General features: G+C 65.0%; 51 protein-coding genes (2 of these 51 only partly in view). 21 read left to right on the forward strand and 30 right to left on the reverse strand.

Annotation, left to right across the window (positions count from 1 at the left end; translation table 11 throughout):
• The 7 genes from E2I15_RS14420 to E2I15_RS14450 all read right to left on the reverse strand — a co-directional run.
• A protein-coding gene (locus E2I15_RS14420) for a UxaA family hydrolase (RefSeq protein ID WP_016841136.1) crosses the window boundary here: on the reverse strand, positions 1-1,260 show its 5' portion. 264 nt of this gene lie to the left of the window's left edge; 1,260 of the gene's 1,524 nt are visible here — the first part of the coding sequence; its start codon is at positions 1,258-1,260; its stop codon lies off the left edge, out of view.
• A gap of 204 nt (positions 1,261-1,464) precedes the next feature.
• Positions 1,465-2,241, reverse strand: a complete 777-nt coding sequence (locus E2I15_RS14425; protein WP_018270573.1) for an HpcH/HpaI aldolase family protein — start codon at positions 2,239-2,241, stop codon at positions 1,465-1,467.
• Positions 2,242-2,281: 40 nt separating this feature from the next.
• Positions 2,282-3,367 (reverse strand): malate/lactate/ureidoglycolate dehydrogenase, encoded by a 1,086-nt coding sequence (locus E2I15_RS14430; protein ID WP_137476508.1) that lies wholly within the window; start codon positions 3,365-3,367, stop codon positions 2,282-2,284.
• A gap of 36 nt (positions 3,368-3,403) precedes the next feature.
• The gene (locus tag E2I15_RS14435) at positions 3,404-4,132 is read right to left on the reverse strand and encodes an ABC transporter ATP-binding protein (protein WP_028338711.1); all 729 of its coding nucleotides are present in this window, start codon (positions 4,130-4,132) and stop codon (positions 3,404-3,406) included.
• A complete protein-coding gene (locus E2I15_RS14440) occupies positions 4,132-5,904 on the reverse strand; it encodes a branched-chain amino acid ABC transporter ATP-binding protein/permease (RefSeq protein WP_137476509.1) in 1,773 nt (590 codons plus the stop codon). The genes E2I15_RS14435 and E2I15_RS14440 overlap by 1 nt, the downstream gene beginning before the upstream one ends.
• Complete coding sequence (locus E2I15_RS14445; protein ID WP_016841141.1) at positions 5,901-6,776, reverse strand: branched-chain amino acid ABC transporter permease; 876 nt, start codon at positions 6,774-6,776, stop codon at positions 5,901-5,903. The genes E2I15_RS14440 and E2I15_RS14445 overlap by 4 nt, the downstream gene beginning before the upstream one ends.
• Positions 6,777-6,851: 75 nt before the next feature.
• On the reverse strand, positions 6,852-7,997 hold the full coding sequence (locus E2I15_RS14450; protein WP_137476510.1) for an ABC transporter substrate-binding protein: 1,146 nt from the start codon (positions 7,995-7,997) through the stop codon (positions 6,852-6,854).
• A gap of 289 nt (positions 7,998-8,286) precedes the next feature.
• On the opposite strand from E2I15_RS14450, the gene E2I15_RS14455 reads away from it, so the two are divergent.
• Positions 8,287-9,282, forward strand: coding sequence for a GntR family transcriptional regulator (locus E2I15_RS14455; protein WP_137476511.1), 996 nt, complete (start codon positions 8,287-8,289; stop codon positions 9,280-9,282).
• 25 nt (positions 9,283-9,307) lie between these two features.
• On the opposite strand, the gene hpaR is transcribed toward E2I15_RS14455, so the two are convergent.
• Positions 9,308-9,841 carry a homoprotocatechuate degradation operon regulator HpaR gene (hpaR, locus tag E2I15_RS14460; RefSeq protein ID WP_137476512.1) on the reverse strand — a complete coding sequence of 178 codons (534 nt, stop codon included), beginning with the start codon at positions 9,839-9,841 and terminating at the stop codon, positions 9,308-9,310.
• Between the two features lie 110 nt (positions 9,842-9,951).
• Between hpaR and hpaH the strand changes: the two genes are divergently transcribed.
• The 6 genes from hpaH to E2I15_RS14490 all read left to right on the forward strand — a co-directional run bounded on the left by hpaH (position 9,952) and on the right by E2I15_RS14490 (position 16,530).
• On the forward strand, positions 9,952-10,758 hold the full coding sequence (gene hpaH, locus E2I15_RS14465) for a 2-oxo-hept-4-ene-1,7-dioate hydratase (protein ID WP_137476513.1): 807 nt from the start codon (positions 9,952-9,954) through the stop codon (positions 10,756-10,758).
• Positions 10,759-10,779: 21 nt separating this feature from the next.
• Positions 10,780-11,178, forward strand: a complete 399-nt coding sequence (locus E2I15_RS14470) for a 5-carboxymethyl-2-hydroxymuconate Delta-isomerase (RefSeq protein WP_137476514.1) — start codon at positions 10,780-10,782, stop codon at positions 11,176-11,178.
• Positions 11,171-12,715, forward strand: a complete 1,545-nt coding sequence (hpaE, locus tag E2I15_RS14475; protein ID WP_137476515.1) for a 5-carboxymethyl-2-hydroxymuconate semialdehyde dehydrogenase — start codon at positions 11,171-11,173, stop codon at positions 12,713-12,715. Before E2I15_RS14470 ends, hpaE begins: the two co-directional genes overlap by 8 nt.
• Positions 12,716-12,824: 109 nt before the next feature.
• Positions 12,825-13,808 carry a 3,4-dihydroxyphenylacetate 2,3-dioxygenase gene (gene hpaD, locus E2I15_RS14480; protein ID WP_137476516.1) on the forward strand — a complete coding sequence of 328 codons (984 nt, stop codon included), beginning with the start codon at positions 12,825-12,827 and terminating at the stop codon, positions 13,806-13,808.
• A gap of 196 nt (positions 13,809-14,004) precedes the next feature.
• Positions 14,005-14,877 carry a fumarylacetoacetate hydrolase family protein gene (locus E2I15_RS14485; protein ID WP_137476517.1) on the forward strand — a complete coding sequence of 291 codons (873 nt, stop codon included), beginning with the start codon at positions 14,005-14,007 and terminating at the stop codon, positions 14,875-14,877.
• Positions 14,878-14,901: 24 nt separating this feature from the next.
• Entirely contained in the window at positions 14,902-16,530 is a 1,629-nt protein-coding gene (locus E2I15_RS14490) for a thiamine pyrophosphate-dependent enzyme (RefSeq protein WP_137476518.1), read from the forward strand.
• Between the two features lie 118 nt (positions 16,531-16,648).
• Here E2I15_RS14490 and E2I15_RS14495 read toward each other — a convergent pair whose 3' ends face one another.
• The 10 genes from E2I15_RS14495 to E2I15_RS14540 all read right to left on the reverse strand — a co-directional run bounded on the left by E2I15_RS14495 (position 16,649) and on the right by E2I15_RS14540 (position 26,208).
• Positions 16,649-17,860, reverse strand: a complete 1,212-nt coding sequence (locus tag E2I15_RS14495) for an MFS transporter (RefSeq protein ID WP_137476519.1) — start codon at positions 17,858-17,860, stop codon at positions 16,649-16,651.
• 41 nt (positions 17,861-17,901) lie between these two features.
• Entirely contained in the window at positions 17,902-18,555 is a 654-nt protein-coding gene (gene alkB, locus E2I15_RS14500) for a DNA oxidative demethylase AlkB (RefSeq protein WP_137476520.1), read from the reverse strand.
• Positions 18,556-18,568: 13 nt separating this feature from the next.
• Complete coding sequence (locus E2I15_RS14505) at positions 18,569-19,312, reverse strand: 2OG-Fe(II) oxygenase (protein WP_137476521.1); 744 nt, start codon at positions 19,310-19,312, stop codon at positions 18,569-18,571.
• Positions 19,313-19,516: 204 nt separating this feature from the next.
• Positions 19,517-20,203, reverse strand: coding sequence for a DUF2848 domain-containing protein (locus E2I15_RS14510; RefSeq protein ID WP_137476522.1), 687 nt, complete (start codon positions 20,201-20,203; stop codon positions 19,517-19,519).
• The gene (locus E2I15_RS14515; RefSeq protein WP_137476523.1) at positions 20,196-21,545 is read right to left on the reverse strand and encodes an amidase; all 1,350 of its coding nucleotides are present in this window, start codon (positions 21,543-21,545) and stop codon (positions 20,196-20,198) included. The genes E2I15_RS14510 and E2I15_RS14515 overlap by 8 nt, the downstream gene beginning before the upstream one ends.
• A gap of 106 nt (positions 21,546-21,651) precedes the next feature.
• Complete coding sequence (locus E2I15_RS14520) at positions 21,652-22,371, reverse strand: ABC transporter ATP-binding protein (RefSeq protein WP_137476524.1); 720 nt, start codon at positions 22,369-22,371, stop codon at positions 21,652-21,654.
• Positions 22,361-23,089, reverse strand: a complete 729-nt coding sequence (locus tag E2I15_RS14525) for an ABC transporter ATP-binding protein (protein ID WP_137476525.1) — start codon at positions 23,087-23,089, stop codon at positions 22,361-22,363. The genes E2I15_RS14520 and E2I15_RS14525 overlap by 11 nt, the downstream gene beginning before the upstream one ends.
• Positions 23,079-23,999 (reverse strand): branched-chain amino acid ABC transporter permease, encoded by a 921-nt coding sequence (locus E2I15_RS14530; RefSeq protein WP_038386389.1) that lies wholly within the window; start codon positions 23,997-23,999, stop codon positions 23,079-23,081. The genes E2I15_RS14525 and E2I15_RS14530 overlap by 11 nt, the downstream gene beginning before the upstream one ends.
• Entirely contained in the window at positions 23,992-24,915 is a 924-nt protein-coding gene (locus tag E2I15_RS14535; RefSeq protein WP_137476526.1) for a branched-chain amino acid ABC transporter permease, read from the reverse strand. Before E2I15_RS14535 ends, E2I15_RS14530 begins: the two co-directional genes overlap by 8 nt.
• Before the next feature lie 45 nt (positions 24,916-24,960).
• Positions 24,961-26,208: an amino acid ABC transporter substrate-binding protein gene (locus tag E2I15_RS14540; RefSeq protein ID WP_137476527.1), complete on the reverse strand. Its 1,248-nt coding sequence runs from the start codon at positions 26,206-26,208 to the stop codon at positions 24,961-24,963.
• Positions 26,209-26,440: 232 nt separating this feature from the next.
• On the opposite strand from E2I15_RS14540, the gene E2I15_RS14545 reads away from it, so the two are divergent.
• The 4 genes from E2I15_RS14545 to E2I15_RS14560 all read left to right on the forward strand — a co-directional run bounded on the left by E2I15_RS14545 (position 26,441) and on the right by E2I15_RS14560 (position 30,314).
• On the forward strand, positions 26,441-26,854 hold the full coding sequence (locus tag E2I15_RS14545) for a Zn-ribbon domain-containing OB-fold protein (protein ID WP_016841161.1): 414 nt from the start codon (positions 26,441-26,443) through the stop codon (positions 26,852-26,854).
• A 4-nt stretch (positions 26,855-26,858) separates the two neighbouring features.
• Positions 26,859-27,998 carry a thiolase C-terminal domain-containing protein gene (locus E2I15_RS14550; RefSeq protein WP_137476528.1) on the forward strand — a complete coding sequence of 380 codons (1,140 nt, stop codon included), beginning with the start codon at positions 26,859-26,861 and terminating at the stop codon, positions 27,996-27,998.
• A 118-nt stretch (positions 27,999-28,116) separates the two neighbouring features.
• Positions 28,117-29,031, forward strand: a complete 915-nt coding sequence (locus tag E2I15_RS14555) for an SDR family oxidoreductase (protein ID WP_137476529.1) — start codon at positions 28,117-28,119, stop codon at positions 29,029-29,031.
• Positions 29,032-29,201: 170 nt separating this feature from the next.
• Positions 29,202-30,314, forward strand: a complete 1,113-nt coding sequence (locus E2I15_RS14560) for an SMP-30/gluconolactonase/LRE family protein (protein WP_137476530.1) — start codon at positions 29,202-29,204, stop codon at positions 30,312-30,314.
• Positions 30,315-30,374: 60 nt separating this feature from the next.
• Here the strand turns inward: E2I15_RS14560 and ppc are convergent, their stop codons facing one another.
• The 3 genes from ppc to E2I15_RS14575 form a co-directional block, all read right to left on the reverse strand.
• A complete protein-coding gene (ppc, locus tag E2I15_RS14565; protein ID WP_137476604.1) occupies positions 30,375-33,182 on the reverse strand; it encodes a phosphoenolpyruvate carboxylase in 2,808 nt (935 codons plus the stop codon).
• Positions 33,183-33,473: 291 nt separating this feature from the next.
• Positions 33,474-35,021, reverse strand: a complete 1,548-nt coding sequence (locus E2I15_RS14570; protein WP_137476531.1) for an acyl-CoA synthetase — start codon at positions 35,019-35,021, stop codon at positions 33,474-33,476.
• A 140-nt stretch (positions 35,022-35,161) separates the two neighbouring features.
• Complete coding sequence (locus E2I15_RS14575) at positions 35,162-35,971, reverse strand: crotonase/enoyl-CoA hydratase family protein (RefSeq protein ID WP_137476532.1); 810 nt, start codon at positions 35,969-35,971, stop codon at positions 35,162-35,164.
• Positions 35,972-36,071: 100 nt separating this feature from the next.
• On the opposite strand from E2I15_RS14575, the gene E2I15_RS14580 reads away from it, so the two are divergent.
• Together E2I15_RS14580 and E2I15_RS14585 are read left to right on the forward strand one after the other, a co-directional pair.
• Entirely contained in the window at positions 36,072-36,947 is an 876-nt protein-coding gene (locus tag E2I15_RS14580) for an SDR family oxidoreductase (protein ID WP_018270548.1), read from the forward strand.
• 243 nt (positions 36,948-37,190) lie between these two features.
• On the forward strand, positions 37,191-38,771 hold the full coding sequence (locus E2I15_RS14585) for a fatty acid--CoA ligase (RefSeq protein WP_137476533.1): 1,581 nt from the start codon (positions 37,191-37,193) through the stop codon (positions 38,769-38,771).
• A gap of 70 nt (positions 38,772-38,841) precedes the next feature.
• On the opposite strand, the gene E2I15_RS14590 is transcribed toward E2I15_RS14585, so the two are convergent.
• The gene (locus E2I15_RS14590) at positions 38,842-39,315 is read right to left on the reverse strand and encodes a GFA family protein (RefSeq protein WP_137476534.1); all 474 of its coding nucleotides are present in this window, start codon (positions 39,313-39,315) and stop codon (positions 38,842-38,844) included.
• 20 nt (positions 39,316-39,335) lie between these two features.
• Positions 39,336-40,610 carry an acyl-CoA dehydrogenase family protein gene (locus E2I15_RS14595; protein ID WP_137476535.1) on the reverse strand — a complete coding sequence of 425 codons (1,275 nt, stop codon included), beginning with the start codon at positions 40,608-40,610 and terminating at the stop codon, positions 39,336-39,338.
• A gap of 220 nt (positions 40,611-40,830) precedes the next feature.
• Here E2I15_RS14595 and E2I15_RS14600 point away from each other — a divergent pair, with 220 nt between their 5' ends.
• Positions 40,831-41,610 carry an enoyl-CoA hydratase-related protein gene (locus tag E2I15_RS14600; RefSeq protein WP_137476536.1) on the forward strand — a complete coding sequence of 260 codons (780 nt, stop codon included), beginning with the start codon at positions 40,831-40,833 and terminating at the stop codon, positions 41,608-41,610.
• Between the two features lie 133 nt (positions 41,611-41,743).
• On the opposite strand, the gene E2I15_RS14605 is transcribed toward E2I15_RS14600, so the two are convergent.
• Genes E2I15_RS14605 through E2I15_RS14615 form a run of 3 tightly spaced genes read right to left on the reverse strand, consistent with a single transcriptional unit; the run spans position 41,744 to position 43,891 of the window.
• On the reverse strand, positions 41,744-42,115 hold the full coding sequence (locus tag E2I15_RS14605) for a DUF6285 domain-containing protein (protein WP_137476537.1): 372 nt from the start codon (positions 42,113-42,115) through the stop codon (positions 41,744-41,746).
• Between the two features lies 1 nt (position 42,116).
• Positions 42,117-43,103, reverse strand: a complete 987-nt coding sequence (locus tag E2I15_RS14610; RefSeq protein WP_137476538.1) for a phosphotransferase family protein — start codon at positions 43,101-43,103, stop codon at positions 42,117-42,119.
• Positions 43,100-43,891, reverse strand: coding sequence for an enoyl-CoA hydratase/isomerase (locus E2I15_RS14615; RefSeq protein ID WP_137476539.1), 792 nt, complete (start codon positions 43,889-43,891; stop codon positions 43,100-43,102). Before E2I15_RS14615 ends, E2I15_RS14610 begins: the two co-directional genes overlap by 4 nt.
• A 151-nt stretch (positions 43,892-44,042) precedes the next feature.
• On the opposite strand from E2I15_RS14615, the gene E2I15_RS14620 reads away from it, so the two are divergent.
• The 5 genes from E2I15_RS14620 (at position 44,043) to E2I15_RS14640 (ending at position 48,272) form a co-directional block, all read left to right on the forward strand.
• Positions 44,043-44,825, forward strand: coding sequence for an SDR family NAD(P)-dependent oxidoreductase (locus tag E2I15_RS14620; protein WP_137476540.1), 783 nt, complete (start codon positions 44,043-44,045; stop codon positions 44,823-44,825).
• A 449-nt stretch (positions 44,826-45,274) separates the two neighbouring features.
• The gene (locus E2I15_RS14625; RefSeq protein WP_137476541.1) at positions 45,275-45,652 is read left to right on the forward strand and encodes a VOC family protein; all 378 of its coding nucleotides are present in this window, start codon (positions 45,275-45,277) and stop codon (positions 45,650-45,652) included.
• Between the two features lie 268 nt (positions 45,653-45,920).
• The gene (locus E2I15_RS14630; protein ID WP_137476542.1) at positions 45,921-47,195 is read left to right on the forward strand and encodes an acyl-CoA dehydrogenase family protein; all 1,275 of its coding nucleotides are present in this window, start codon (positions 45,921-45,923) and stop codon (positions 47,193-47,195) included.
• 170 nt (positions 47,196-47,365) lie between these two features.
• Positions 47,366-47,983, forward strand: a complete 618-nt coding sequence (locus E2I15_RS14635) for a flavin reductase family protein (protein WP_137476543.1) — start codon at positions 47,366-47,368, stop codon at positions 47,981-47,983.
• A gap of 13 nt (positions 47,984-47,996) precedes the next feature.
• Positions 47,997-48,272 carry a GNAT family N-acetyltransferase gene (locus tag E2I15_RS14640; RefSeq protein ID WP_137476544.1) on the forward strand — a complete coding sequence of 92 codons (276 nt, stop codon included), beginning with the start codon at positions 47,997-47,999 and terminating at the stop codon, positions 48,270-48,272.
• Positions 48,273-48,341: 69 nt separating this feature from the next.
• Here the strand turns inward: E2I15_RS14640 and yghU are convergent, their stop codons facing one another.
• Positions 48,342-49,217, reverse strand: a complete 876-nt coding sequence (yghU, locus tag E2I15_RS14645; protein ID WP_137476545.1) for a glutathione-dependent disulfide-bond oxidoreductase — start codon at positions 49,215-49,217, stop codon at positions 48,342-48,344.
• A 278-nt stretch (positions 49,218-49,495) separates the two neighbouring features.
• Here yghU and E2I15_RS14650 point away from each other — a divergent pair, with 278 nt between their 5' ends.
• Positions 49,496-50,629 carry a nitronate monooxygenase gene (locus E2I15_RS14650; protein WP_137476546.1) on the forward strand — a complete coding sequence of 378 codons (1,134 nt, stop codon included), beginning with the start codon at positions 49,496-49,498 and terminating at the stop codon, positions 50,627-50,629.
• Positions 50,630-50,800: 171 nt separating this feature from the next.
• Positions 50,801-52,312 (forward strand): acetyl-CoA acetyltransferase, encoded by a 1,512-nt coding sequence (locus E2I15_RS14655; RefSeq protein ID WP_137476547.1) that lies wholly within the window; start codon positions 50,801-50,803, stop codon positions 52,310-52,312.
• 53 nt (positions 52,313-52,365) lie between these two features.
• Here E2I15_RS14655 and E2I15_RS14660 read toward each other — a convergent pair whose 3' ends face one another.
• The 3 genes from E2I15_RS14660 to E2I15_RS14670 all read right to left on the reverse strand — a co-directional run.
• Positions 52,366-53,568: an efflux RND transporter periplasmic adaptor subunit gene (locus E2I15_RS14660; RefSeq protein WP_137476548.1), complete on the reverse strand. Its 1,203-nt coding sequence runs from the start codon at positions 53,566-53,568 to the stop codon at positions 52,366-52,368.
• Entirely contained in the window at positions 53,555-56,734 is a 3,180-nt protein-coding gene (locus tag E2I15_RS14665) for an efflux RND transporter permease subunit (RefSeq protein ID WP_137476549.1), read from the reverse strand. The genes E2I15_RS14660 and E2I15_RS14665 overlap by 14 nt, the downstream gene beginning before the upstream one ends.
• A gap of 380 nt (positions 56,735-57,114) precedes the next feature.
• A protein-coding gene (locus tag E2I15_RS14670) for a methyl-accepting chemotaxis protein (protein ID WP_137476550.1) crosses the window boundary here: on the reverse strand, positions 57,115-57,671 show its final stretch. The gene runs 1,135 nt beyond the window's last position; 557 of the gene's 1,692 nt are visible here — the last part of the coding sequence; its start codon lies beyond the right edge, outside the window; the stop codon is at positions 57,115-57,117.

The raw sequence follows: 57,671 nt of genomic DNA on the forward strand, positions 1-57,671 counted from the left end.
GAAGCAGACGAGATTGGCGCCGCCGGCGACCTGCCCGGTCGCGGCGACCGGGTCGTAGCCGGGCGTGTCCATGAACACAAAACCCTTCTTGGTGACGGGCTCGGCGTAGTTGAGGACGTCGACGAGATTGGTGCTGCCGGCCTTGGCCATCGCGCCCAGCGACTTCTCCAGGATGGTGGTGAGACCGCCGGCCTTGTTGCCGGGGCTCGGATTGGCGTTCATCTCGGCGCCTTCGCGCTGGGTATATTCCTCCCACCAGCGCATCAGGCCGACCAGCTTCTCGCCGACCTCGCGGCTGACGGCGCGGCGAGTCAGAAGATGCTCCGCGCCATAGGTCTCGGGCGTCTCCGAGAGGATCACGGTGCCGCCGTGACGGACCAAGAGGTCGCTCGCCGCGCCGAGCGCCGGATTGGCGGACACGCCGGAGTAACCATCCGAGCCGCCGCATTGCAGCGCCACGGTGAGCTCGCTCGCCGGGACCGCTTCGCGCTTGACCTTGTTGGCGTCGGCGAGCGCTTCCTTCACGAAGGCAACGCCGGCTTCCACCGTCTTGCGGGTGCCGCCGACCTCCTGGATGTCCATCGCGCGCAGCCGGCCCGCAAGCTTCTGCTCCTGCATCAGGCCGCCGATCTGGTTCACCTCGCAGCCGAGGCCGAGCACGATGACGTTGGAGAAATTCACGTGACGCGCATAGCCGCCGAGCGTGCGGCGGAGCAGCGCCAAGGGTTCGTCCTGGGTCATGCCGCAGCCGGTCTTGTGAGTCAGCGCGACGACGCCGTCGACGTTGGGGAAATCGGCGAGCGGATTGTCGCCGGTGAACGGATTCTTCTTGAACATGTCGGCGACGATGCCGGCGACATGGGCGCTGCAATTTACCGAGGTGAGAATGCCGATATAATTGCGGGTCGCGACGCGGCCGTCAGCGCGGCGGATGCCTTCGAACGTCGCCGGCAGATCGAAGTTCGGCACCGGCTTGACGTCGACGCCATAGGCATAGTCCTTGGCGAAATCGCCCATGCCGCAGTTCTGCGTGTGCACATGCTGGCCTGGCGCGATCGCCTGCGTCGCAAAGCCGATGATCTGGCCGTAACGCCTAATCGGCTCGCCCTGCGCGATCGGCCTGATCGCGACCTTGTGGCCCGCGGGGATCCGATCGACCGTGGTGACGCCCTCGGTCACCTCAAGCCCCGGCGGCAGGCTCGCGCGCGCGATCAGGACGCTGTCGTCGGCGTGCAGGCGGATCACTTGTGCCGAGGCCATGGGAGTTCTCCTTTGGAGTTTCTTCACCTCTCCCCGCTCTTTGCGGGGAGAGGTCGGATTGCGTCAGCAATCCGGGTGAGGGGCGATGCACACTGCCAGTTACAATGACGGTATTCACCGGATGGAGGCCCCTCACCCCAACCCTCTAAGAGCCAGCTTCGCTGGTCTCGACCCCGCGAGAGCGGGAAGAGGGGGAGGATAGATTTACGCTTTGCCGCCGGACTTCTCGCGGGTCGCGTTAACCTGCATCTTGGCGTAGACCTGCATCAGGCCGACTTCGTTCGACAGCGTCACGAGCTTGAAGCCCATGTTGATTGCGCGCACCGCGCCCTCGGCGCCGGAGCAGTGGATGCCCGGGTTGAGGCCGCGCTTGCCGCACTCCTTGATGATCTTCTCGTAGATCTTGAGGATCTCCGGCTCGTCGCGATCGAGCTTCGGCACCAGGCCGTAGGAGAAGCCGAGATCGGACGGGCCGATATAGACGCCATCGATGCCTTCGACATCGAGGATCGCTTCCATGTTCTCGACCGCGGTCTTGGTCTCCATCATCGGCAGCAGCACGATCTCGTCGTTGGCGGTCTGCTGATAGGTGCCGGCCGAGCCGTACATGCCGGCACGGATCGGGCCGTTGGAGCGCACGCCCTTCGGCGGATACTTTGCATAGGAGACGAGGTTCTTGGCTTCCTGCGGTGTGTTGACCATCGGGCAGATCACGCCATAGGCGCCGCCGTCCAGCACCTTGCCGATGATGCCGGGCTCGTTCCAGGGCACGCGGACCATCGGAGTGACCGGATGGGCGTGCATCGACTGGAAGCATTGCACCATCGACTGATAATCCTGCACACCATGCTGCATGTCGACGGTGACGCTGTCGAAGCCACACTGCGCGATCACCTCGGCTGAAAACCCGGAGGGAATCGCGAGCCACGCGTTCACCACCGCCTTGCCGGATGCCCAGACTTGCTTGACCTTGTTTGCCATTGATCGCGTTTCCCTTTGCGGTTTATTGGGGGACGAGCCTTCAGCTGGTCGCCCGCTGGATAGAAACTTCGCTGACGCCGACTTCGCGCGCGGTATTCACTATCGCCGCCCAGGTGTCGTCAGGCAAGGGGATGCCGTTCCTGGTGCGATCGGCACGGGTTTTCCGCTCCGGATCGCCCGGAACCAGCACGGAATCCGTCCCCGCGATCGGCTTGGTGGCGCGGATGAAATCGGTGTAGCGGGTGATTTCGCCGTCGAAGAAATTGCTGGTGTCGATCACCTTGGGGTCGATGTAGAACGCCATCATGCCGTTGGCGAAGCGCCGGTCCGACGACGTTGCGCCGGTGCCGGTCAGCGCACCGCCGAGCAGTTCGCAGATGAAGGCGAGACCCGAGCCCTTGTGATCGCCGAAGGCGCGGATCGCGCCAGTTCCCTTGGTGTGGTCGCGCGGTCCGTCCGGCGTGTACGGACCATACAACACGTGCGGATCCTCGCTCAGCGTGCCGTCGGCATCGACGAGCGCGCCGATCGGCAGCTTCTTGCCGCCGCGGCTTGCCACCAGGCACTTGCCCTCGGCGACAACCGAGGTCGCAAAATCGAGCACGATCGGATCCAGGCCCTGACGCGGAATGCCGACGCAATACGGCGCCGTGGACAGGCGCTTCTCGACGCCGCCGTAAGGCGCGACCAGCAGCGAGCCGGCCGCGGTCACGAAATGAATTGAAACAAGGCCTTCGGCGGCGGCCATCTCGGCCCAGTCCCCGACGCGGCCGAGATGGCCGGAGTTGCGCAGCGCGACCGCGGCGAGCCCCGCCTTCTTGCACTTGTCGATGCCGAGTTTGACCGCAACCGGCGTGACGGTCTGGCCATAGCCGAACTTGCCGTCGACCACCGCGAGCGACGGCGTGTCGACCACCACCTCGGGAGTCTGGTTCGGCACGATCGAGCCCATCTTCTTCCACCTGACATAAACAGGCACGCGGATCACCCCGTGGCTGTCGTGACCTGTGAGATTCGCGGTCGTCAGATAGGTCGCGATGCGCTTCGCCTCTTCCGGAGAGGACTCCGAATGGGAAAACACCTCGGACACGAAGTTGATGAGGTTATCGACCTTGATGGTGACCATGAAAAACCAGCTCGCTCAGTAAAGCACGGGACGTTGTCAGGCGTGGGTCTTGGCGTGGCCGCCGAGATAGGCCGCGGCGATGGCTTCATTGCCCCACAATTCGTCGGGCTTGCCACCCAGCACGATCCGTCCTGTTTCCAGGACGAAGCCGTGATCGGCGACCGAGAGTCCCATGCGCGCATTTTGCTCGACGAGCAAGACCGTGGTATCCTTCCTGATCTGCGAAATAATGCGGAACACCGACTGTACGATGACGGGCGCCAGCCCGAGCGACGGTTCGTCGAGCAGCAGCAGCCGAGGCTTGGCCATCAGGCCGCGCGCCACCGCGACCATCTGCAGCTGGCCGCCGGACAGAGTCCAGCCGAGCGCGTTGGAAAAGGCGCGAATGTCCGGGAACAGGTCGAACATCGCGTCGGCCTCGCGCGAGATCTGCGACGCCGACACCTTCCGGTTCGACGCGCCGAGCATGATGTTCTCTTTCACGGTAAGGCCCGGAAACACGCGGCGGCCTTCCGGCACATGCGAGATGCCAAGCCGGACGATCGCTTCCGGCCCGAGGCCCGCGATCGAATGGCCATCGAACATAATGTCGCCGGAGGCGGGCTTGGCGAGGCCTGAGATCGCGCGCAACGTGGTCGACTTGCCGGCGCCGTTGGCGCCGAGCAGTGTGACCACCTGCCCCTGCTCCACCGCGATGGTGACGCCGCGCAACGCCTCGATCTCACCGTAGCGGACCACGAGATTGCGGATTTCGAGCAGCGGCATCATTCGCTCCCGAGATAGGCGGAGACGACGTCGGGATGGCGCAGCACCGCCATGGATTCGCCGTCCGCGATGCGGCGTCCAAAGTTCAGCACGGTGATGTGCTGGGCGGCTTCCGACACCAGCGTCATGTCGTGATCGATGATCAGGATGGTGAGACCCTGGGCTGCGATGCGCTTCAGCAGCTCATGCAGCTCCAGCTTCTCGGTCGAGTTGAGGCCGGCGGCCGGCTCGTCGAGCAGCAGCAGCGTCGGGTTCGACGCCAGCGCCCGCGCGATCTCGATCAGGCGCTGGTGGCCATAGGAGAAGCTCGAGATCAACTCGTTGGCGCGGTTGCCGAGCCCGACGAAGGTCAGCGCCTCCATCGCGCGCTCGGTCAGCGCATCCTCGCCCTTCCCGATCATGGTGTTGCCGGGACGCTCGGCCCCGATCTCGACATTCTCCAGCGCGGTCATCGAACGGAACAGGCGGATGTTCTGGAAGGTGCGTCCGAGGCCGGCCGCCGTGCGCTGATGCGGCGCCATGTTGGTGATGTCGGTGCCGTCGAGCACGATCCTGCCCGCGGTCGCCTTGTAGAGCCCGGACAAGACGTTCAGCGTCGTGGTCTTGCCGGAGCCGTTGGGCCCGATCAGCGCGTGCACGCTGCCGCGCTTCACCGCGATATCGACGCCGTCGACCGCCTTGAGGCCGCCGAAATGCTTCGAGAGCCCGGTCACTTCGAGCACGATGTCGCCGCCCGACGTCGCCGGCTTGAGCTGCAAGGCCGCCGCGGCCGGCGGCGCCTTGGTGTGCGCACGCCAACGCGTGAATGCGTCCGACACAAAACCCCAGATACCGTCGGGCATGAAGCGGATGATCAGGATCACGAACAGGCCATAGATCGCCAGATAAAGTCCCGGCACGCTCTTCAGGAAGCGCAGCCATTCGGGGATCAAGATCAGGAGGCCCGTGCCGATCACCGAGCCGATCGGCGAGGCCACGCCGCCGAGCAGCGACATGGTCAGGAACACGATCGATTCCGCGAACGAGAACTGGTCCGGGCTGACATAGGCAAAGCCGCCGGCGAACAGGCCACCGGCGAGACCGCCGAGCAACGCACACAGGCCGAAGGCGTAGATCTTGGTGCGGAACACGTCGATGCCGTTGACGCCGGCCGCAAGCTCGTTGTCGCGCACCGCACGCATGGCGCGGCCGAGCTTGGTATCAGGGAGATGCCAGACCAGGTAACCGACGATCGCGAGCATCGCGACGCAGAAGGCCAGATAGCTCTGCGAGGACTGGAACAGCTCCGGCCGGCGAATATTGGCGACGCCGTCCGGCCCGTGGGTCACGCCGATGGCGTTGATCATCACCAGCGTCACGATCTGCTGGAACGAGATCGTCACCATCGCAAGGTAGTGTCCGCCCAGCCGCAGCGTCGACATGCCGAGAAACGCACCGGCGATCAGCGTGATCGCGCAAGCAGCGGTCAGGCAGAGCCAGAAGTTCAGGTGCAGGTCGGCGGTGCCGAGGCCGACCGCATAGGCGCCGAAGCCGAAGAACGCGGCCTGCGCCAGGTTGATCTGACCGCACAGGCCGAGCACGACCGACAGCCCGAACACCGCGATCGAAAAGGTCGTGGCCTGCAGCAGGATGTTGAGGATGTAACCGTCGAACCGCATGCCGGCGGCGAGCGCCACCAGCACCGCGGCGCCGATGAAATACGGCAGATGACGGATAATCAGCGGCTTCGAGCGCACGGCCGGCGCGGGGATCATGTTGTCGGTGGCGCTCATGCTTTCTCCGCGACACGTTCGCCGAAGATGCCCTGCGGCCGAAACACCAGGAAAGCGATCAGCACCAGGAAGGCAAAGCCGTCCTTGTACGGCACTGAAATATAGGCTGCGCCGAACGTCTCGATGACGCCGAGCGCGAGGCCGCCGACGATGGCGCCTGCGACATCACCGAAGCCGCCGATGATGGTCGCGGCAAACGCCTTCAGCGCGATCGTCGAGCCCATCTGGATCGAGACGAACAGCACCGGCGCCACCAGGATGCCGGCGAGACCGCCGAGCACGGCCGAATAGATGAAGGTGATCATGATCATGGTGGAAACGGAAATGCCGAGCAGCGAGGCCATTTCCTTGTCCTGCGAGGTCGCCTGCAGCTTCTTGCCGAGCAGCGTCTTCTCGAAGAACCAGAAATTGAACAGCACCAAGAGGATGGTAACGCCGATGATCAGAAGATACTGGCTGTCGAGATAGACCGGGCCGAGCTGGATGCCGGGCGTATCGAACCAGCCCTGCAGCACCTGCGGCTGCGGACCATAGATCGCAAGCACCGAGTTCGACAGCAGGATCGAGGCGCCGATGGTGGCGATGATCACGGGCAGATAGGTGCGATTGCGCAGCGGATAATAGACGCCGAGATTGAAGATGACGCCGAACAACGCCATGCCGGCGAGCGCGATCAGGAACGACAGCCAGTAAGGCCAGCCGAGATCGACCGAGAACACCACCATCAGATAGGCGGCGACCATCGAGAACTCGCCTTGCGCGAAGTTCACCACGTTGGTGGCGCGGAAGATCAGCACGAAACCGAGCGCGACCAGCGCGTAGACCGCGCCGATGCCGATTCCGGTAAAGAGCAGTTGGAGGACGAGATCCATGACGAGCGCTCGATCTGAGAATTGTGCCGCGGACGAAAGGCCTCTCCGAGATAGCCCGGAGAGGCCGAACCGCTATCAATCGTTGAAATCGATGTGCTTGTCGTAGACGATCTTGCCCTTGTCGTTCTTCACGACATTGTAGCCGTGCAGGCCGTCGCCGTTCTTGTCGAAATTATATTCACCCTCGGCGCCGGCGAATTTCTGCGTCGCAAGGATGGCGTCGCGGATCTTGTTCGGATCGGTCGAGCCCGCCTTGTTGATCGCCGCCGACAGGATGGTGATCGCATCATAGGGCCAGGCGCTCTGGTTGTCGGGCGCGGTCTTGTAGACATCGCGATAAGCCTTGCCGAACGCCTTCGCGGCATCGCTCGAGTCCTCGGCGAAGTCGGCGACGCCGTAGGTATTGAACAGCGCGGGACCGGCGAGCTTGGTCGAGGAGACCGCCACCACCGAGGGCGAGCCGACCCAGGGAATATTGACGCCGAGCTGACGCAGCTGCCGGGCAAAGATGCCGAGATCGTTCTCAAAGGTGAAGTAGGTGCCGAGCACGTCAGCACCGGACTGCTTCACGGCCAGCACGACCGGCGTGAAGTCCTGGCTCTGGTTGGCATAGCCCTGGTCGAGCACCGGCGGCGCGCCGAGCTTGGTCAGCGCTTCGGTGAGCGCCTTGCCGCCTGCGGTGCCGAAGGCGTCGGTGGAATGGACGATCGCCCACTTCTTCTTGCCGAGCGTGTTGACGCCGAAGTCGGCGATCACGCGGCCGGAATAATTGTCGTTCGGGCGGAAGCGGAACAGCCAGGGATTGCCGGAATGGGTGAGATCGGGATTGGTGCCGCCGATCATCACCGGCTTGCCGACCTTGATCACGTCGGGCGCCATCGCCTGCACCTGGGTCGAGCGGATCGAGCCGAGGAAGGCAACGATGTCGGACTGCGCGGCGAGCTTGGAGAATGCCAGCACGATGCCCGGATTGGTGGTCTGGTCGTCCTCGATGACGAGCTCGACCTGCTTGCCGAGCACACCGCCGGCCTTGTTGACCGCGGCGAGCGCCAGCTTGGCGCCGTTCTGGGCCCACAGCCCCTGCTCCGCCGCCGGTCCGGTCACCGGCACGCACATGCCGATCTTGATCGTCGCACCCTGCGCCCAAGCGCTGCGCATCAGCGCGGGTGCAGCGAGACCTGCCGCCAAGCCGGCGGAAAACTCACGCCTCGTCAGTTTCATTCAATCCTCCCTGTGGTGCGCCGAACTTGCATGTCGGCTGCGTTGAAACGAGCTGACGCGTCGATCTGCTGCCCTATCCGCAGCCATCGACCGGCGCGGCGAACAAACATCAACACCGCTGCAACACACAAGACGTGCAACGGCGACCATCGATCTGGCGTTTGACGTAGCTAACCATGATTGCACATTGCACGCAATAGCCAAAAGTTCGCTGGCAGCGGTGCGTAAATGCCTGCTACCAACGACCACGGCGCGATCACGTGTTAGTGTGACCGGCGGGCAGTCATCGATGTCGATTCCAAGAGCGAAATCGCAGACCAGACGGAAGCAGCCGGCCTACGCGCTGATCAAGAGCGCATTGGCAAAGCACATCCGCGCCGGTGACGTGCCACCTGGCACGGTTCTTTCCGAATCGGCGATCGCGACCTTGTTCGGCTCCAGCCGCTCTCCGGTGCGGCAGGCTTTCGAACAGCTCGAGCATATCGGCCTGGTGCGCCGGTTCGATGGTCGCGGCGTCATCGCCGGCAAGCGCAAGGTCGACCCTCGGCGCGTCCCGATCACGCCGGAAATGTTTGGGCTGACCGACGGCCCCGTCGACGCCGTGCGCAGCGACGCCTGGGATACTCTCTACTACAGGCTCGAACGTGAGATCATTTACCGGTCGCTGTTCGGACGCTTCCGCGTCAGCGAGCTCGCATTGGCGCGGCATTTCCGGGTGGGGCGCACGGTGGCGCGCAACCTGCTGTTACGTGCGCAGGCGATCGGCATCCTCGAGAAAGGCGCCAAGGCGCACTGGTACGTGGTGCCGTTGGACGAGGACCGCCTCCGCGACATCTTCGAGGTGCGCGCAACGCTCGAGCCGCTGCTCCTCAAATCCGCGACGGCGACGATTCCTGCCGCCCTGCTCGACCGGATGGCGGAGCGGCTGCGCGAGGGAATCCGGCACCGCGACCGCGTCGGCGTCGGCGAACTCGATGAGATCGAAGGCGACCTCCATATCCGCTGCCTGGGTTACGGTGCCAATCGCGAAATGATCGAAGCCCTCAAGCGCACCCATTGCGCGTTCGTGATCGGCAAGCACATCCAGGTCGCTCTGACCGCGCCGCAGATCGATTCCTTCATGGACGAGCATCTGGTGATCATCGAGGCTTTGCGGACGCGGGACGGCGACGCCGCGGCGGCGACCTTGCGCCGCCATATCGAATGGTCCCACTCGAAGGTCGCGGGCTGGATTGCCGAATTTCGCGCCATTAACGTGATTTCGCGCGTACCCTACATGGCCTGAGCGCGAATGCCGCGCATGATCGCAGCTACTCGTCAGCCTCGACCTCGGCGTCATCGGCCGAGCCCATTCCGGCCAGGCTCGCTTCGAGCGCGCCCAGCATCTCCTGCAATTCGGCAAGCTTGCGCGCCCCGAAGCGCCGGGTGATCTCGCCATAGATCGTCTCCGACGTCGGCGCCACCGCCTCGATCAGCTTCAACCCCTTGGCGGAGATCGACACCACCGCGCGCCGCGCGTCGTTCTCCGCCGCCTTGCGCTCGATCAACGCGCGGCCCTCGAGATCGCGAAGGATTCGCGACAGGCTCGGGCCGAGCAGAAACGCCATGCGGGCGAGCTCGGTGACCTCGATCTCGTCGACCGCGGTGAGCGCGCGCAGGATCCGCCATTGCTGCTCAGTCAGCCCGTGATTGCGCAGCGACGGACGGAATTGCCGCATCACCGCCTCGCGCGCGCGGAGCAGCGACATCGGCAGCGAGCGCGAGAACTCGCGCATCGGGGTCCGCCGCGCCGCCGCGTCGTCGTCCTGCCCCGGCCGAATGTCGTTCGAATTCTTGCGCGCCATTACCTAATCCTGCGCAACGAAATTTTGCGCTGCAACATGCCTTGATTCAGTTTGCGGGAATTCACTTAACATGTTAATCATCTCCTGACATCCACTTTTGTGTAGCACGCATGGCCCTCTCCAAGGACGATATCCGCGCTGCCGCCGAACGGCTCGACGGCGCGGAAAAGACCCGCAAGCAAATCCGCCAGCTCTCGCTGGAATACCCCCGCATCACCCTCGAAGACGCCTACGCGATTCAGAAGGCCTGGGTCGAGATGAAGGTGGCGCAGGGCCGCGTCGTCACGGGCCACAAGATCGGCCTGACCTCGAAGGCGATGCAGAGCGCGCTCAATATCGACGAGCCCGATTCCGGAATCCTGCTCGACGACATGTTCTTCGCCGATGGCGGCCTGGTGCCAAGCGACCGCTTCATCGCCACCCGCGTCGAGGCCGAGCTCGCCTTCGTGATGAAGCATCGCCTGGCCGGGCCGAACTGCACGCTGTTCGACGTCCTCAACGCCACCGACTTCGTGGTGCCGGCGCTGGAAATCCTGGATACCAGGATCGAGCGCGTCGATCCCGAGACCAAGGCAACGCGCAAGATCTTCGACACCATCGCCGACAACGCCGCCAATGCCGGCATCGTGCTTGGCGGCCGGCCGATCCGTCCGCTGGATGCCGATCTGCGCTGGATCGGGGCGCTGTGCTTCCGCAATGGCCAACTCGAGGAAACCGGTCTTGCCGCCGGCGTGTTGAATCATCCGGCGACCGCGGTGGCGTGGCTGGCCAACAAGATCGCACCGAACGGACTGGCGCTGGAGGCCGGCCAGGTCGTGCTGGCGGGCTCCTTCATCCGTCCGATCGAGACCCGCAAGGGCGATACCATCCAGGCCGACTACGGACCGTACGGTTCCGTAAGCTGCTACTTCGCCTGACGCCTTCAGCAGGAGCGCTGCATGCCGCATTTCACGCTTGAATACTCCGCCAATCTCGACGATGTCGTCGACATGGGCGCGACGGTCGAACTGGTCCGCATGGCCGCGGTCGAGACCGGCATCTTCCCGCTCGGCGGCATCCGCGTCCGCGCCGTCAGATGCGAGCACTATGCGATCGCCGACGGCCGCGAGAATTACGGCTTCCTCGACATGGTGCTGCGGCTCGGCGAAGGCCGCGATCTCGCCACCCGCAAGAGGGCCGGCGAGCACATCTTCAAGGCGCTGTCGGCACATCTCGATCCGGTCTTCGCCAACAGCAAATTCGCCCTGTCGTTCGACATGCAGATCAACGACAAGGACACCAGCTGGAAACGCAACAACATCCACGACGCACTGAAGGTGGAGACGGTCAATGGATAAAGCGGCCACGAAATCGTCAGCCGACGTGTTCCAGGCCAACCGCGATCGCGCTGGCCCGCTGCTCGCAAAGCTGAAGGCCGAAGGGATCGGCCATGTGATCGACGGCAAGATCGTGCCGGCGGCCTCCGGCCAGACTTTTGAGACGAAATCGCCGATCGACGGCACGGTGCTGGCGACGGTCGCACGCGGCAATGCCGAGGATATCGATCGTGCCGCGGCCGCTGCGTCCAAGGCCTTCAAGGCCTGGCGCGACATGCCGGCGGCGCAGCGCCGCAAGCTGCTGCATCGCGTCGCTGATGCGATCGAGGCGCGCGCCGACGACATCGCCGTGCTCGAATGCATCGACACCGGCCAGGCGCACCGCTTCATGGCCAAGGCCGCGATCCGCGCGGCGGAGAATTTCCGCTTCTTCGCCGACAAATGCGGCGAGGCCCGCGACGGCCTCAACACGCCCTCGGAAGAGCACTGGAACATCTCGACCCGCATGCCGATTGGGCCGGTCGGCGTGATCACGCCGTGGAACACACCGTTCATGCTCTCGACCTGGAAGATCGCGCCGGCGCTCGCCGCCGGCTGCACGGTGGTGCACAAGCCGGCGGAATGGTCGCCAGTAACCGCCGATCTGCTGGTCAAACTCGCAAAACAGGCCGGCATCCCCGACGGCGTGCTCAACACCGTGCACGGCTTCGGCGAAGAGGCCGGCAAGGCGTTGACCGAACATCCCGCAATCAAGGCGATCGGCTTCGTCGGCGAGAGCGCGACTGGCTCGGCGATCATGGCGCAGGGCGCACCGACCTTGAAGCGCGTGCATTTCGAGCTCGGCGGCAAGAACCCGGTGATCGTGTTCGACGATGCCGATCTCGACCGCGCGCTCGATGCCGTCGTGTTCATGATCTACTCGCTCAATGGCGAGCGCTGCACGTCGTCGAGCCGGCTGCTGGTTCAGGAGGGCGTCGCCGGCAAGTTCATCGAGAAGCTGACCGCGCGCGTGAAGGCACTCAAGGTCGGCCACCCCCTCGATCCCGCCACCGAGATCGGGCCGCTGATCCATGAGCGGCATCTCGCCAAGGTCTGCAGCTATTTCGACGTCGCCAAGAACGACGGCGCCACGATCGCGGTCGGCGGCAAGCCGCATGACGGCCCCGGCGGCGGCCACTATGTGCAGCCGACGCTGGTGACCGGCGCAAACGCCAAGATGCGCGTCGCGCAGGAGGAGGTGTTCGGCCCATTCCTGACCGTGATCCCGTTCAAGGACGAAGCTGACGCCATCGAGATCGCCAACGGCGTGCAATACGGCCTGACCGGCTATGTCTGGACCGGCGACATGGGCCGCGCGCTGCGCGTGGCGGATGCGCTGGAAGCAGGTATGATCTGGCTCAACTCGGAAAACGTCCGCCATCTGCCGACCCCTTTCGGCGGCATGAAGTCGTCAGGCATCGGCCGCGACGGCGGCGACTATTCGTTCGACTTCTACATGGAAACCAAGCACGTCTCGCTCGCGCGCGGGACGCACAAGATCCAGAAACTGGGAATTTAGCCAGCCCGTCGTTCCGGGGCGATGCGCAGCATCGAACCCGGAACCTCGAGATTCCGGGTTCTCGCTTCGCGAGCCCCGGAATGACGAATAAATTTGAGGGGAAACACCGATGCCCGTTCCGACGCACGTTTTCGATCCGCCGTTCAACATCATCCGCTGCAGCCACGCCGTGCTCGACGTCACGGATCTCGACAAGAGCGCCGCCTTCTACGAGAAGACCATCGGCCTCCACATCGAGGACCGCGACGACAAGTCGGTGTATCTGCGCGCCAGCGAGGAGCACCAGCATCACTCGGTGGTGCTGCGCAAGGCGCCGAAGGCGGCCTGCAACCGGCTCGGCTTCAAGGTCGGCAATGACGGCGACCTCGACAAGGCGGCTGCCTTCTTCTCCGAAAACGGCATCGCCTATGCCTTCGTCGACCAGCCGTTCCAGGGCCGCACCCTGCAATTCACCGATCCGTTCGGCTTCCAGATCGAGCTCTACGCCGCGATGGAGAAGCGCCCGCATCTGCTGCGGCGCTACGATCTCTACAAGGGCTGCCATCCGCAGCGGCTCGACCATTTCAACGTGTTCGCCGCCGAGGTGCAGGACACCGTCGACTTCTACGCTCGGCTCGGCTTCCGTCTCACCGAATATGCCGAGGAGGACGGCGACAGCGGCCGCATCGCAGCGGCCTGGATGCACCGCAAGGGCAATGTCCACGACTTCGCGATCACCAACGGCCGTGGCCCGCGCCTGCACCACATCGCCTATTGGGTGCCGACCGCGATGAACATCGTGCATCTCTGCGACGTGATGGCCTCCTCCGGCTTCCTCAGGAACATCGAGCGCGGCCCGGGCCGGCACGGCATCTCCAACGCCTTCTTCCTCTACATCCGCGATCCCGACGGTCATCGCATCGAGCTCTACACCAGCGACTATTTCACCGGCGATCACGACCATGAGCCGCTGCGCTGGTCGCTGCGCGATCCGCGCCGCCAGACGCTGTGGGGCGCGCCTGCGCCGCGCTCCTGGTTCGAGGAAGGCTCGACCTTCGCCGGCCAGACGGTGCGCGAGCCACGCTTCGTCGCCGACGTGCTGGTTGCGGACTAGTGAACAAGACTCCATCCCCTCGTCGTCCCGGCCAAGTGCGCGATTGCACACAGAGCCGGGACCCATAACCACCGGCCCGTGTTTTAGATAAGATCGTCGCCCAGCGTGCCCGAATGTGAAACCTGTGGTTATGAGTCCCTGCTCTCGTGCGCAATTGCGCACGGGAGCAGGGACGACACCAATTATGGGACTACTAATGCCCTCTCCTCGCCTCGCCACCTATTCCGTCAACGGCGCCACCAGCTATGGCGCCGTCACCGACACCGGCATCGTCGACCTCTCGTCGCGCTTCGCGAAGGACTATCCGACCTTGCGCGAGGCGATCGCCGCCGGCGCGCTGAGCAGGCTCGTGGAGGACGCTGCCAGGCGCGCGCCCGACCATACGCTTGACGCGGTTATTTGGCAGCCGCCGATCCCGGTGCCGGAAAAAATCATCTGCATCGGCGTCAACTACCCGGACCGCAATGCCGAATACAAGGACGGCTCGGACGCGCCGAAATACCCCAGCATGTTCCTGCGGGTGCCGCGTTCCTTCGTCGGCCACAACACGCCGCTGGTGCGGCCGCGCATCTCGCCGCAGCTCGACTATGAGGGCGAACTGGTGCTGGTGATCGGCAAGGCGGGCCGACACATTACGGAGAGCGCCGCGCTCGATCACATCGCCGCGATCACGCTCTGCAACGAAGGCACCATCCGCGACTGGGTGCGCCACGCCAAGTTCAATGTCACCCAGGGCAAGAACTTCGATTCCACCGGCGGCCTCGGCCCGTGGATCGTGCCCTACACCGGTGAAGCGCAGATCGCCGATATCCGCCTGACCACGCGGGTCAACGGCGAGACCCGCCAGGACGACCGCACCTCGCGCTTGATCTTCGGCTTTCGCTACCTCATCAACTACATCTCGACCTTCACGACGCTGGTACCCGGCGACATCATCGTCACGGGCACCCCGACCGGCGCGGGTGCGCGATTTGATCCGCCGCGCTATCTGAAGCCCGGCGATGTCGTCGAGGTCGAGGCCGAAGGCGTCGGCATTCTGCGCAACAGCGTCGTCGACGAAGCTACCTAACCTCACCAGCAAATGGACAGTGCCATGACCTCAACATCCGGCGGCGAAGCAATCGTCAACGGCCTCGTCGCCCACGGCGTCGACACCGTGTTCGGGCTGCCCGGCGCGCAAATCTATGGCCTGTTCGATGCCTTCCACCAGGCCCAGCTCAAGGTGATCGGCGCCCGGCATGAGCAGGCCTGCGGCTACATGGCGTTCGGCTATGCGCGTTCCAGCGGCAAGCCCGGCGTGTTCAGCGTGGTGCCCGGCCCCGGCGTGCTCAACGCCTCGGCGGCGCTACTCACCGCATTCGGCTGCAACGAGCCGGTGCTGTGCCTGACCGGGCAGGTGCCGACGCAGTTTTTGGGCAAGGGCCGCGGCCATCTCCACGAGATGCCGGACCAGCTCGCGACGCTGCGCAGTTTCGTGAAATGGGCCGACCGGATCGAATATCCTGATAACGCGCCCGCGCTGGTGTCGCGCGCGTTCCAGGAGATGCTGTCGGGCCGGCGCGGCCCGGCTTCGCTCGAGATGCCGTGGGATGTCTTCACCCAGCGCACTCAGGTCGCAGCCGTCAAGCCGTTCGATCCGTTGCCGGCGCCGCAGCCCGATCCGGACCGCATCAAGGCGGCCGCCGACCTGATCGCCAGCAGCAAGGCGCCGATGATCTTCGTCGGCAGCGGCGCCATCGAGGCGCGCGAGGAGATCCTCGAATTGGCCGAGATGATCGACGCGCCGGTCGTCGCATTCCGCAGCGGCCGCGGCATCGTCTCCAACGCGCATGAACTCGGGCTCACCATGGCTTCGGCCTACAGGCTCTGGCCGAAGACCGATCTGATGATCGGCATCGGCACGCGCCTCGAACTGCCGACGATGTCGCGCTGGCCCTACCAGCCGGCCGGCCTGAAATGCGTCCGCATCGACATCGATCCAGTCGAGCTGCGGCGCTGGCCGGCTGATGCCGGCGTGATCGCGGACGCCAAGGCCGGCACCGCCGATCTCGTCGCCGCCGTGCGCAAGGTGGGCTACCGCAAGACCTCCGGCCGCCGCGCCACGATCCGCGAGGCAACGGCCGCGACCGAGCAGGAGATCCAGCGCATCCAGCCGCAGATGGCCTATCTGAAGATCCTGCGCGAGGTGCTGCCGGCGAGCGCCATCGTCACCGACGAGCTGTCGCAGGTCGGTTTCGCCTCCTGGTACGGCTTTCCGATCTACGAGCCGCGAACCTTCGTCACCTCGGGCTATCAGGGCACGCTCGGGTCGGGCTTCCCGACCGCGCTCGGTGCCAAGGTGGCCAACCCGAACAAGCCGGTGGTCGCGATATCAGGCGACGGCGGCTTCATGTTCGGCGTGCAGGAACTCGCGACCGCCGTGCAGTTCAAGATCGGCGTGGTGACGCTGGTCTTCAACAACAACGCCTATGGCAATGTCCGCCGCGATCAGCGCGAGCGCTTCGACGGCCGCGTCGTCGCCTCCGACCTGGTGAATCCGGATTTCGTGAAGCTTGCAGAATCCTTCGGCGTCGGCGCCGCGCGCGTCAACTCGCCCGATCACTTCCGCCCCGTGCTGGAGAAGGCGCTGGCCGACGGCGGGCCTTACGTGATCTCGGTGGAAGTCCCGACGGATTCGGAAGTCAGCCCTTGGGCGTTCATCCACCCGGCGCGGAATAACTAAGCCAAACGCTCGTCACCCGGGGCGATGCGCAGCATCGAACCCGGAATCTCGAGGTTCCCCGATGCGCAACTGCGCATCTGCGGTTCGCGCTGCGCACACCCCGGAACGACGGTGAAGACTAAGCCTGCTTCACGCGTTGCAGCCGTGACGCGGCGATCACGAGCAGGCCGGCGCCGGCGACCGACCAGCAGGCGACCGGCGCCCAGTGCACCAGCGGCGCATAGTCCGGCATCTTCTGCAGGCCGCCCGCGACTGCCGCCATCCGCGCAAAGGTCGCTAGCGCCAGCGCCGAGAAGACGAGGCCGGTCACCTTGCCTTCCGCGCCGGTCTCCCCGATCGCGAGCGCAGCAGACACCGCGCTCATCAGCATGCAGCCCCAGGCGGCCCCGGCCATGAATTGCGCCACGATCAGGCCATTGAGGCTTCCGGCGATCTCCGCGGCGACGATCGCGAACGCGCCAAGCAGTCCCGCCATGCCCATCACGATCAGGCCGCCGCAATGCTTGACGACAATGCTCGCCGGGAACATCGCGATGCTGAAGCCGATCCAGAACACCGGCATCAGCCATTGCAGATCGCTTGGCCTGGCAAAGCGCAAATAGAACGGGGCACTGTTGATGTTGAAGTGCAGCTGATAGCCGAGCGAGAGCAGTACCATCGATCCGATCAGGAACATCGGCACCGCCCCGAGCCGCTTCGCCGGGGACGCTAGCCGCGCCGGCTGCGCCTCCGCCGCGATGCGGCGCTCGATCCCCGAGAAGGCCAGCGCGGTCAGCAGCAGCACGGCGCCCGACAGCACGAACGGCAGCCGCGCATCCTGGTTGCGCAGCACGACGCCGAGATAGGGCGAGACCGCGCCCGCGATGCCGTAACCCAGCATCGCCAGCGCCGCGAGGAACGGGACCGAGGGTTGCGCGCGATACTTGCCGAGCAGCGTCAGCGGCGGCGCACGCAGGGCCGACGACGTCACGGCCCAGATCACGATCAGCACGATCAGCCAGACCTTTGCTCCCGGCCCGGTGCCGGCCACGTAAGGCAGCGCGATGAAGGCGGCGCAGGAGATCGCGGCAAGGATACCGACGAACAAGCCAAGGCGGCCGACCAAGCTCGAAATCCTGTCGGCGGCCATGCCCATCGCCGTGTCGGTGACGGTGAAGATGCCCTGATCCATCATCAGGATCAGGATCACGGTCGCCGGCGCGATACCGACATCGGCGCACAGCTTCGGCAGATAGATCAGGTAGGTGGTCCAGCCCAACGTGAACACGAGCTGCAGCACGGCGAGATAGACGCCGGTGCGGTTGACGGCGCGGTCGGCCTTGGTGGTCATGAGCCAAGTCTAGACTACCCGCCCGATTTGCGGGAGGGGAGTCAGCGCACCTTGCGGAAGGTCAAATTGATGCGCTGGCGGCCGAGCACGCTGTGCTCGCCATCGGCGAGCGGTGCGACGCCGTGATAAAAGAACCGTGACGGGCCGCCCCACACCGCAACGTCGCCATGTTCGAGGCGATAGCGGCGCGGCGTATCGTTGCGCTTCAGGCCGCCGAACAGGAAGGTCGCCGGCAACCCGAGCGAGATCGACACGATCGGTGCACGGTAGTCGAGCTCGTCCTTGTCCTGATGCAGCGACAGTTTTGCGCCGGGGACGTAGCGATTGATCAGGCAGGCCTCAGGCGCGAAGCCGTTGAAGCCGGCTTCTTCAGCGGCGGCGGCGGCAAGCCTGCGCAACACCTCCGGCATTTCAGGCCAGGGCTGTCCCGAGTCGGGATCGATCGGATCATAGCGATAGCCGTGGGGATCGGAGACCCAGCCGAGGCTGCCGCAATTGGTCATCGCGACCGACATGCGGTGGCCGCCCGGCGTGATCAGATGCCGGAACGGCGCCTGCTTGACGATGACGCGCAATGCCGGGATCAGCTCGGCCTCGAACGGCCGGACAAAGCCGCGCAGCAGCACCGCGCCATCCGCGATCGTCTCGCGCGATGGCCGTGCGTCGCCAATTGTCTCGAACAGATCAGCGGTCACGCCTCTCTCGCACTCACTTCGCGTCGTGGAAGATCACACCAACGGTGTGGCGGTGGCCGGAGCGAATCCGGCTGACGCCGTGGCGCAGATTGACACGATACGGTCCGCGCGTCCCCTGCACCGGGCGATGATGCACGGCAAAGGCCACCGCATCGCCCTTGGTCAGCGGCACCACCTCGGGCCGCGACTGCATCCGCGGCCGCTGCTCGGTCAGCACGAATTCGCCGCCGCTGAAATCGTGCCCCGGCTGCGACAGCAGGATCGCGACCTGGATCGGAAACACGTGCTCGCCGTAGAGATCCTGGTGCAGGCAGTTGTAGTCGCCTTCGCCATATTGCAGCAGCAGCGGCGTCGGCCGCGTCTGTCCGGCGTCGTGGCAGCGCTTCAGGAACGCCGCATGCGACGTGGGATATCGGATCTCAATCCCCATCGTCTCGTTCCAGCGATTGGCTGTCGCGGTCAGCCGCGCATAGAGCGCCGGCCGCAGCTCCGCGATCAGGTCCGGCAGCGGATAGGAGAAATATTTGTACTCGCCGCGGCCGAAGCCGTGGCGACCCATCACGATCCGGCTGCGGAACTGGCTGTCGTCGGGATACAGCGCCGCGATGGCATCGCATTCCTCAGGCGTCAGCAAGCCGTTGAGGACGGCGCAGCCCTGTCCGTCGAGATCGGTCGTGATCCGGTCCCAGTCGAGCGCGTCGACGCGGGCGAGAATGCCGGGGGCTGGGCGGGTGATGATTTTGGCTGTTGCTGTCATGGGACGGAATCTGGCCCCTGATTGTGGCCCGCGCCACCCGATTTCCGATCGAAATTGAGGTGTCGTCCCGGCGAAAGCCGGATCCATGACCACCGTCGTCAGCTGTTGAGATCGCTGGGGCCACAGTGTGCCAACCACAATGCCCTGTGGTTATGGGTCCGGCTTTCGCCGGGACGACGCGTGGAGAGAGTGTTAGCCTACACTTCAGCCCCTCACCGGCAGCGTCACCACGTCGTAGCCGTGGCTGATCTTCCGCTTCAGCACCGGATCCTCCAGCTCGAACTCGAAGCGGCTGGCCGGGCGGATGCCGCCCTTGGCCGCGAAGGTGCCGCCGAACATGGCGCAGCCGTCGGGCAGCGCGCCCTGCTCGAAGCCGCGCGCGATCAGGTCCTTCACCGGCAGCATATGATCGAGCGTGCCTTCCTGGTAGAGCACGCGCTGGCCTCCGATTGTGGCCCAGGAGCGCAGGACCAGCTGGTCCCAGTGATCAATCACATCCTCGAGTTCCCACAGCTCCGACGCCATCGGCTTGTCGCACATCTGCTTCGACACCGTGACGCTGTAGCTCTCGACCTTGCGGTCGGTGTGGTCGGAGCCGCAGCCGACGAAGATGCGGCCCTGCCAGCCGATCAGCACGAACTCGACCTCGCCGCTCGAATCCTCGCCGCAGACCTCGATGGTATCGGCGAAGGTGAGCCGGCGCGCCGAGCAGCGGTAGTAGATCGGCGTGGTCGCGGGTCGTGCGATGCCGAGCGTCTCGAGCTCGGCGATGTGCTTGTCGCGCGCCACCGGATCGCGGCCGGTCCAGCCGGCGATCACGGCCTGCCTGATTTCCAGTGCGAGCGGAGTGGCGACGCCCTTGTCGTCGACATTGAAGGTGAGATCAAACACGGATCACGGTCTCCATTCCCGCAGCGAGCTCGAAAATGCGCCGGTCCGAACCGCCGGCGGCGGCGAGCATCAGGCCGACCGGCGCCTCGCCCTCGCGATGCGCGGGCAGCGAGATCGCGCAGCCGTCGAGCACGTTGACCAGTGTGCAGTTGCGCAGCGCGCGCAAATTCTCGGTGGCGAACGCCTTGTCGTCGGCGAGGCTGGCGATCGTTGGCGGCAGGTTCGCCGTGGTCGGCAGCACCATCGCATCATAGGGCGCGATCCGCGTCTCGGTGCGGGCGACGAAGGAGCGGCGCGCGTTGAGCAGATCGATATAGTCGGCGGCCGGAAAGCCCTCGCCGCGCTGGATGCGCACGGCGACGCGCGGATCATAGACGTCGCCCTTGCTGGCCAGCAGGAAGCGGTGCCAGGCATAGCTTTCGGCGGCGGCAAAGCCGCCCTTGGCATTCATGACGCCGACATCGAGCAATTCGGGTACCTCGATCCGCTCGATCAGGGCGCCGGCGCGCGACAACGAAGCGAGCGCGCGCTCGAAGGTTTTCGCGACGGCATCATCGAGGTCGTCGAGCACGACGGTGGTCGGCACAGCGAGCCGCATGCCCTTGACCGGGCGCGGCGTGACCGGCGTCACCGGCTGGTCGGCGAGCACCGCGTCGAGCGCGGCGCAGCAGGCCACCGAATTGGCCAGCGGGCCGTAGCTGTCGAGCGTGAACGACAGCGGCACGCCGCCATCGAGCGGAATCCGGCGCTGCGTCGGCTTGTAACCGACGATGCCGTTGAAGGCGGCGGGGATCCGGCAGGAGCCGCCGGTGTCGGTGCCGAGCGCGCCGAACGCCATGCCGTCGGCGATCGAGACCGCGGCCCCCGAGGACGAGCCGCCCGGCACATGGCCGACGCTCCGGTTCCAGGCGCTCTTCGGCGTACCGTAATGCGGATTGATGCCGATGCCGGAATAGGCGAACTCGGTCATGTTGGTGCGGCCGATCACGACGAAGCCGGCGCGCTTGAGCCGCGCCACCACCGGCGCATCGGCCCCCGCCGGCGCCGAATCCTCCAGCGCCCGGGAGCCGGCGCGCGTCACCTGCCCCCTGATGTCGAACAGGTCCTTGATCGAGACCGGAATGCCGGCAAAGGGCGACGGCGCGGCGTTGGCCTTGCGCAGCCGGTCCATGGCGTCGGCGGCCTCCAGCGCGGCCTCGCGGTCGACATGGATGAAGGTGCGCTGGCCCTCGCCCGAGGGATCAGCGATCCTGGCGATGCACTGCTCGACGAGCTTGCGGGCAGAGGTCGCGCCGCTGGCGAGATCGGCGGCAAGGGAGGCGAGTGTCTGATTTTTCGGCATGGCTTTCACTTCACGGCTGGCACTTCATGGCTTGCAATTCAAAGCTCTTGCAGCTGATTGTCACCCGAACCGGGGCCGATTTCCAGCCCACCGGCCCTCACCCGCATCACTTGAGCCCGAAATAGGCGCGGTGCAGCTCTTCATTGCCGCTCATCTCGGCAACCGTGCCGGAGAAGCGGATCCGCCCGCCTTCCAGCACGAATACGCGGGTGGCAATCTCGAGAAAACCGATATTTTGCTCGGCGATCAAGAGCGCCAGCCCACGGCCCTGCAGGCTCGACAAGGCGCGCAGCACCTCCTTGACGAACAGCGGCGACAGCCCGGCCGAGGGCTCGTCCATCACCAGCAGCTTCGGCTCGGCCGACAGTGCCTTGGCGATGCCGAGCATCTTGCGCTGACCGCCGGACAGGCTGGATGCGGGATCGCGGCGCTTGTCGCGCAGCACCGGGAACAGGCCGTACAGTTCGTCGACTCGCGCGCCCGGGTTGGCATGGCCCAGCGCCTGCGCGCCGACGCGGATGTTTTCCTCGATCGACAGGTCGGGAAACACCGCAAGCTCCGACATGTAGGTCATGCCGCGCTTCATGCGGTCCGACGAGCGCATCCTGGTGATGTCCTCACCGCCGAGCTTGATGTGGCCGCTGCGGGCGTCGATCAGGCCGACCAGCGACTTCAGGAACGTGGTCTTGCCCGCGCCGTTGGCGCCGAGCAGCAGCACGGTCTCGCCGGGGCGGACGTCGAGATCGACGCCCCACAGCACCTGCATGGTGCCGTAGCCGGCATCGACGCCCCTGGTGTCCAGAAGCGGCACCGCATCAGTGGGCATGCTCGCCTCCCAAAAATACCTCGATCACCTGCGGCTCGCGCACCGCGGTCGCGAGCGTGCCCTCGAAGATCTCCTTGCCCGCATTGAGCACGATGACGCGGTCGGTGATCTGCTCGATGAAGCCCATCAGATGCTCGACCACGATGATCGCCATGCCGGTCGCGGCCAAGGCCTTGATGCGGCCGGCGATCCAGTCGAGCTCCGCCGGGTTGAGGCCGGCCGCGAGCTCGTCGAGCAGCAGCAGCCGCGGCCGCGTGGCGAGCGCCCGGGTGAGATCGAGCATCTTCTGCTGCGCGCTGTTGAGATCGGCGGCCGGACGATCGGCAACCTCCTTCAGCCTGAAATCCTCGAGCAGTTCGGCGATCGATGGCGCACCGATCGCGCCGCCATAGGCCAGCGCCACCTGGATGTTCTCGCGCACCGTGAGCGACAGGAACGGCTTCGGCACCTGGAAGGTGCGGTTGATGCCGCGGTGAACGAGCTTGTGCGAGGCGACGCCGCCGGCGGGCGTGCCGTCGAACACAACCTCGCCGCCGTCAGGCGCATAGAGACCGGAGATCACATTGATCGCCGTGGTCTTGCCGGAGCCGTTCGGGCCGACGAGGCCGAGGATCTCACCCGGAACGACGTGAAAGCTGAGGCCGTCGAGCGCATGGAAGCCGCCGAAGCGCTTGACCAGCTTCGAGACCTTGAGGATCGGGGTTTTCTCAGGGGACATGCCACCCCCTGCGGGTTGCCAGCGACACCAGCCCTGCGGGCAGGAACAGCACCAGACCCATGATCAGAAGGCCATAGATCAGCTGGAAATATTGCGGCGTGGTGAAGCCGATCAGATTGTAGATGCCGTAGAGGATGAGCACGCCGACGATCGGACCGGTGATGGTGGCAACGCCGCCGAACAGCGCGAACACGATCGCGAAGATGCTGAACTCGCCGGAGAACACGTTGTCCGGATAGAACACCGAGACGTACCAGGCGTAGATGCCGCCGGCGAGGCCCGCGACCAGCGCCGAGGCGAGCCAGGCAATCACCCGCATCTTCACGATATTGACGCCGGCCATCGAGGCCGACACCGCATCCTCGCGCACCGCCTGCAGCGCCAGCCCGAATGGCGAGTTCTTCAGATAGACCACCGCGCCGACCGTCAGCGCCATCACGACGACGGCCGCATAGTAGGCGTGGGTCGGGTTGAAGGTGCCGGTGAGCGAGACGCCGTAGGGGCCCTTGGTGATGCCTTCCAGCGCCGGGTTGGCAACGAAGTGCAGCACCGCGAGCGAGGCCGCGAGGTTGGCGATCGCGAAATACGCGCCCGACAGCCGCAGCAGCGGTGTCAGCAACAGGCCGAGCGCGACCGCCACGACCCCGCCGACCAGCACGGCGAGCGGCGCCGGCGTCTGCAGATGCATCACCATGATGGCGAAGCCATAGGCGCCGGCGCCGAAGAAGCCGACATAGCCGAACGGCAGATAGCCGGTGAAGCCATAGATGATGTTCACGCCCTGCGCGAGGATCAGGAAGATCACGAAGTTGAACAGCAGCAGATGGTTTTGATAGACGCCGGGCAGCAGTGCGAACACCACCACAAGCGGCGCCAGGATGAACAGCAGGTGCTTCGATGCGTTATGCAACGCGCACCCGCCTTCCGAGCAGACCGCTCGGGCGCAACAACAGGATCACGATCAACAACACATAGGGCAGCAGGTCGGCCCAGGAACTGAGATAGGTCTGCACCAGCATGTAGCACAGGCCGTAGACGACGCCGCCGAGCGCGGTGCCGAGCGGATTGCCGAGCGAACCCAGCACGACGATCGCAAACGACGTCACGGTCGCATCGGCGCCGAACGCCGGCGTCACCGAGCCGAACATGAAGGGCGCGAACACGCCGGCGACCGCCGCGATGCCGAGACCGATGCCGAACGCCGCCGCCGAGACACGATCGACATCGATGCCGGTCGCCAGCGCCTCGTCGCGGCGTGACATCACCGCGCGGGTCAAGGTGCCGAGCCGCGTGTGGTAGAGATACAGGTAGACCAGCCCGATCGCGATCAGGCTGGTGATGGCCGCGATCACCCAGGGCGCTGGAAAGCCCTGGCCGAAGATCTGGATCGGCCCTGCCCCGCCCGCCTTGCCGCCGAACCACTTCACCTTGATGGTCGTGAACACGGTGCCGAGCAGCCGGCTCTGGATCGAGCGTTCGCTGGTACCGGCGAAGATCGTGGTGACGGCTTCGATCACCTGCGACAGGCCGAAGAACAGGATGATCGACAGCATTTCCGGATTGGCCGAGCCCTGCAGCCGCGGCACCAGCACCCAGTACAGCAGCACGCCGACCAGCACGAACACCACGAAGGCGAGCGGCACCGCGAACAGCGGATCGATGCCGGCGATGCCGACCACGCCGAGCGCGATGAAGGCGCCCAGCATCAGGATGTCGCCATGCGCAAGATTGACGATGCGCATGACGCCGAACACGAGATTGAGACCGATGCCGACCAGGCTGAAATACAACCCGAACAGCACGCCGGCAACGAGCGCATAGGTCATGCTACCGCTCGCCGCCGAAGCTTACGCCTGCCGCACCCACCTGCATCACGGCGCCGGATAGATCGGCTTGCCGGTGGCGGTCTCGTGCGGATAGATCGAGACGAACTTGATGTGATCGTGCTCGTCGACCGTGAGCTGGCCGAGCGGCGTCAATTCGCCGATCTGGCCGCCGGTCTCATCCAGCGCGAAGGTGCCGTCGAGCGTCTTGAGCTGGCCGCTGAGCGAGAACACGGCGCGGCGCAGCTCCATCTGGTCGAGGCTGGTCGCAACCGACAGCGTTTTCTCGATCACCAGCGCGGTGGTGTAGCCGGCGACCGCGTTGAAGCCGAACTCCATCTTGCCGTCGTTGTACTTCTTGGTCCAGGCGGCGCGGAAATCCTTCATGTTCATCCCGAAATTGACGGGATAATCCAATTCGGACGGCGGCACATAGGTCCAGATGTGCTCGAGGCCCTTGGCGCCGACATTCTTCTCGAGCAACTCGGTCTCGAGGCCGGCATAGATCGCGAACAGCATCTTGAACTTGGTGCCGACGTCCTGGACGTTGCGCAGGAAGGCGATGTCGTTCGGCGCATAGCCGAAATGGATCACCGCGTCCGGATTGGCATTGCTGATGTTGTTGATGATGACGTTGTAGTTGGTGGTCTCGGTCGGAACGCCCTGGTCATAGACGATCTCGATCGGTGCGCCGGACTCCTTGACGAACTTGCGGAACGCGTTGGCCTGGGTGCCGGTGAACTCGTTGGTCGAATAGAGGATCGCGACCTTCTTGATGCCGAGGCCCGGGCCGTCGTGGCTGATAAAATCAGCCACCGGCTTCGGCCACACCGTCGACACCGGATCGGCCATCAGCGCGATGTAGGGATTGTCCCTGGAGAAGAAGCTCGCGCCGGTGCCGGTCTGGTCGAACAGGAACATCTTGTGGTCGCGCGCGATCGCAACCGCGGGCGCCGTCAGCACCGACCCGGAATCGGCGACCAGGAGGTCGACCTTGTCCTGGGTGACGAGCTGATTATAAAGCGTCGAGGCGGTTGCGGTGTTGCTCTGGTCGTCGTAGGAGACGAGCTTGATCGGGATCTTCTTGTCGAACGCCTTCACGAACACGCCCCCCTCGGCGTTCTTCTGTTCGACCCACAATTTCAGCGAGCTGTAGACCGGCATCGAGATCGAGGCGTAGCGCCCCGACGACGCATAGAGCGTGCCGATCTTGATCTCCGACGGTGCGTCGGCGGCCATCGCCTGCGTGGCAAATGCGAGGCTGGCAGCGAGTGCCGCGCCGATGATCCTCAGCATGATATGTTCCTCCCGGCTATCTTGGACTTGTCTTGGACGTGTCTTGAACCGCGGCCCTTCTACGCGCCGGATCGGAGCGGCACAAGCATCGCGGCCTTAGCAATTGTGCGAGGGGCGGAATATGCGGCATGCGCGGGACACAGGCCGCCGCGCGGAGCATGGATGGACCGTTGACGGGCCTTGGTTCAATAGCGCATCAAGGCTGTAACGATTTCGGGAGGAGACATCAGTCATGGCCGAGCCCGCGCGCGCGAAACCAAAGCCGACACCGGAGACCCAGCATTTCTGGGATGGCACCAAGGCCGGCGAGCTGCGGCTGCAGCGCTGCGATGCCTGCGCCAATGTCTACTTTCCGCCGCGGCCGTTCTGCCCCTCCTGCGCCTCGCGCAAGGTCTCGATCTTCAAGGCCAGCGGCAAGGGCAAGCTGTATAGCTACGTTATCAACCACCGTCCCGCCGCGCCCGGCTTCACGCCACCTTATGCGATCGCCGTGGTCGAGCTCGACGAAGGCCCGCGCATGATGAGCAACATCATCGATTGTCCGCAGACGCCGGAAGCGCTCGAGCTCGACATGCGGCTCGAGGTCGCCTTCGAGGCACTCGACGACAAGATCACCCTGCCCCTGTTCCGTCCGGCCAAGGGGTAACGCAATGCGCAGAAACCAGGTTGCCGTCGTCGGTGCGGCCGAAACCACCGAGCTCGGCGTCATCCCCAACATGTCGCAGATCCAGCTGCACGCGGACGCGGCGCTGAATGCGATCGCGGACGCCGGCCTGAAGCTGTCCGACATCGACGGCATTGCCACCGCGGTCGAGACGCCGCAGCAGATCGCCCACTATCTCGGCATCACGCCGACCTGGGTCGACGGCACCTCGGTCGGCGGCTGCTCCTTCATGCTGCATGTCCGCCACGCCGCTGCGGCGATCGAGGCCGGCCTGTGCAAGACCGTGCTGATCACCCACGCCGAGAGCGGCAAGTCGATGATCGGCAAGCAGCCGCGCTTCACGCCGGCCGACAGCCTCAACGGCCAGTTCGAGGCGCCGTTCGGTGTCTACGGGCCGCCGAGCATGTTCCCGATTCCCGTGCTGCGCTTCATGAAGACGCACGGCATCACGCATGAGCAGCTTGCGATGGTCGCTGTCGTGCAGCGCGAATGGGCGGCGAAGAATCCGCGCGCGACCATGAAGGATCCGATCACGGTCGCCGACGTCCTGAACTCGCGGATGATCGCCTATCCGTTCCGCCTGCTGCAATGCTGCCTTGTCACCGACGGCGGCGGCGCGCTGATCCTCACCTCGGCCGACCGCGCCAAGGATTTCCCGAACAAGCCGGTCTATATCCTCGGCACCGGCGAGAGCGTGGAAACGCCGATGGTCAGCCAGATGAAGACGTTCGACTCGTCGCGCGCCTTCAAGGTGGCGGGCCCCCTGGCCTTCAAGGAGGCCGGCATCACCCACAAGGACGTCGATCATCTGATGATCTACGACGCCTTCGCGCATCTGCCGCTCTACGGCCTCGGCGACCTCGGCTTCATTCCGTACGAGGAGACCGGCAAGTTCATCGCCGACGGCAACACCCGGCCCGGCGGCAAGCTGCCGCTCAACACCAATGGCGGCGGCCTCAGCTACATGCACTCCGGCATGTACGGCATGTACGCGCTGCAGGAGAGCGTGCGGCAGATGCGCGGCATCGCGCCGGCGCAGGTGCCGAACGCGAAGATCTCGGTCTGCCACGGCGTCGGCGGCATGTTCGCCGCGAGTGGCACGATCATCTTTACGAACGAGAAGTAACAATCTCCGTCATTCCGGGATGGTCCGAAGGACCAGACCCGGAATCTCGAGATTCCGGATTCGCGCTTCGCGCGCCCCGGAATGACGACGGAACAGCAAACGAAAGCGGAGAACCGACATGGCAAAATCACTGCAGGATAAAGTCATCATCGTCACTGGCGCGGGGCGCGGCATCGGCCGCGAGATCGCGCTGCTCTGCGCCGCGGAAGGCGCCAAGGTCGTGGTCAACGATCCCGGCGGCGCCGCCGATGGCGCCGGCACGAGTGCGGCGCCCGCCGAGGAGGTGGTCGAGGAGATCAAGAAGCGCGGCGGCACCGCGGCCGCCAATTTCGAATCGGTGGCAGAAGCCATCCCCGCCAGCAAGATCGTGAAGACCGCGACCGACCATTTCGGTCGGCTCGACGGCGTCGTCAACAATGCCGGCATCCTGCGCGACATGATCTTCCACAAGATGAGCGTGGAAGCGTTCGAGGCCGTCATCAAGGTCCATCTTATGGGCTCGTTCTATGTCAGCCACGCCGCCGCGCGGATCTATCGCGAGCAGGAGTCGGGCTCGTTCGTACACTTCACCTCTACCTCCGGCCTGATCGGCAATTACGGCCAGGCCAACTACGCCGCCGCCAAGCTCGGCATCGTCGGCCTGTCGAAATCGATCGCGCTCGACATGGGCCGCTTCAACGTGCGTTCGAACTGCGTGTCGCCGTTCGCCTGGACCCGCATGATCGGCACCATCCCGACCGAGACCGACGCCGAGAAGGCGCGCGTCGAGAAGATCAAGCAGATGGGGCCGGAAAAGATCGCGCCGGTCTGCGCCTATCTGCTCTCGGACGCGGCCAAGGACGTCACCGGACAGATCTTCGGCGTGCGCATGAACGAGATCTTCCTGTTCGGCCAGCACCGTCCGGTGCGCTCGGTGCATCGCGGCGAAGGCTGGACGCCCGAGACCATTGCCGAACACGGCATGCCGGCGCTGAAGGGATCGTTCGCCAAGCTCGACCGCTCGGCCGACATCTTCACCTGGGATCCGATCTGAACTTGATCTGATCCTCCGATCCGATCTGACATTTTTATGAAATCGTCGCCTCCGCGAAACAGCGGGGGCATCACACTCTTTGGTTGTTTCATCATGGCGTGCCCGCATTGTGCCAGAATTGCGGGGGTATGATCGTCCTCCCGATAACAAAAAAGCCTGGGAGGACTTTCGTGACAAATCCAAGCAACATTCAGAAACACGAGGGCGACGGTGCGAAGGCGTTCGACCGTCGGACAATCTTGCGCGGCGCAACCGCGCTTGCTGCAACCGCGATGGCCGCATCCGATGCCGCAGCGCGCGACTTCGGCCCCAACGCTGAGCCGCAGCGCTATCCCGATCCAGACATCGTCGTGATCGACGACAAGCGCTTCAAGGCCAAGGTCGGCAACACCGCGATCAAGCGGCTCTACACGGGCTGCCTGTGGGCGGAAGGTCCGGCCTGGAACGCGCAGGCCCAATATCTGGTCTGGAGCGATATCCCGGCCAACCGGCAATTGCGCTATCTCGACGATGACGGCCACATCTCCGAGCAATTCCACAAGCCGTCGAACGAGGCCAACGGCTCGACCTTCGATTTCGAGGGCCGCCAGATCACCGCCGAGCGCACGCGGCTGGTGCGCTACGAGCACGACGGAACCGTCACGCCCTTGGCGGAGCAGGCCAACGGCAAGCAGCTCAACGGACCGAACGACATGGTCGTGCATCCAAACGACAAGTCGATCTGGTTCACCGATCCCGGCTATGGCGCGATCTCGATCTATGAGGGCCAGCTGGCCAACACGGGATCGAAGCAGCCCTACCAGAAGGAAGCCGTCTATCGCATTGATGCTGCGACCGGCCAGATCACCAAGGTCGCCGACGAGCCGTTCAAGCCGAACGGCATCGCCTTCAGCCACGACTACAAGAAGGTCTATGTCTGCGACACCGGCATCACGCACTACCCGAACGCCAAGAACATCGTGTGGCAGTACGATCTCAACGGCGACAAGCTCTCCAACCCGCGCACGCTGATCGACATGACGCTGGACGGCAAGTCAGGCTTCCCGGACGGCCTGCGTGTCGACATCGACGGCAATATCTGGGTCGGCGCCGGCTGGGTCGGACCGGGCTATGACGGCGTGCAGGTGTTCGCGCCCGACGGCCAGCGGATCGGCCAGATCCTGCTGCCGGAGACCTGCGCCAACCTGACCTTCGGCGGCAAGAAGCGCAACCGCCTGTTCATGACGGCAAGCCAGTCGCTCTACGCGGTCTATGTCGAGACCCGCGGCGCGCATAACTGCTAGTCTATCCGTCGTCCCGGCCTAGTGGGCGATTGCGCACGGGAGGCCGGGACGACGTTGGGGCTAGCCGCTATTCCGCAGTCCCGCCGAAATGCCGTTGATCGTGATCTGAATCCCGCGCAGTACCTGCTCGTCCGGGTTCTGCGCGCGATACTCCTTCAACAGCTCGACCTGCACGTGATTGAGCGGATCCATGTAAGGGAAGCGGTTGCGGATGCCGCGCTCCAGCAGCGGATTGCCCTGCAGCAGCCGGTCATGCCCCATGATGTCGAGCAGCGTCTCGATCGACAGGTGCCATTCGCGGCGGATCCGGCCAAAAATCTTCTCGCGCAACGCGACGTCGGGCACCAGTTCGGCATAGCGCGAGGCGATCGCGATCGAGCTCTTCGCCAGCACCATATCCATGTTGGACAATAGCGTGCGGAAGAACGGCCATTCCCGGTAGAGTTCCTGCAGGAACGCCATGCCCTGCTCCGGATGCTCCGCAATCCATCTCTCGACCGCGCTGCCGAAGCCATACCAGCCCGGCAGCATCAGCCGGCATTGCGCCCAGGAGAACACCCAGGGGATGGCGCGCAGGTCCTCGATCTCGCGAGTCTTTTTGCGCGAGGCCGGGCGGCTGCCGATGTTCAGCGTCGCGATCTCGTTGATGACGGTCGAACCCCAGAAATAATCGGCGAAGCCTTCGGTCTCATAGACGAGGCCGCGATAGGCCTTGAAGGCGAGCGCGGAAATCTCCTCCATCGCCTTGAGATATTCGGGGCGCGGCGCGCTCTGCCGCGGCTGTAGCAGGCTGGTTTCCAACGTCGCCGCGGCGAGGATTTCCAGATTGCTGCGGCCGACCTCGGCATTGGAATATTTCGAGGAGATGATCTCGCCCTGCTCGGTGATGCGGATCTGGCCGTTCACGGCGCCGCCGGGCTGCGCGATGATCGCGTCATAGCTCGGGCCGCCGCCGCGGCCGACCGAACCGCCGCGGCCGTGGAACAAGCGCAAGCGCACGCCGTGGCGCTCGAACACCTCGACGAGGCCGATCTCGGCCTTGTAGAGCTCCCAGCCTGAGGTGACGAAGCCGCCATCCTTGTTGCTGTCGGAATAGCCGAGCATCACCTCCTGCACTCTGCCGAGACTGTCGACCAGCTTGCGATAATCGTGCAGCACCAGCATGCGGTCCATGATGCCGCTGGAGGCCTGCAGATCCTCGATGGTCTCGAACAGCGGCACGATGTTGACGGCGCTGCGGCCGGACGGATTGACGAGCCCGACCTCCTTCAACAACACCGCGACCTCGAGCATGTCGGACATGCCCTGGCACATCGAGATGATGCACTGGGAGATCACCTCCGGCCCGAACCTGGCATGCGCCTCGGCCGCGGCCCGGAACACGGCGAGCTCGCTTTGGGTCTCCTCGGAATATTTCACGAAGGGCGAGGCCAGCGGCCGTGCGTTGCGCAGCTCGCCGAGCAGCAGGCTGACGCGGGCGTCCTCGCCGAGCGCCAGATAGGACATCCCCGGATTGGCGGTGTCGAACAGCTCGGCGATGGTGCGCTCGTGCACCGCCGAGTTCTGGCGGATGTCGAGCCGCGCCAGATGGAAGCCGAAGCAATCCACCGCCCGCCGCAACAGCCGCAGCCGGCCGCGCGCGATCACGCTGGAATTGTTCGCGATCAGCGAGCGGTTGAGCACGTCGAGATCGGCCTGGAATTCCCTAGCACTCGCGTAGGGCTCGGCCTTGCCGACCGGCGGCCGCTTGGTCTCGACCTCGAGCCGAGAGGCCGTCGCCGCAAGCCTTGCATAGATACCCGATACGGCCAGACGATACGGCTCGCCGCTGCGATGCGGCGAGGTGTCGGGCGAACGCTCGGCGAGGCTCCGCAACTCGTCCGAGACGTCGGCGAGATGCGCCGCCAGCGACAATTCGGCGCCAAGCGCATGCAGCTCCTCGAGGTAGAAGTTAAGGGCCTGGCTCGACTGCAGGCGCAGCGTGCCGCGCATCACCTCCGCGGTGACGAAGGGATTGCCGTCGCGATCGCCGCCGATCCAGCTTCCCATCCTGAGGAAGGAAGCGAGTTCGCCGGCTTCACCGCCCTCCTTGTTCAGGCGGTCTTCCAGCGCGCAATGCAGCCGCGGCACCTCCTGCAGGAAGGTGTAGTCGTAGAACGACAGGCCGTTGGCGACCTCGTCGAGCACGGTCAGCTTGGTCCGGCGCAGCAGATTGGTCTGCCACAGCGTCACCACGGCGCGGCGCAGCTGCTCGTCGCTGGCCTCGCTCTCGTCCGGCGTCATCTGCAACCGCTCGCGGCGGTCGAGCAGATCGGCGATCTCCATCTCGCGGTCCATCGTGCTCTTGCGGCGGACCTCGGTCGGATGCGCGGTCAGCACCGGGCTGACCAGCGCGCTCCTGAAGAAGCTGCGCAAATCGGCCGGGCCGATGCCGGCCTGGCGGGCATGCACCAGCGTCTGTTCCAGCGTGCTCGGCCGCGGCGCCCCGCTTGGCCCGCGGCTGCGCATCTGACGGATGTTGTTCTGGTCCTCGGCGATGTTGGCGAGGTGGGAGAAATAGCTGAAGGCGCGGACGATCCGCAGCGTCTCGGCAATCGACATGCCGTCGAGGATGCCCTCCAGCTCCCGGCGCGCCAGCTTGTCCTCGTCGCGATGAAATCGGACCGAGGTCTGGCGGATGCGCTCGACCAGGTCGAACACGTCGGCCCCTTCCTGGTCGCGCACGGTGTCGCCGAGCACGCGCCCCAATAGGCGGATGTCGTTCCGCAGCCGCGCATCCTCCTCCTGCGCAGTCGCTTCCAGAAGGCTGGCCTCTGCGGCGCGCTTGGCGCGGATTTCCGTCTCGGACGGCATGGTCTGGGGAGGCATTACCTGGGGAGACATGGCTTGGCTACTCCGGAGGCTGCCCGGCTCCTCCCGAGTGTGCGCTTTTTTTGCCGCAGCGCAAGATGATCTTGGTGGCGGCGCACACTGACCGATGTCGTCCCGGCGAAGGCCGGACCCATAACCAGCGATATCCAACCTTGGGCATTGGATGGGGCCGCAGCTCACGCAACGGAACATCCGTGGTTACGGGTCCCGGGTCGCGCGGAGCCTGTCATCGGACGGCGCTTCGCGCCGACCCGTTGGCTTGCCCGGGACGACCGTCGCTCGTTGGCCCTAGATTCTCCGCCCCGCCCGTTCCCAGTATGGATCGCGCAGCCGGCGCTTGAAGATTTTTCCGGAATCCTCGCGCGGCAGGTTGGTCTGGATCTCGATGTGCTTGGGCACCTTGTAATCGGCGAGCGCAGTCTTGAGCTGGGCGCGGACGGAGGCGATGTCGAGCACGATGCCGACCTGCGGCTCGATCACCGCCATCAGCGCCTCGCCGAACTCGGCATCGGGAATGCCGAACACCGCGCAATCGTGCACGCCGGGGACGGCATGCAGCACCGCCTCGATTTCGGCTGGATAGATGTTGACGCCACCCGAGATCACCATGTCGCGCTTGCGATCGCAGATGAAGACATAGCCGTCGGCATCGATATAGCCGACGTCGCCCGAGGTGATGAATCCCTGCCGGTCGATCTCGGCGCGCTTCTCGGGCTTGTTGTGATAGGTGAAATCGGGATTGCCCTTGATCCGCGAATAGATCTCGCCGATCTGGCCTTGCGGCACCTCCTTGCCGTCGTCGCCGACGAAGCGCAGCTCGGCACCGGGCGAGATCCTTCCGACCGTGCCGGGCTTCTTCAGCGCGTCCTCGGAATTGGCGAAGGTGACCGCGCCTGACTCGGTCGAGCCGTAGAACTCGTAGATCACCGGCCCCCACCATTCGATCATGGCGCGCTTGACGTCGGGCGGACAGGGCGCGGCGGCATGGATGATATGGCGCAGCGACGACATGTCGCACTTCCGGCGCACCTCCTCGGGCAGCTTCATCAGGCGGATGAACATCGTCGGCACCATGAAGATGGTGTCGATCCGCTCGCGCGCGATCAGCTGCAGAAACTCCTCCGCGTCGAAGCGCGGCATCAGCACCAGCGCGCCGCCGAGCTTGCCCGAGCGCAAGCCGAAGGAATTCGGCGCGGAATGGTAGAGCGGTCCCGGCAGGATCGCGCGTGCGCCGGGCTTCAGGCCGTAGATCATCGCGCGCATTGCTTCCGCATTGGCGGTCTGCTCCGGCGTCGGCGCGAAGCGGCGCACGCCCTTCGGATGGCCTGTGGTGCCCGAGGTGTAGATCATGTTCTGCGGCTGCGGCACCACGGGGCCGTCGTAGCGCGGGAATTGCGCCAGCCAGGCTTCGAAATCGATCGCGAAATCCGGTGTCGCCAGATGATCGGGATTGATCTTGTAGTTGGCGAGGATTTCCGGCGGCGTCGGCACGCTGAGCACGATGACATCGGGCGGGATCGCACCGCGCAGCGGATGCAGCATGTCGGCATGACCGATCAGGACGCGCGTGCCGGAATCCGTCAGCACATAGTTGATCTCCTCCGGCTTGAAGTGCCAGTTGATCGGCACGCCATAGGCGCCGAGCCGCATCGCGGCATAGGCAGCCTCGATGAAGGCGATGTCGTTGCGCATCAGCATGCAGACGCTGTCGCCCGGCTTGACGCCGAGCTCGTTGAGGCCGCTGGCAATACGGTCGGCGCGCTCGGCCACCGCAGCGTGATCGCGCCGGCGACCGCCGCTGACGATGCCGAGGAAGGGCTGGGACGTTTCGCTCATTTCTGTGTTGTTCTTCGTTATTCGTTAGCGGCCCTCGTTGCTTTCGTCATCACCGGGCTTGTCCCGGTGATCCACGTCTTTACCGCCGCAACAAAGACGTGGATGGCCGGGACAAGCCCGGCCATGACGGCTACACATCGTCACACATCCGCAAACCTTGGCGCGCGCTTCTCCAGATTGGCGCGCACGGATTCGGTCTGGTTCGGGCTGCCGAGCAGCTTCTGCTGCTCGACCGATTCCGCAAGCAGCGCGGCCGCCGGGTCGACCGACAGATTGTTCAGCATGCGCTTGGCGGCACGGATCGCGTCCGGGCTCTTGCCGGCGATCTCGCGCGCGACCTCGAGCGCCGCGGCGCGCGGGTCGTCGCAGACGCGGGTGGCAAGACCGTAACTTTGGGCTTCCAGCGCCGAGAAGATACGGCCGGTATAGGTGAGCTCGCGCAGGATGTCGTCGCGCACGAGGCTCGCGAGGATCGGCGTGCCCGCCATGTCGGGCACGAGGCCCCATTTGATCTCCATGATCGACATCCGCGCATGCTGCGAGAGGAAGCGCATGTCGGCGCCGAGCGCGAGCTGGAAGCCACCGCCGAACGCCACGCCGTGGACCGCCGCGATCACCGGCACCGGAAGCTGGCGCCAGCCCCAGACCGCCTGCTGCGGGAAATTGGCCTTGCCGTGGGTGCGGATGGTGAGATCGCGCTTCTCGCCGCCCGGCACTCCGTTACCGCCGTCCTTCATGGCGGCGAAGCGGCCCATGTCGAGCCCGGCGCAGAACGCCCGGCCCTCGCCGGACAGCACCACCACCCGAACGGCTTTTTCCCTGGAAAGCCGGTCGGTTGCGGCCACCAATGCCTCGAACATCGCGGCGTCGAGCGCGTTCATCTTGTCCGCCCGCACCAAGCGGACATCGGCGATACCGTCCGAAATCGATATCGAAACGCGATCTTCCATTGAAATCTCCTCCGCTGTTCCTTGTTGGCGCTTTACAGAAAGGCCGTTGTCCGGTTTTAGTCAATCGACCAATTAACTGACAACCCCCGTGGAGGAAACGATGTTCTCTGATCAGCTTCTTGCCGGGCGGCGCATACTGGTCACCGGTGGTGGCACCGGCCTCGGCAAGTCCATGGCCTCGCGGTTCCTGCAGCTCGGGGCCGAGGTGCATATCTGCGGCCGCCGCAAGAGCGTCTGCGATGAAACCGCAACCGAACTGATGGCCGAGCATGGCGGGCGCGTGGTCAGCCACGGCGTCGATATCCGCAACGCCATGGCGGTCGACGAGATGATCGAGGCGATCTGGACCACCAGCGGCCCGCTCACCGATCTCATCAACAACGCCGCCGGCAATTTCATCTCGCGCTCCGAAGAATTGTCGCCGCGCGGGTTCGATGCGGTGGCCAACATCGTGATGCACGGCACCTTCTATGTGACGCACGCGGTGGGCCGGCGCTGGATCGCCGGCGGGCATCGCGGCAACGTGGTGTCGATCACCGTGACCTGGGTGCGCAACGGCTCGCCTTATGTGGTACCATCGGCGATGAGCAAGTCGGCGATCCACGCCATGACCATGTCGCTCGCCATCGAATGGGGCCGTCACGGCATCCGCCTCAACACCATCGCGCCCGGCGAGATCCCGACCGAAGGCATGAGCAAGCGCATCAAGCCCGGCGACGAGGCCGGTGCGCGCACCAAGGCGATGAACCCGATGGGCCGCGTCGGCACCATGGAGGAATTGCAGAACCTCGCGGTGTTCCTGATCTCCGGCGGCTGCGACTGGATCAATGGCGAGACCATCGCCATGGACGGCGCGCAGGCGCTCGCGATGGGCGGCAATTTCTACCAGCTGCGCGACTGGAGCGATGACGACTGGACCAAGGCGCGCGAGTCGATCAAGGCGCAGAACGAGAAGGACCGCGCGGCGCGAGGTTGAGGCCCGCGCGCATGCCGCAATCACCGCTGTCGTCCTGGCGAAGGCCAGGATCCATGACCATCGCCGCTCGTTGTTGAGCTCGCTGCGGCCCCAGCGTCGCGCCACATTCAGATTCGTGGTTATGGGTCCCGGCCTTCGCCGGGAGGACGATGTTGAAACAGCGCGGCCACTTGCTCCGTATTGTCTTTGCTGCCGGATGCCGCCACACTCCGCGCAACCAAAACAAGACGTCACGGGGGAAACATGTTCGACGCGCCGAAACTGACCAATCTTGCCGACATGGTGCGCGACCGCGCCAAAAGCCGCGGCAACGCGCTGGCCTATGAATTCGAGGGGCGGCAAACCAGCTTCGCCGCGTTCGACGTCAAGACCAACCGCGTCGCCAATGCGCTGATCGCGATGGGCGTCAAGAAGGGCGAGCGGCTCGCCTATCTCGGCAAGAACAGCGACTTCTATTTCGAGCTGTTGATGGGAGCGATGAAGGCCGGTGTGGTGATGGCGCCGGTGAACTGGCGCCTGGCAGGCCCCGAGGTCGCCTTCATCGTCGACGACTGCAAGGCCCCCGTCCTGTTCGTCGGCCCCGAATTCATCACGCAGGCGCGCAACATCCGCGACAAGCTGCCGAGCGTTCGCTGCATCATCACGACCGAGGGCGGCGCGCCGGAATGGCCCGACTTCGTCGCCTGGCGCGACGCGCAGAGCGGCGATGACCCGCGCATCCCGATTGAGCCAAAGGACATCGCGATCCAGCTCTACACATCGGGCACCACGGGCAAGCCGAAGGGCGCGATGCTGTCGCATGCCAATTTCCTCAACCTCGTGCAGAGCGGCAACGAGGCCGAGAAGCCGGAATGGAACCGCTGGACCACCGACGACGTCTCGCTGGTTGCGATGCCGATCTTTCACATCGGTGGCTCCGGCTGGGGCGTGATGGGTCTCTATCACGGCGCCCGCGGCGTGATCGCGCGCGAGTTCGATCCGACCAAGGTGCTCGACTTCTTCGAGCAGTCCGGAATCACAAAGCTGTTCATGGTGCCGGCGGCGATGCAGTTCGTGGTGCGGCAGCCGCGCGCGCGTCAGGTCGACTTCTCCCGCCTGAAATACATGCTCTATGGCGCCTCCCCGATTCCGGCGGCGCTGCTGAAGGAGTGCATCGAGGTCTTCAAATGCGGCTTCGTACAGATGTACGGCATGACCGAGACCACCGGCACCATCGTCGCGCTGCCGCCGGAGGACCACATCGAAGGGCTCGACCGCATGCGCTCGGCCGGCAAGGCGTTGCCCGGCATCGAGCTTGCGATCCTCGACGCGGACGGCAAGCCGCTGCCGCCGGGCGAAGTCGGCGAGATCGCCACCCGCTCCGGCTCCAACATGGCCGGCTACTGGAATCTGCCCGAGGCCACCGCGCGCACGATCGACAGCGACGGCTGGCTGCGCACCGGCGATGCCGGCTACATGGACAAGGACGGCTACCTCTACATCCACGACCGCATTAAGGACATGATCATCTCCGGCGGCGAGAACATCTATCCGGCCGAGGTCGAGAGCGCGCTGTGCGACCACCCCGACGTGGCGGAAGCCGCTGTCATCGGCATTCCCGACGACAAATGGGGCGAGGCGGTGAAGGCGGTGGTGGTGATGAAGCCGGGAAAGACTGCGACCGCGACCGACATCATCAACTTCACGCGCGAGCGGATCGCCGGCTACAAGACGCCGAAATCGGTCGACTTCATCCCGGCGCTGCCACGCAACCCGTCGGGCAAGATTTTGCGGCGGAGCCTGCGTGAACCGTACTGGGCGGGCAAGGACCGGCAGGTGAATTAGCCCTCCGTCGTCCCGGCCTAGTGCGCGATTGCGCACTAGGCCGGGACGACGATCGAGTGATATCCGCGTATCACGCCTTCTTCATCTTCTCCCGTAGCACGCGGCATCGCTCCTGCGCCTCTTGCGGCCAGATCTCTCGCCGATCGTAATACTCGGCGAACACCTTGGCGCCCGGAGGGAACGTCACCCAGGGCTGCTTCGACGACGCGAAGATGTGGACATCAGGCGCGCATTGGCTCGGATCATCCAGCGTGCCGACGCGGACGAAGCGCACGGCCGGTCCCGCGCCCGGATAGTTGCTCCACACCGCGACCTTGCAGATGGGGCAGCGCGCGATCTTCTGCCCCCTGCCGCTCGCCGACGGCGTGTCGACGATCTCGGGCTCGGCCGCGAGGTGTTCGACCCGCTCGGCCTCGTACATCGCGTTGAGCGCATGCACGGTGCCGGTCTCGCGCTGACACCAGGTGCAGTGGCAGGCGTGCACGATCAGCGGCCTGCCGGTCAGGCGGTAGCGGACATTCCTGCAGGTGCATCCACCTTCCATGTCGACCGCCCTCCTTTGCGTTAGTGCTTGCCGGCTCCCATGTAGCCGAACAGGAAGCCTGCCACCTTGCGCTTCTGGATTTCCTCGCTGCCTTCGGTGATGCGATAGCGGCGATGGTGGCGGTAGATGTGCTCGAACGGCTTGTGGCGCGAATAGCCCATGCCGCCATGCACCTGCATCGCGCGGTCGGCGGCCTCGCAGCACAGACGGTTTGCCCAGAAATTGCACATCGAGACACGGTTGGACAGCGTATGCTCGACCTGCGCCTGGGTCAATTGATCCATCTCCCAGGCGGTCTTGCGGATCAACAGCCGCAGCATCTCGGCCTGGGTCGCGAGCTCGACCAGCGGCCACTGGATCGCCTGGTTCTCGGCCAAAGCCTTGCCGAACGGCTTGCGCTCGCGAGCGTACTTCACGCTCTCATTGATGCAGTAGACCGCAGCGCCCAGCGAGCTCGCCGCCTGGCGGATGCGGTTCTCGTGCACGAAGCACTGCGCCAGCGACAACCCGCGGCCGACCTCGCCGAACTGCGCATCCTCCGGCACGAACACATCGGTGAAGCTGACCCGCGGATGGTCGGTCGGCATGTTGAAGGTCCACATATACTCCTCGACCTTCACCCCCGCGGATTTCGCCGGCACAAGGAAGCAGGTGATGCCGCGGGCGTCGCCGTCATTGCCCGAGGTGCGGGCAAACAGCGCGCAGTGGGTCGCGATATGCATGCCGGTCGTCCACATCTTCTCGCCGTTGATGATCCAGCCCTTGACGCTGTCACGCGTGGCCTGAACCGCCCTGGTTTCCATATGCGTGGCGTCCGAGCCGTGCTCGGGTTCGGTCAGACCAAACGTGATGCGGTACTTGCCGGTGATCGAGCCGTCGATCATCGCCTTCTGCTCGTCGGTTCCGTAGCGGTCGAGCATGGTCACGATCGGCAGATTGCCGACGATCGAGTGCTCGTTCTGCAGGTCGTTGTGCAAGCCGAGACCTTTTGAGGCAAAGTGTTCGCGGATCACGGCCATCCAGAGGTTGGAGCCATCCTTGCCGCCATAACGTTTCGGGATCGCAAAACGCAGATGGCCGGCTGCATCGGCCAGGTTCTTGGCCTTGCGCAGCAGCAGCTCCCATTCATGGCGCGGCAAGCCGCCCTTGTCGAAATCGGTGCGCGCCCATTCACGGCGATGGTCGAAGAAGCGGATGTTGTCATCAGCCTCTTCCAGAGGCTTGATCTCGCGTTCGATGAAACGATCGAGCTCGGCGAGATAGGCTGTCAGGTCAGCCGGCAGATTGAAATCCAAGGCGGTCTCTCCCGGAAATATTGTTGATTCTGATTTTGCGTCTAGACGCTGTCGCGCATCGGCGTTCGGATCGATTAAGGTGAGAAGCCTGTCGCCAAGTCAAGAAGGCGAGCGAGGCTTGCACGCGCGGTCGCCTTGCGTAATTGGATGGCACGGAACGCCATGCAGGCGCTAGGATGTGAGCAATATTCTTCGCCGCAGAAAATCGACGGGAGCAAACATGGATCTGAAATTCTCCAAGGTGACGCGTAAGGGTCCCATTACCATCGTGACGCTGTCGCGGCCCGAGGTTTACAACGCGCTGCATATCGACGCGCATTTCGAGCTCAACAGGGTGTTCGACGACTTCTCCGCCGATCCCGAGCAGTGGGTCGCGATCGTGACGGGCGCCGGCGACAAGGCGTTCTGCGCCGGCAACGACCTGAAATGGCAGGCCGCCGGCGGCAAGCGCGGCTGGGACAAGGGCGGCTTCGCCGGCCTCACCACCCGCTTCGATTGCGACAAGCCGATCATCGCCGCCGTCAACGGCGTCGCGATGGGCGGCGGGTTCGAGGTCGCATTGGCATGCGACCTGATCATCGCCGCGGAGAATGCGACCTTCGCCCTGCCGGAGCCGCGCGTCGGCCTTGCCGCGCTTGCCGGCGGCCTGCAGCGGCTGCCGCGCCAGATCGGACTGAAGCGCGCCATGGGCATGATCCTGACCGCGCGCCATGTCAGCGCCAAGGAAGGCCTCGAGCTTGGCTTCGTCAACGAGGTGGTGCCGCAGGGCGAGGCGCTGGCTGCCGCCGAGCGCTGGGCCGAGACCATCACCAAGAACTCGCCGATGTCGATCCGCGCCTCCAAGCAGGCGATCCAGAAGGGCCTCGAAGTCTCACTCGAGCAGGCGATGACCGAGCAGCGCGACTATCCGGCGGTCAAGGCGATGGCCGCCTCGCAGGATTACATCGAGGGACCGAAAGCGTTTTCGGAGAAGCGGCCGCCGAACTGGCTGGGACGGTAAAGACTTCGTCCGCACCTTGATGGCGGGGGAGCGAGCGCATCGCTGTCTCCCCTCGTCGTCCCGGCGAGCTTGTTGGAGCGCAGCGATGCCCATCGACGCCCGTCGCGACGGGTATCGCTTCGCTCCACCCGCCCTACTTTCCGAGTTCCCTCTTATAAGACGCGTAGTTCGGCTGGTCGACGGCGAGCTTGTCCATCGTGGTCTGCCAGAGATGCTCCGATAGTCCCGGCGTTTTCAGATCGACCGCGCCACCAGCGATCTTCTCCGACAACACGCGGTTCAGCTCCATCAGCGTCCCGTCGATGCCCAGCAATTGCTTCAGCCGCGCGGCTTCGACCGCATCGCCGGCCTCGGCGAGCGCGAGCTGCCGCGTCACCAGGTCGAGCGCGTTGATGCCGACGCGCAGCTTGAAGCCGTTGTGCCCCTTGATCGCGGGCGCGATCTCGCTGCGCAGGAAATCGGCGACGGCCTTGATCAGTTCGGTGGGTGTCGGTTCGTCCTGCATCTCAACGACCTCTCGGTGCGAGTAGCCTAAGCAGATCGATCTCGGTTTCCGACGCGCGCCGCCCGATCATCGCGCGTTCCATCGAATGATCCGGGCCGCTTCGGAAGCGCTGCATCATGCCGCAGCACATCACGCCCCAGCGCAGCGTGCCCATCACCTCCCAGAACATCACGCGCTCGGGGTCGGCCTTGCGGCCGGCTTCTTCATAGCCTGCGAACAGATCTTCGCGTGTGCCGAAACCGCCGACCGGCTTGTCGATCTCGCCGAAGCGCCACGAGTTGACGCAGATCCATCCCAGGTCCTCCATCGGATCGCCGGTATGCGCGAGCTCCCAGTCGAGCACCGCGCGCACCCCGTCGGGACCGATGATCAGATTGCCGTGGCGGAAATCGCCGTGCACCAGCGTCGTCTCGGACGACGGCCCGGGATCGTGATCGCGCAGCCAGCGCAGCGCCAGCTCGAACACCGGCCGCGGCCAGTTGAAGCTGTGATACTCGCGGGAGAGATCCTCGATCTCCCTGGTCGCGGTCAGGCTGCGCAGCTTCGGCAGTTTGGCCTGCGGCAGGCCATGGATGCCGGCGATAACGCGGCCGAGCTGGCGGGCCAGGATCGGCCGCGCGCCGGCAAATTCCTCGTCGCGCAGAATTTTCCGCGCGATGGTCTCGCCTTCGACCCGCGCCATGATGAAGCCGCGGCCAAGGCCGTCCTCCGGCCTCAAGACATGCATCACCTTCGGCGACGGCAGGCCCGCGTCATGCGCGAGCTGCATCAGCGTCGCCTCGGCATCGAGGCCGGCGGCGCGGCCCGGCGCGGCACCGTAACCCGGCGGCGTGCGACGCAGGATCGCGCCGATCGTGCCGTTCGGGTGCACGATGTCGAACGTCCAAGTCTCCTGGCTGGCGCCGCCGGAGAGCTTTGCCGCGCCGGTGACGCCGGTTGCGCCTGGATGAAACGAGGCGACGCAGCGAGTGAGCTCGGTCTCGATCATTTGCCCTTGAACTTCGCTGGCCGCTTCTCGAGGAATGCGGTGACACCCTCCTTGAAATCCTCGGCGCTGCCGGCGATGCGCTGCGATTCGAATTCCAGATTGAGCTGATCCTCGAGAGTATTTTCCGGGCTGTCCCAATAGAGCTTTCTGATGAGCGACAGCGCGACCGTCGGGCCATTGGCGAGATCGTGCGCGAGCTTCATGGTTTCTTCCATCAGCGCGGCGTCGTCATAGACGCGGTTGACGAGCCCCCACTCCAGCGCCTTCTCGGCCGGCAGCCGCTCGCCGAGCAGCGACAGCTCGACCGAGCGCGCCTTGCCGATCAGCCGCGGCAACAGCCAGGTCGAGCCGCAATCCGGCACCAGGCCGATGCGGCGAAACGCCTGCAGGAAATAGGACGAGCGCGCGCACAGGATGAGGTCGCCCATCAGAGCGAAGCTCATGCCGGCGCCGGCGGCCGGACCGTTCACCGCCGTCACGATCGGACAGTGCAGCTTACGCAATCGGCGCAGGAACGGATGGAACGCGGTTTCCAGCGCCGCGCCGGCGTTGCTCTTGCCGGGCTTCTGCTGGTTGCGGCCCTGCAGATTGGCGCCGGTGCAGAAGGCGCGGCCCGCGCCTGTGATCACCAGGCAGCGCACCTCGTCGCGCTTGTCGTCGATCGCATCGAGCGCCTCGGCGAGGCCGCCCAGCATGTCGATCGAGACCGCGTTCATGACTTCCTGATGGTCGAGTTTGAGGATCGCGACCGATCCGTCGAAGTCGAGCGTGACATGTTTGAACTGCATGGCTTCCTCTTTACGTTGTTTCGACGGTTGGTACCGCGGTAGGTCGATGCTTCGACCCATATTTGATTTTTGTGCCGGGCTTGTCCATGGTCGGCGGCAAGCCCATCCGTGAACGCGTGATTAGCGCGCACCAAACCAAATGGAAACCCCAATGAGTGGCATCTTCGATCTCACCGGCCGCGTCGCTGTCATCACCGGCGGCAATGGCGGCATCGGCCTCGGCATCGCGCAGGCGCTGAACGCCGCCGGCTGCAACGTCTCGATCTGGGGCCGCAACGCGGAAAAAAACGCCAACGCCGCGGCCTCGATGAAGGCCGGCCCCGGCAAGGTCGCGACGCAATTCTGCGACGTCAGCGATCCCGGCTCGGTCAAGACCGCGATGAAGGCAACCCTCGACACCTTCGGCCGTGTCGACGGCTGCTTCGCCAATGCCGGCATCGGCGGCGGCGGACGAAGAGCCTTCATCGACCGCACTGAGGAAGAATGGCGCCAGATGTTCGCGACCAATCTCGACGGCGTGTTCCACGTATTCCAGGCTGCGGCACGCCACATGACCGACCGCGCCGAGGCCGGCGACAAGTTCGGCCGGCTGGTCGCGACCTCGAGCCTCGCCTCGCTGTTCGGCACCGCGCGCAACGAGCACTATGCCGGCACCAAGGCGGCGCTGAACGCGCTGTGCCGCGCGCTCGGCGTCGAACTCGCGCGCCACGGCGTCACCGCGAACGCCATCCTTCCCGGCTGGATCAAGAGCGACATGACCGCCGGCATCATGGCCAACGACAAGTTCGTCGCCAATGTGATGCCGCGCATTCCCTTGCGCCGCTTCGGCGAGCCGAGCGATTTCGGCGGCATCGCCGTCTACATCATGAGCAAGGCGTCATCCTATCATACGGCGGATTGTTTTGTGATCGACGGCGGGTACACGGCGTTTTGAGTTGGCTCTTGCCGCAACACCGATGTCGTCCCTGCGAAAGCAGGGACCCATATGCCCAGGACGCGGTTGTCGAAGCAAGCTGGGCCATAGCATCGCCATCCAATGAGCAACGGTGGTTATGGGTCCCGGGTCGCGCTGCGCTTGCCCGGGACGACAGCGAGTATGTGGCGCGGTCTGTGAATCATACATCCGCGTCCTCGCGGCGCTGCTGCGTCCGAGTCTTGCGTTTACTTGCCCTCCTCCAAAGCAGAGCGCACAAGGAAAGCCCGGTGCCGATCGCCGCGTCGCGCGGGGGTGCGCAGTTGCGTGGCGCGGAATGACGGCCGCAGAGTGACGGATAGAACCACGCGCGACGCAACCTCGCTTCCGTCGTGGCAAAACTGCTGCTAGCGTTTGAGCCGCAAGGGACGCAATGGGGCGGCTTTTCACAAGCAGGGAAGATATTTCAGATGTTTTCACACGTGATGGTTGGCACCAACGATCTGGACAAGGCCAAGACGTTCTATGATGCGCTGCTTGGCACGCTCGATGTCCGGCCGGCCCGGGTCGACGGTCACCGCATTATGTACCTCACCAAGGCCGGCATTTTCATGGTTTCCAAGCCGATCAACGGAGAACCGGCGACGCATGCCAATGGCGGTACGATCGGCTTTGCCTGCTCTTCGCCGGAACAGGTCGAAGCCTGGCACGCGGCCGGCGTCGCCAATGGCGGCAAGAGCTGCGAGGACCCGCCGGGCGTGCGGGAAGGAGGCGGCATCAAGCTCTACCTCGCTTACTTGCGCGACCTCGATGGCAACAAGATCTGCGCGATGCACCGGATGGTCTGACGATCGGGCCCCCGGCGTTTTCACTTCGTGATGCCCGGCCTTGTGCCGGGCATCCACGTCTTGATCTCTACACACAAGAAAGACGTGGATGGCCGGGACAAGCCCCGCCATGACGAGCGTGCGGAGAGAGGGCGTTCAAACAACGTTTGAAACGCCGTCGCAAAATTCCGCGATGCGGTAGAGGCGATCGGAAAATCGGTGCTCGCGCTTGGCGCCGCACGCGTCTATTGTCCGCCGCGAAACGCGCCTTCGCGAGGGAGAAAAGACAGTGAAACATGCCTATGTGCCGCGCACCACGAACTACACGCTCAATCCGGGCGACGAGCTCAATGACCTGCGCATGTCGGACAAGGTCCGCCCGCTCTACGACCATGTGAAGCAGTTCATCCGCGACACGGTCGACCCGATGTCGATCGAGTTCTATCGCGCCGGCGAGAAGAAGACCAACCGCTGGAGCTTCACGGACGAGCAGCTCGCGATCCTGCAGAAGGCCAAGGACAAGGCCAAGGAGGTCGGCCTCTGGAACTTCTTCCTGCCCGACGCCGAAACCGGCGAAGGCCTCAACAACCTCGACTACGCCTACATCGCCGCCGAGCTCGGCAAGAGCCCGCTGGCCTCCGAGACAATGAACTGTTCGGCGCCTGACACCGGCAACATGGAGGTGCTGGAGCGCGTCGGTACCAAGGCGCAGAAGGAGAAGTGGCTGAAGCCGCTGCTCAACGGCGAGATCCGCTCGGCCTATGCGATGACCGAGCCGAACGTCGCCTCCTCCGACGCCAAGAACATCTCGACTACCGCAAAGCTGGTCGGCGACGAGTGGGTGATCAACGGCGAGAAGTATTACATCTCCGGCGCCGGCGATCCGCGCTGCAAGATCATGATCGTGATGGTGAAGACCAATCCAGACGCCGCGCCGAGCAAGCAGCAGTCTCAGATCCTGGTGCCGATCGACACCCCCGGCGTCGAGATCCTCGGGCCCATGCACGTGTTCGGCCACGACCATGCGCCGCGCGGCCACATGCATCTGCGCTTCAACAATTGCAAGGTGCCGAAGGAGAACATGCTGCTCGGCGAAGGCCGCGGCTTCGAGATCTCGCAGGTCCGCCTCGGACCGGGCCGCATCCATCACTGCATGCGCACCATCGGCAAGGCCGAGAAGGCGCTCGACATGATGGTGCAGCGTGGCCTGACCCGCGAGGCGTTCGGCAAGAAGATCGCCCATCTCGGCGGCAACATGCAAATCATCGCCCAGGCGCGTTGCGAGATCGAGGCGATGCGGCTGATGGTGCTGAAGGCGGCCAAGGCGATGGACGTGCTCGGCAACAAGGAAGCCCGGGTCTGGGTCTCGATGGTCAAGGCCATGGTGCCCGAGCGCGCCTGCAAGGTGATCGACCAGGCGATCCAGATGCATGGCGCCACCGGCATCTCGCAGTGGTCCCCGCTCGGCGAAATGTACCAGGACGTCCGCCATCTCCGCTTCGCCGACGGTCCGGACGAGGTGCATTGGATGGTGGTCGGCCGCCACGAGCTGAGCATGCCGTAGCCTATCTTCCCCTTCTCCCCGCGTACGGGGAGAAGGTCGGGATGAGGGGAGTCTCCGCGAAGCTGGCGAGAGACGGGACTCGCGGAGAGTCACCCTCACCCGGATTTCAAGCTACGCTTGAAATCCGGCCTCTCCCCGCTAGCGGGCGAGGCAAGCAAGAGAGTTCTCCCATGGAATATTCCCCACGCGACCTCACCCAGCGCGAACGTTACAAGGTGCTGACCTCCTTCGTGCTGCCGCGGCCGATCGCCTGGGTGACGAGCCTCGGCGCCGACGGTGTGGTCAACGCAGCGCCGTTCTCGTTCTTCAACGTGTTCTGCGAGGATCCGCCGCTCTGCATGTTCGCGGTCAACCGCAGGCCCGACGGCCGCGAGAAGGACACCCTGGTCAACATCCAGCGGTTGGGCGAGTTCGTGGTCAACCTCACCGACGAGCCGCTGGCGCGCGCGATGCACGAGACGAGCGGCGACTTCCCGCCCGAGATCGGCGAGCCCGATTATCTCGGATTGAAGCTCGCGCCCTCCAGCAAGATCGCGGTGCCCCGGCTTGCGGATGCGCCGTTCGCGATGGAGTGCAAGACCTGGAAGCTGATCGACGTCAACGGCGACCGCCAGCTCATCATGGGCGAAGGCATCCATTTCCACATCCGCGACGAGTTGTGGGACCGTGACGCGATGCGCGTCCACATGGAACGCTACCACCCGATCGGCCGCATGTTCGCCGACCGCTACTGCCGCACCGACGACCGCGTGGTGTTTCCCGCGGCCGAGGGCGCGAAGACGAAATGACAAGGACAAGACAATGAGCGAAACATTCCGCGACAACGAAGCGCAGAGCCGGTTCGAGCTCGCCGTCGACGGCGCCACCGCCTTCGTGGTGTACCGCAAGACGCCGGACACGATCACGCTGGTTCACACCGAGGTGCCGCCGGAGCTCGGCGGCCGCGGCATCGGCTCGAAGATCGCCCGCGCCACGCTGGATGCGGTGCGCGCGCAGCGTGTCAAGCTGGTCGTGAAATGCGAATTCATCCAGGGCTTCATGAAGAAGCATCCGGAGTATGACGATCTGCTGGGGTGACCGCAGGGCGAGTTGGTAAAGCGTGTCATTTCGTCATGGCCGGGCTTGTCCCGGCCATGACGCGTTTCGTTACGATGCCGCCTGCTCGACCTTGTCCTGCGTCTTCGTTTCGAAATCGCTGGCGTCGTGGCGCTCGTGGAGCTGGCTCGACGGCTCGCCCCAGGTGCGGTTGACCATGCGGCCGCGCTTCACCGCCGGCCGTGCCGCGATCGCGTCGGTCCAGCGCTGCACGTTCTTGTAGTCCTGCACCGAGAGGAATTCGCCGCCGCCATAGAGCAGGCCCTTGGCAAGGCTGCCGTACCAGGGCCACACCGCCATGTCGGCGATGGTGTAGACATCGCCCGCGAGATACTCGTTGTCGGCGAGCCGGCGGTCGAGCACGTCGAGCTGGCGCTTCACCTCCATCGCGAAGCGGTCGATGGCGTATTCGATCTTGGTCGGCGCATAGGCATAGAAGTGCCCGAAGCCGCCGCCGAGATAGGGCGCGGCGCCCATCTGCCAGAACAGCCAGGAGAAAGTTTCGGCGCGGGTCTTGACGTCGGTCGGCAGGAACGCGTCGAACTTCTCCGCCAGATAAACCAGGATCGAGCCCGACTCGAACACCCTGATCGGCTCCTTCCCGCTGCGGTCCATCAGCGCCGGGATCTTCGAGTTCGGATTGACCGCGACGAAGCCGCTGCCGAACTGGTTGCCGTCGATCTTGATCAGCCAGGCGTCATATTCCGCGGCCTTGTGACCCGCCGCCAGCAGCTCTTCCAGCATCACGGTGACCTTGACGCCATTCGGCGTCGCCAGCGAGTAGAGTTGCAGCGGATGGCGGCCGACCGGCAGTTCCTTGTCGTGGGTGGGACCCGCGATCGGCCGGTTGATGCTGGCGAAGCGCCCGCCGCTTTCCTTGTTCCAGGTCCAGACTTTCGGCGGCTCGTAGGCAGAAATGTCATTCACGTCGTTGGCTCCCGATTCATGTTCTTGCCGGGTGGCGCGGCGGCCGCCGTGCCCATCCCATGTCCGCACTAGATGGTGCGCAGGCTGCGCCTTGCCCACCCCGCACGATCGCATTTTCTATCCAGCGGAATGCATGGCGAGGGATGCACCGGAGCAGCGCCTGCACGCAAGATCGCCGTGGCCGAAACCCGCTTGGCTTCGCTGACCGTGATGCGCTAGCGTTGCAGGGGGCTGATGCCAACAAGCACAAGAAGCAGCCGCCGGGAGAGAACCAGTCCATGAAATCACCGATTTGCGACATGCTGGGAATAGACTTCCCCCTGCTCGCCTTCAGCCATTGCCGCGACGTGGTGGCGGCGGTCAGCCGCGCCGGCGGCTTCGGCGTGCTCGGCGTGACGGCGCATTCGCCGGAGACACTGGAGCAGGAGTTGAAGTGGATCGATGCGCATGTCGACGGCAAGCCCTATGGCATCGACGTGCTGATCCCGGAAAACATCTCGACCGCGGGCGAGAAGAACGTCACCTGGAAAAGCCTCGAGGCACGCGTCTCGCAGGAGCATCGCGACTTCACCCGCAATCTGCTAAAGAAATACGATATCGAGCTGACCAGCCGCAACGTCGCCGACAACCAGCCGCAGCCGTTCGACGCCGAGACCGCGCTGCAATTGCTCGAGGTCTCGTTCCGCCATCCGATCAGGCTGATCGCGAATGCGCTCGGCGTGCCGCCGAAGGCGATGATCGAAATGGGCCGCAAGCATGGCGTGCCGGTGGCGGCATTGGTCGGCTCCAAGGAGCACGCGCTGCGCCAGGTCGCGGCCGGTGTCGATATCCTGGTCGCGCAGGGCACCGAGGCCGGCGGCCATTGCGGCGAGGTCTCGACCATGGTGCTGGTGCCCGAGGTGATCAAGGCGGTCAAGAAGATCCGCGACGTGCCGGTGCTCGCCGCTGGCGGCATCATGACCGGCAGCCAGATGGCGGCCTGCATGGCGATGGGCGCGGCCGGCGCCTGGACCGGCTCGGTGTGGCTGGCCACGGTGGAATCGGAGACCTCGGAGATCTTCCGCGAGAAGATGATCGCGGCCTCCTCGCGCGACGCGGTGCGCTCGAAGGGCCGCACCGGCAAGCCGGCGCGGCAGCTCCGCTCGGTCTGGACCGATGCGTGGGACCGCTCGCCGGAAAGTCCCGGCGCGCTGCCGATGCCGCTGCAAAGCATCATCAGCCGCGACGCCTTCAACGCCATCGACCGTTCGGCTGCGGCCGGCAACGAGAAGGCCCGCGACCTCGTCAGCTATTTCGTCGGCCAGGGTGTCGGCCTGGTCGACAGCGTCAAGTCCGCCGGCGCCGTGGTGCAGGAGTTCAAGGAAGAGTTCGTCGAGGCCGTCGAGCACATGAACGCGCTGGTGGCGGAGTGACGATCCCTCCCCGTCATTGCGAGCGAAGCGAAGCAATCCATCTCACTTCAGCGGAAGTGTGGATTGCTTCGTCGCTTCAGCGCAAAGTTGCTTTGCAATTTTGTCGCGAGCTCCTCGCAATGACGCCCAGTACAACTATCGAGTCCAAGACCGCAGAGTGAACCAACAAGAATGTCGAACAGCATCCCCGAAGACCGCATTCCCGTCATCGTCGGCGTCGGCGAGATCGTCGATCGCCCAAAGGACATCGCCGCCGGCCTCGAACCGCTCACGCTGCTGGAAGAAGCGCTGAAGCGCGCCGAGGCGGATAGCGGCGCCAAGCTGCTGTCCGACGTACAGTCGCTGGACGTCGTCAACTTCCTGAGCTGGCGTTACCGCGATCCCGAGAAGCAGCTGGCGCAGCGGCTCGGCATTGCGCCCGCGCATCTCTATTACGGCCCGGTCGGCGGCGAGAGCCCGATCCGCTATTTGCACGAGGCGGCACAGCGCATCGCGCGCGGCGAATGCAGCGTCGCCGCGGTCTGCGGCGCGGAGGCGCAATCGACCGCGACCAAGGCGCAGCGCGCCGGCGTCGAGCTGCCGTGGACGCCGTTCGCCCATGATGTGGAAGAGCCGAAGCGCGGCGCCGCATTCCAGAAACCGATGGCCGTTGCGCTCGGCGTGTTCAGGCCGATCACGGTCTATCCGCTCTATGAGTCCGCTACATCGGCGTATTGGGGCCAGACGCCGCGCGAGGCGCTGAAGGAATCGGGCGAGTTGTGGTCGACCTATGCGCGCGTCGCCGCCGACAATCCGAACTCGTGGCTGAAGAAGACGTTCACCGGCGACGAGATCACCACGGCCACGCCCGACAACCGGATGATCGCCTGGCCGTATACAAAGCTGATGGTGGCGAACCCGACGGTGAACATGGGTGGTGCGCTGATCCTGACCAGCCTCGCGAAAGCGCGCGCGGCCGGCGTGCCGGAGGAAAAACTGATCTATCCGCTCGGCGGCGCCTCGGCGGAAGAGCCGCGCGACTATCTGATCCGCGACCAGTTCGTCGAAAGCCACGCGCAGACCGCCGTGCTGAAGGCGGTGATGGATCTCGTCGGCGGCGATGGGAAAAAGTTCGACGCGATCGAGCTCTACAGCTGCTTCCCCTGCGTGCCGAAGATGGCGCGCCGGACGCTCGGCCTCGGTGCCGACGTGCAGCCGACCGTGACGGGGGGTCTTACGTTCTTCGGCGCGCCGCTCAACACCTACATGACGCACTCGGCCTGCGCGATGGTGCGTAGATTGAGAAGCGGCGGCACGCTCGGCCTGCTCTACGGCCAGGGAGGCTTCGTCACCAAGCATCATGGCCTCGTGCTGTCGCGCGCGGCGCCTCAGGCCGTGCTCAAGCAGGACACTTCCGTGCAGGCGGAGGCCGACCACAACAGGCGCAACGTGCCGGACTTCACCGCCGAGGCTGCGGGAAAAGGCCAGGTCGAGGCCTTCACCGTGATCTATCGCGCCAACGGCGAGGTCGAGCACGGCGTCACCATGCTGCGCACCGAGGACGGCCGCCGCACGCTCGGCCGCATCCCGGCGAGCGACACGGCGACGCTGGCCTATCTGCAGGACATGGACCGCACGCCGGTCGGCACCACAGGCAACATCGTCACCGCCGACGATGGCATGCTGGAATGGCGGGTGGGGTAGCAGTTCTCCCTCGCCCCGCTCTTGCGGGGCGAGGTAAGAAGGCGCCTTGCGCTTTACCCCTTCACGTCCTGCTTTTCCGAAGCCGTGGTCGGCTTGCCCTTGGCGCCGGCACCGGTGACGCGGACATGATCGCCGTCGGCGAGTCCGTCCGGCGGAGCGGTGATGATGCGGTCGTCGGGCGCGAGGCCGGTGGCGATCTCGATCTCCTTGCCGAGGTCGCGGCCGATCTTCACGGTCTTGAACAGCACCTTGTCGTCCGGACCGACGGTTGCGACCCGCAGGCCGCTGCTGTTGAAGATCAGCGCGCTGGCGGGAATGCTGAGCGGCGTGGATTCACGCTGCAGGTTCAGCTTCACGCTGGCATAGCTGCCCGGCATCAATTCGCCGGAGGAGTTGTCGAGCCCGAGTTGCATCCGCGTCGTGCCGGAGGCGACATCGACCGCCTGCGAGGAGGCTTCCACCGTCGCCTGGAAGGTGCGGCTCGGGTAATCCGGCAGTGCCAGCGTGGCCTTGGCACCGATCTTGATCGCCGGGACGTAATTCTGCGGCACGTTGACATAGACGCGCAGCTTGGTGATGTCCGAGATCGTGAACATCGCCGGGCCCGAGTTACCGCCGGCGTTGATCAACGCGCCGACGTCGGTGTCGCGCGAGGTCACCACGCCGTCGAACGGCGCCGTGATCTTCTTGTAGCCGGCGAGCGCTTCCAGCCGCTCGACATTGGCCTGGCCGGCCTTGACCGCACCGTTCTTGTTGGAAAGATCGGCGGTGCGCTCGTCGATCTCCTGGGCGGAGACGAAGTTCGAGGCCACCAGCGTCTTGCGCCTGTTCAGCGTGGCTTCGGAGAGCTTGGCCGAGGCCTGGGCGCTGGCGAGATCGGCGCGCGCCTGCAGCAATTGCTGGTCGAGGTCGGGCGCCTCGATCTCGGCGATCACCTGGCCGGCCTTGACGCGGGCGCCGATGTCGGCGTCCCAGTTCTTGAGATAGCCGGACACCCGGGCATAGATCGGCGCGCGGGAATAGGCCTCGAGCCGGCCCGGCAGGTCGATCGTCGGGCTCAGCGCCTTGGCATTGGGCAGCGCCACCGCGACCGTCGGAATGGCCTGGTCGTCGGTCCATTCCTTCAGCCGTGTGTCCTGTTCCTCACGGGCGCGGATCCCGGTGCCGACGATCAGGCCCGCCCCAACCAGGGCCACCACGCCGAAGATGCCCAGCTTCCGGCGTGAGACCGGGGGGCGCTGTTCAGTGGGCGGCATGCGGAATCTCCGATGAGGCGGCGGCTTTGGCGCCTTGCTTCTTGTGTACCATGCTGAATACCACGGGAACAAACATCAGGGTCGCGAAGGTGGCGAAGATCAGGCCGCCGATCACGGCCCGGCCCAAGGGCGCGTTCTGCTCGCCACCCTCGCCCAACCCCAGCGCCATCGGCGCCATGCCGATGATCATGGCGAGCGCGGTCATCAGCACCGGGCGGAACCGGACGAAGCCGGCTTCCAGGGCCGCCGCGACGGGATCGCCGAGTTCCTCATAGCGCTCGCGGGCGAAGCTGATCACGAGCACGCTGTTGGCGGTCGCCACGCCCATGCACATGATGGCGCCGGTGAGCGCCGGCACCGACAGCGTGGTCTCCGTCGTGAACAGCATCCAGACGATGCCGGCGAGCGCGGCGGGCAGCGCCGTGATGATCACGAACGGATCCGACCAGGACTGGAAGTTCACGACGATCAGGAAGTAGATCAAGACGACGGCGCCGAGCAGGCCGAACAAGAGGCCGGTGAAGGCCGAGTTCATGGTCTGCACCTGGCCGAGCAGCACCACGGACGAGCCCTTCGGCACCTCCTTGGCGGTATCGGCGATCAGCTTGCGCACGTCGGTCGCGACGCCGCCGAGATCGCGGCCTTGCGTCGTGGCGTAGATCTGCACCAGCGACTGGATGTCATATTGCGACACCACCGCGCTCGAGGTCGCGCGCTTGATGTCGGCGATGCCGCCGAGGATCGGCGCCTGGGTGTTGCCGGTCGCGGTGATCGGCAGGGTCTGCAGCGCGCTCAGCGAGTCGATCTGGTATTGCGGCGTCTGCATCACGATCGAATACGACACGCCGTTGTCGGGATTGAGATAATAGGTCGGCGCCACCTGCGAGGAGCCGGCGAGGTTGACCACCAGCGAGTTGGTGACGTCGCGCTCGGTCAGGCCGACATATTGCGCGCGGGTGCGGTCGACATCGATGTTGAAGGTCGGGTTGTTCGGCGACTGCTGGATCCGCGCATCGGCGATGCCGGGGATGCGTTTGATCCCGGCCAGCAGCTTGTTGGCATAGGCGAAGTTGGCCTCGAGATTGGCGCCGCGGATCTGCAGATCGATCGGCGCCGGCGCGCCGAAGTTCAGAATCTGGCTGACGATGTCGGCCGGCAGGAACGCGAAGCTCGTACCCGGGAACAGCCGCGGCAATTGCTCACGCAGCGTGCGGACGTGCTCCTCGGTCGGCTTGTGGCCTTCCTTCAGGCGGATCTGGATGTCGCCGTCCTGCGGACCGATCACGCCGGTGTTGTTGTAGGTCATGTTGATGCCGGAGATCGGCATGCCGATGTTGTCGGTCATGGTCTCGATCTCGCCGGGCACCAGCTTGCGGATCGCCTTCTGGATGTCGGCGAGTTGGTTGGCGGTCTCCTCGACGCGGGTGCCGACCTGGGTGCGGACATGCATCAGGATGTTGCCGGCGTCGACCGACGGGAAGAAGTTGCGCCCGAGGAACGGCACCAGGAGGAACGACGCCGCAACCACCGCGAGGAAGCAGCTCACGAACACCGTGCGGTGACCGAGCGCCATCGCGAGCAGGCCGCGATAGCCGCCGCGGATGCGCTCGAACCGCGCCTCGAAGCCGCGCTGAAACCAGACCAGGGGATTGCGCGACTTCGGCGGCGCGCCCTCATGATGCACATGCGCCTGCAGCAGATAGTTCGCCATGGTCGGCACCAGCGTACGCGACAGGATGAACGACCAGATCATCGCGAACATCACCGCTTCGGCCATCGGCACGAACAGGAAGCGCGCCACGCCGGTGAGAAAGAACATCGGCACGAACACGATGCAGATACAGAGCAAGGAGACGAAGGCCGGCGTCACGATCTGGTTGGCGCCGTCGAGGATCGACTGCTCGACCGGCTTGCCCTGCTCGAGGTGATAATTGATGTTCTCGATCGTCACCGTGGCATCGTCGACGAGGATGCCGACCGCGAGCGCGAGGCCGCCGAGCGTCATGATGTTCAGCGTCTCGCCGATCAGGGACAACATGATGATGGCGCCCAGCACCGACAGCGGGATCGACACCGCGATGATGACGGTCGAGCGCCAGCTGCCGAGGAACAAGAGGATCATGATGCTGGTGAGCAGGGCGGCGATCACGCCCTCGAAGGCGACGCCGGTGATCGCGCCGCGGACGAACACCGACTGGTCGCCGATGAAGCCGATCTTGAGCGCATCCGGCATCTGATCCTTGACCTCGATCACCTTCTGCTTGATGCCGGAGATGATATCGAGCGTCGAGGTGGCGCCGGCCTTCAGCACCATCATCAAGACCGAGCGGTTGCCGTCGACATGGACGATATTGGTCTGCGGCGGGTTGCCGTCGCGCACCGAGGCGACGTCCCGCACGTAGACCATCGCGCCGTTGACCTGCTTGATCGGCAGGTCGCCGAGCTCCTCGAGCCGCAGCGGCGAGTTGTTGAGGTTGATGGTGTATTCGAAATTGCCGATCTTCTGCGTGCCGACCGGCGTGATCAGGTTCTGCGCGGCGAGCGCATTGGCAACGTCCTGGCCCGACAGGCCGCGCGCCTGCAGCGCGGTCGAATTGAGGTCGATCTGGACCTGACGCTGCTTGCCGCCGAACGGATACGGGATCGCGGCACCAGGCACGGTGACCAGCGGCGTGCGCAGCTGGTTGATGCCGATATCGGCGAGGTTCTGCTCGGTCAGTCCTTCGCCCGACAGCGCGACCTGGATGATCGGTACCGTCGAGGCGCTGTAGTTCAGGATCAGCGGCGGCGTCGCGCCCGGCGGCATCTGCTTGAGCAGGGTCTGCGAGATCGCGGTGACCTGCGCGTTGGCGGTGCGGATGTCGACGTTGGGCTGGAAGAAGATCTTGATGATACCGACGCCGTTATAGGAATTGGCGACGATGTGCTCGATGTCGTTGACGGTCGTGGTCAGCGCGCGCTGGAACGGCGTGGTGATGCGGCCGGACATCTGGTCCGGCGGCAGGCCGGTGTACTGCCAGACCACGCCGATCACGGGGATGCGGATGTCCGGGAAGATGTCGGTCGGCGTGCGCAGCGCCGCCAGCGGTCCGATAATCAGCAGCAGGATCGCGAGCACGACGAAAGTATATGGCCGGCTCAGCGCGATACGGACCAGTGCGATCATAAAACAAGCATTCCCGAAATGAAGCCCGCCCAGGCAGAGGAATCGACATTGCAAAAGCCGTTCCGCAGCGGCCGATTTACCCGATGGCAGGCAAAACGCCAACCCGCGGTGCCGCGGCGGCTTTCACTTCCTCGGCATAGTGCGTGAGGTTGCGCGCTCCGACCGGCCATGCCGGGCGCGGTGCCGCCGATCGCGCGCGGATCGTCGTCAAAAAGAGACGGCTCAGCTGCAAATGCGAGCCGGCCGACGATGCTATTTGGCCGACGCGAGCTTAATGCATCGCTGCTCTGCGAAAATGTAAAATGTGGTGGGCCGGGTCAGCCCACCACGTCGGCATCGGTTAGTTGAAGGATGGCGGCCGTCCGAGCGGCGGCGCCGGATCAGGCGGCGCGGACGGCGTCGAGGAACTTGCTGACCTCGACCTTGAGGCGGCTGCTGTCGCCCGAGAGCGACTGGGCTGCCGACAACACCTGGCTCGACGCCGAGCCGGTTTCGTTGGCACCGTGCTGGACGTCGGCGATGTTGGCCGAGACCTGCTGGGTGCCCTGCGCCGCCTGCTGCACGTTGCGGGAGATTTCCTGCGTCGCCGCGCCTTGCTCTTCGACCGCGGCGGCGATGGTGGACGAGATCTCCGACAGCCGTTCGATGGTCGAGGAGATTTCCTTGATCGCGCCGACCGACTCCTGGGTCGCAGTCTGGATACCGGCGATCTGCTGGCCGATCTCGCCGGTCGCCTTGGCGGTCTGCTCGGCCAGCGCCTTCACCTCGGACGCTACCACGGCGAAGCCGCGACCGGCCTCGCCGGCACGCGCCGCCTCGATGGTCGCGTTCAGCGCCAGCAGATTGGTTTGGCCGGCAATGGTGTTGATCAGCTCGACGACGTCGCCGATCCGCGCGGCGGCCTTCGACAGCTCGCTGACGCGATCGTTGGTGGTGC

The sequence above is a fragment of the Bradyrhizobium sp. BR2003 genome, assembly GCF_009720285.1.
In the GTDB taxonomy this organism is placed as follows: Bacteria; Pseudomonadota; Alphaproteobacteria; order Rhizobiales; family Xanthobacteraceae; genus Bradyrhizobium; species Bradyrhizobium elkanii.

Coding starts and splice junctions, on each gene's coding strand:
- E2I15_RS14555 (WP_137476529.1), top strand. CDS start 28,117: ATGGCAAAATCACTGCAGGATAAAGTCATCATCGTCACTGGCGCGGGG.
- E2I15_RS14590 (WP_137476534.1), bottom strand. CDS start 39,315: ATGGAAGGTGGATGCACCTGCAGGAATGTCCGCTACCGCCTGACCGGC.
- E2I15_RS14570 (WP_137476531.1), bottom strand. CDS start 35,021: ATGAGCGAAACGTCCCAGCCCTTCCTCGGCATCGTCAGCGGCGGTCGC.
- E2I15_RS14650 (WP_137476546.1), top strand. CDS start 49,496: ATGAAATCACCGATTTGCGACATGCTGGGAATAGACTTCCCCCTGCTC.
- E2I15_RS14485 (WP_137476517.1), top strand. CDS start 14,005: ATGCCCTCTCCTCGCCTCGCCACCTATTCCGTCAACGGCGCCACCAGC.
- E2I15_RS14515 (WP_137476523.1), bottom strand. CDS start 21,545: ATGCCGAAAAATCAGACACTCGCCTCCCTTGCCGCCGATCTCGCCAGC.
- E2I15_RS14610 (WP_137476538.1), bottom strand. CDS start 43,103: ATGATCGAGACCGAGCTCACTCGCTGCGTCGCCTCGTTTCATCCAGGC.
- E2I15_RS14455 (WP_137476511.1), top strand. CDS start 8,287: ATGTCGATTCCAAGAGCGAAATCGCAGACCAGACGGAAGCAGCCGGCC.
- E2I15_RS14470 (WP_137476514.1), top strand. CDS start 10,780: ATGCCGCATTTCACGCTTGAATACTCCGCCAATCTCGACGATGTCGTC.
- hpaH (WP_137476513.1), top strand. CDS start 9,952: ATGGCCCTCTCCAAGGACGATATCCGCGCTGCCGCCGAACGGCTCGAC.
- hpaE (WP_137476515.1), top strand. CDS start 11,171: ATGGATAAAGCGGCCACGAAATCGTCAGCCGACGTGTTCCAGGCCAAC.
- E2I15_RS14605 (WP_137476537.1), bottom strand. CDS start 42,115: ATGCAGGACGAACCGACACCCACCGAACTGATCAAGGCCGTCGCCGAT.
- ppc (WP_137476604.1), bottom strand. CDS start 33,182: ATGCCTCCCCAGACCATGCCGTCCGAGACGGAAATCCGCGCCAAGCGC.
- E2I15_RS14445 (WP_016841141.1), bottom strand. CDS start 6,776: ATGGATCTCGTCCTCCAACTGCTCTTTACCGGAATCGGCATCGGCGCG.
- E2I15_RS14665 (WP_137476549.1), bottom strand. CDS start 56,734: ATGATCGCACTGGTCCGTATCGCGCTGAGCCGGCCATATACTTTCGTC.
- E2I15_RS14545 (WP_016841161.1), top strand. CDS start 26,441: ATGGCCGAGCCCGCGCGCGCGAAACCAAAGCCGACACCGGAGACCCAG.
- E2I15_RS14620 (WP_137476540.1), top strand. CDS start 44,043: ATGAGTGGCATCTTCGATCTCACCGGCCGCGTCGCTGTCATCACCGGC.
- E2I15_RS14660 (WP_137476548.1), bottom strand. CDS start 53,568: ATGCCGCCCACTGAACAGCGCCCCCCGGTCTCACGCCGGAAGCTGGGC.
- E2I15_RS14575 (WP_137476532.1), bottom strand. CDS start 35,971: ATGGAAGATCGCGTTTCGATATCGATTTCGGACGGTATCGCCGATGTC.
- E2I15_RS14585 (WP_137476533.1), top strand. CDS start 37,191: ATGTTCGACGCGCCGAAACTGACCAATCTTGCCGACATGGTGCGCGAC.
- E2I15_RS14490 (WP_137476518.1), top strand. CDS start 14,902: ATGACCTCAACATCCGGCGGCGAAGCAATCGTCAACGGCCTCGTCGCC.
- E2I15_RS14425 (WP_018270573.1), bottom strand. CDS start 2,241: ATGGCAAACAAGGTCAAGCAAGTCTGGGCATCCGGCAAGGCGGTGGTG.
- E2I15_RS14640 (WP_137476544.1), top strand. CDS start 47,997: ATGAGCGAAACATTCCGCGACAACGAAGCGCAGAGCCGGTTCGAGCTC.
- E2I15_RS14440 (WP_137476509.1), bottom strand. CDS start 5,904: ATGAGCGCCACCGACAACATGATCCCCGCGCCGGCCGTGCGCTCGAAG.
- E2I15_RS14540 (WP_137476527.1), bottom strand. CDS start 26,208: ATGCTGAGGATCATCGGCGCGGCACTCGCTGCCAGCCTCGCATTTGCC.
- E2I15_RS14625 (WP_137476541.1), top strand. CDS start 45,275: ATGTTTTCACACGTGATGGTTGGCACCAACGATCTGGACAAGGCCAAG.
- E2I15_RS14655 (WP_137476547.1), top strand. CDS start 50,801: ATGTCGAACAGCATCCCCGAAGACCGCATTCCCGTCATCGTCGGCGTC.
- E2I15_RS14525 (WP_137476525.1), bottom strand. CDS start 23,089: ATGTCCCCTGAGAAAACCCCGATCCTCAAGGTCTCGAAGCTGGTCAAG.
- E2I15_RS14615 (WP_137476539.1), bottom strand. CDS start 43,891: ATGCAGTTCAAACATGTCACGCTCGACTTCGACGGATCGGTCGCGATC.
- E2I15_RS14535 (WP_137476526.1), bottom strand. CDS start 24,915: ATGACCTATGCGCTCGTTGCCGGCGTGCTGTTCGGGTTGTATTTCAGC.
- hpaR (WP_137476512.1), bottom strand. CDS start 9,841: ATGGCGCGCAAGAATTCGAACGACATTCGGCCGGGGCAGGACGACGAC.
- E2I15_RS14520 (WP_137476524.1), bottom strand. CDS start 22,371: ATGCCCACTGATGCGGTGCCGCTTCTGGACACCAGGGGCGTCGATGCC.
- hpaD (WP_137476516.1), top strand. CDS start 12,825: ATGCCCGTTCCGACGCACGTTTTCGATCCGCCGTTCAACATCATCCGC.
- E2I15_RS14430 (WP_137476508.1), bottom strand. CDS start 3,367: ATGGTCACCATCAAGGTCGATAACCTCATCAACTTCGTGTCCGAGGTG.
- E2I15_RS14580 (WP_018270548.1), top strand. CDS start 36,072: ATGTTCTCTGATCAGCTTCTTGCCGGGCGGCGCATACTGGTCACCGGT.
- E2I15_RS14435 (WP_028338711.1), bottom strand. CDS start 4,132: ATGCCGCTGCTCGAAATCCGCAATCTCGTGGTCCGCTACGGTGAGATC.
- E2I15_RS14450 (WP_137476510.1), bottom strand. CDS start 7,997: ATGAAACTGACGAGGCGTGAGTTTTCCGCCGGCTTGGCGGCAGGTCTC.
- E2I15_RS14600 (WP_137476536.1), top strand. CDS start 40,831: ATGGATCTGAAATTCTCCAAGGTGACGCGTAAGGGTCCCATTACCATC.
- E2I15_RS14635 (WP_137476543.1), top strand. CDS start 47,366: ATGGAATATTCCCCACGCGACCTCACCCAGCGCGAACGTTACAAGGTG.
- E2I15_RS14550 (WP_137476528.1), top strand. CDS start 26,859: ATGCGCAGAAACCAGGTTGCCGTCGTCGGTGCGGCCGAAACCACCGAG.
- E2I15_RS14505 (WP_137476521.1), bottom strand. CDS start 19,312: ATGACAGCAACAGCCAAAATCATCACCCGCCCAGCCCCCGGCATTCTC.
- E2I15_RS14495 (WP_137476519.1), bottom strand. CDS start 17,860: ATGACCACCAAGGCCGACCGCGCCGTCAACCGCACCGGCGTCTATCTC.